This window comes from Mesorhizobium sp. M0037 (assembly GCF_040323635.1).
Lineage (GTDB): Bacteria > Pseudomonadota > Alphaproteobacteria > Rhizobiales > Rhizobiaceae > Mesorhizobium.
In genome coordinates, this window is record NZ_JAMYVB010000005.1 from 1 (window position 1) to 54,210 (window position 54,210).

61 protein-coding genes and 1 pseudogene (1 of these 62 only partly in view) are annotated in these 54,210 nt (G+C 62.8%); 35 read left to right on the plus strand and 27 right to left on the minus strand.

Features of this window, described 5'->3' with window-relative positions:
- On the plus strand, window positions 1-670 hold a 670-nt coding region (locus tag NKJ78_RS09985; RefSeq protein ID WP_352562427.1), incomplete at its 5' end, for an IS256 family transposase.
- Window positions 671-1,034: 364 nt separating this feature from the next.
- Here NKJ78_RS09985 and NKJ78_RS09990 read toward each other — a convergent pair.
- Complete coding sequence (locus tag NKJ78_RS09990) at window positions 1,035-1,448, minus strand: Kazal-type serine protease inhibitor domain-containing protein (RefSeq protein ID WP_023672018.1); 414 nt, start codon at window positions 1,446-1,448, stop codon at window positions 1,035-1,037.
- A 484-nt stretch (window positions 1,449-1,932) separates the two neighbouring features.
- On the opposite strand from NKJ78_RS09990, the gene NKJ78_RS09995 reads away from it, so the two are divergent.
- From NKJ78_RS09995 to NKJ78_RS10005, 3 genes are all read left to right on the plus strand, one after another.
- A complete protein-coding gene (locus tag NKJ78_RS09995) occupies window positions 1,933-2,145 on the plus strand; it encodes a cold-shock protein (RefSeq protein WP_006202520.1) in 213 nt (70 codons plus the stop codon).
- A gap of 352 nt (window positions 2,146-2,497) precedes the next feature.
- Window positions 2,498-2,710, plus strand: a complete 213-nt coding sequence (locus NKJ78_RS10000; RefSeq protein ID WP_023672019.1) for a cold-shock protein — start codon at window positions 2,498-2,500, stop codon at window positions 2,708-2,710.
- 192 nt (window positions 2,711-2,902) lie between these two features.
- The gene (locus tag NKJ78_RS10005) at window positions 2,903-3,328 is read left to right on the plus strand and encodes a BA14K family protein (RefSeq protein WP_023672020.1); all 426 of its coding nucleotides are present in this window, start codon (window positions 2,903-2,905) and stop codon (window positions 3,326-3,328) included.
- 65 nt (window positions 3,329-3,393) lie between these two features.
- Here NKJ78_RS10005 and NKJ78_RS10010 read toward each other — a convergent pair whose 3' ends face one another.
- From NKJ78_RS10010 to NKJ78_RS10020, 3 genes are all read right to left on the minus strand, one after another.
- Window positions 3,394-4,032 (minus strand): MBL fold metallo-hydrolase, encoded by a 639-nt coding sequence (locus NKJ78_RS10010; RefSeq protein ID WP_352459860.1) that lies wholly within the window; start codon window positions 4,030-4,032, stop codon window positions 3,394-3,396.
- Window positions 4,033-4,263: 231 nt separating this feature from the next.
- The gene (locus tag NKJ78_RS10015; RefSeq protein ID WP_023686110.1) at window positions 4,264-4,578 is read right to left on the minus strand and encodes a hypothetical protein; all 315 of its coding nucleotides are present in this window, start codon (window positions 4,576-4,578) and stop codon (window positions 4,264-4,266) included.
- Window positions 4,579-4,723: 145 nt separating this feature from the next.
- Window positions 4,724-5,617 carry a branched-chain amino acid aminotransferase gene (locus NKJ78_RS10020; RefSeq protein ID WP_023691566.1) on the minus strand — a complete coding sequence of 298 codons (894 nt, stop codon included), beginning with the start codon at window positions 5,615-5,617 and terminating at the stop codon, window positions 4,724-4,726.
- Between the two features lie 244 nt (window positions 5,618-5,861).
- On the opposite strand from NKJ78_RS10020, the gene NKJ78_RS10025 reads away from it, so the two are divergent.
- The 4 genes from NKJ78_RS10025 to NKJ78_RS10040 all read left to right on the plus strand — a co-directional run bounded on the left by NKJ78_RS10025 (window position 5,862) and on the right by NKJ78_RS10040 (window position 9,829).
- Complete coding sequence (locus NKJ78_RS10025; RefSeq protein WP_023734975.1) at window positions 5,862-6,395, plus strand: MarR family winged helix-turn-helix transcriptional regulator; 534 nt, start codon at window positions 5,862-5,864, stop codon at window positions 6,393-6,395.
- A complete protein-coding gene (locus NKJ78_RS10030) occupies window positions 6,382-7,101 on the plus strand; it encodes a response regulator (RefSeq protein ID WP_023672025.1) in 720 nt (239 codons plus the stop codon). The genes NKJ78_RS10025 and NKJ78_RS10030 overlap by 14 nt, the downstream gene beginning before the upstream one ends.
- 68 nt (window positions 7,102-7,169) lie before the next feature.
- Window positions 7,170-8,585 (plus strand): ATP-binding protein, encoded by a 1,416-nt coding sequence (locus NKJ78_RS10035; RefSeq protein WP_352459859.1) that lies wholly within the window; start codon window positions 7,170-7,172, stop codon window positions 8,583-8,585.
- A gap of 221 nt (window positions 8,586-8,806) precedes the next feature.
- Entirely contained in the window at window positions 8,807-9,829 is a 1,023-nt protein-coding gene (locus NKJ78_RS10040) for a glycosyltransferase family 4 protein (protein ID WP_352459858.1), read from the plus strand.
- 10 nt (window positions 9,830-9,839) lie between these two features.
- On the opposite strand, the gene NKJ78_RS10045 is transcribed toward NKJ78_RS10040, so the two are convergent.
- The 3 genes from NKJ78_RS10045 to NKJ78_RS10055 all read right to left on the minus strand — a co-directional run bounded on the left by NKJ78_RS10045 (window position 9,840) and on the right by NKJ78_RS10055 (window position 11,325).
- A complete protein-coding gene (locus NKJ78_RS10045; RefSeq protein ID WP_023672028.1) occupies window positions 9,840-10,199 on the minus strand; it encodes a tRNA-binding protein in 360 nt (119 codons plus the stop codon).
- Window positions 10,200-10,205: 6 nt separating this feature from the next.
- The gene (locus NKJ78_RS10050; RefSeq protein ID WP_006202532.1) at window positions 10,206-10,706 is read right to left on the minus strand and encodes a type III secretion system chaperone family protein; all 501 of its coding nucleotides are present in this window, start codon (window positions 10,704-10,706) and stop codon (window positions 10,206-10,208) included.
- A 316-nt stretch (window positions 10,707-11,022) separates the two neighbouring features.
- The gene (locus NKJ78_RS10055; protein WP_023672029.1) at window positions 11,023-11,325 is read right to left on the minus strand and encodes an accessory factor UbiK family protein; all 303 of its coding nucleotides are present in this window, start codon (window positions 11,323-11,325) and stop codon (window positions 11,023-11,025) included.
- Window positions 11,326-11,402: 77 nt separating this feature from the next.
- On the opposite strand from NKJ78_RS10055, the gene NKJ78_RS10060 reads away from it, so the two are divergent.
- The 10 genes from NKJ78_RS10060 to NKJ78_RS10105 all read left to right on the plus strand — a co-directional run bounded on the left by NKJ78_RS10060 (window position 11,403) and on the right by NKJ78_RS10105 (window position 19,563).
- Window positions 11,403-11,573: a hypothetical protein gene (locus NKJ78_RS10060; RefSeq protein ID WP_023683721.1), complete on the plus strand. Its 171-nt coding sequence runs from the start codon at window positions 11,403-11,405 to the stop codon at window positions 11,571-11,573.
- Window positions 11,574-11,722: 149 nt separating this feature from the next.
- Window positions 11,723-11,962: a BrnA antitoxin family protein gene (locus NKJ78_RS10065; RefSeq protein ID WP_023683720.1), complete on the plus strand. Its 240-nt coding sequence runs from the start codon at window positions 11,723-11,725 to the stop codon at window positions 11,960-11,962.
- 103 nt (window positions 11,963-12,065) lie between these two features.
- Window positions 12,066-12,950, plus strand: a complete 885-nt coding sequence (gene lgt, locus NKJ78_RS10070; protein WP_352459857.1) for a prolipoprotein diacylglyceryl transferase — start codon at window positions 12,066-12,068, stop codon at window positions 12,948-12,950.
- A complete protein-coding gene (locus tag NKJ78_RS10075; protein ID WP_352459856.1) occupies window positions 12,947-14,011 on the plus strand; it encodes a class I SAM-dependent methyltransferase in 1,065 nt (354 codons plus the stop codon). Before lgt ends, NKJ78_RS10075 begins: the two co-directional genes overlap by 4 nt.
- A gap of 151 nt (window positions 14,012-14,162) precedes the next feature.
- The gene (pgeF, locus tag NKJ78_RS10080; protein ID WP_352459855.1) at window positions 14,163-14,957 is read left to right on the plus strand and encodes a peptidoglycan editing factor PgeF; all 795 of its coding nucleotides are present in this window, start codon (window positions 14,163-14,165) and stop codon (window positions 14,955-14,957) included.
- Window positions 14,957-16,108: a M24 family metallopeptidase gene (locus NKJ78_RS10085; RefSeq protein ID WP_352459854.1), complete on the plus strand. Its 1,152-nt coding sequence runs from the start codon at window positions 14,957-14,959 to the stop codon at window positions 16,106-16,108. Before pgeF ends, NKJ78_RS10085 begins: the two co-directional genes overlap by 1 nt.
- Before the next feature lie 55 nt (window positions 16,109-16,163).
- Window positions 16,164-16,760, plus strand: a complete 597-nt coding sequence (locus NKJ78_RS10090) for a hypothetical protein (protein ID WP_023686118.1) — start codon at window positions 16,164-16,166, stop codon at window positions 16,758-16,760.
- Between the two features lie 141 nt (window positions 16,761-16,901).
- On the plus strand, window positions 16,902-17,837 hold the full coding sequence (locus NKJ78_RS10095) for a ribose-phosphate pyrophosphokinase (protein ID WP_023686119.1): 936 nt from the start codon (window positions 16,902-16,904) through the stop codon (window positions 17,835-17,837).
- A 93-nt stretch (window positions 17,838-17,930) separates the two neighbouring features.
- Window positions 17,931-18,446 (plus strand): hypothetical protein, encoded by a 516-nt coding sequence (locus NKJ78_RS10100; protein ID WP_352459853.1) that lies wholly within the window; start codon window positions 17,931-17,933, stop codon window positions 18,444-18,446.
- A 145-nt stretch (window positions 18,447-18,591) separates the two neighbouring features.
- Window positions 18,592-19,563 (plus strand): Bug family tripartite tricarboxylate transporter substrate binding protein, encoded by a 972-nt coding sequence (locus NKJ78_RS10105; protein WP_352459852.1) that lies wholly within the window; start codon window positions 18,592-18,594, stop codon window positions 19,561-19,563.
- A gap of 35 nt (window positions 19,564-19,598) precedes the next feature.
- On the opposite strand, the gene NKJ78_RS10110 is transcribed toward NKJ78_RS10105, so the two are convergent.
- Window positions 19,599-20,471 carry an AraC family transcriptional regulator gene (locus NKJ78_RS10110; protein WP_352459851.1) on the minus strand — a complete coding sequence of 291 codons (873 nt, stop codon included), beginning with the start codon at window positions 20,469-20,471 and terminating at the stop codon, window positions 19,599-19,601.
- Between the two features lie 203 nt (window positions 20,472-20,674).
- On the opposite strand from NKJ78_RS10110, the gene NKJ78_RS10115 reads away from it, so the two are divergent.
- Together NKJ78_RS10115 and NKJ78_RS10120 are read left to right on the plus strand one after the other, a co-directional pair.
- A complete protein-coding gene (locus NKJ78_RS10115; protein WP_352459850.1) occupies window positions 20,675-21,919 on the plus strand; it encodes an MFS transporter in 1,245 nt (414 codons plus the stop codon).
- 152 nt (window positions 21,920-22,071) lie between these two features.
- Complete coding sequence (locus NKJ78_RS10120; RefSeq protein WP_352459849.1) at window positions 22,072-22,986, plus strand: alpha/beta fold hydrolase; 915 nt, start codon at window positions 22,072-22,074, stop codon at window positions 22,984-22,986.
- Between the two features lie 98 nt (window positions 22,987-23,084).
- Here the strand turns inward: NKJ78_RS10120 and NKJ78_RS10125 are convergent, their stop codons facing one another.
- On the minus strand, window positions 23,085-23,927 hold the full coding sequence (locus NKJ78_RS10125) for an alpha/beta fold hydrolase (protein ID WP_155923213.1): 843 nt from the start codon (window positions 23,925-23,927) through the stop codon (window positions 23,085-23,087).
- Window positions 23,928-24,077: 150 nt separating this feature from the next.
- Here NKJ78_RS10125 and NKJ78_RS10130 point away from each other — a divergent pair, with 150 nt between their 5' ends.
- On the plus strand, window positions 24,078-24,509 hold the full coding sequence (locus NKJ78_RS10130; RefSeq protein WP_023670043.1) for a MarR family winged helix-turn-helix transcriptional regulator: 432 nt from the start codon (window positions 24,078-24,080) through the stop codon (window positions 24,507-24,509).
- Window positions 24,510-24,531: 22 nt separating this feature from the next.
- Here NKJ78_RS10130 and NKJ78_RS10135 read toward each other — a convergent pair.
- From NKJ78_RS10135 to NKJ78_RS10150, 4 genes and pseudogenes are all read right to left on the minus strand, one after another.
- A pseudogene (locus NKJ78_RS10135) lies at window positions 24,532-25,293 on the minus strand (glutamine amidotransferase).
- 79 nt (window positions 25,294-25,372) lie between these two features.
- Window positions 25,373-26,374 carry a rhamnose ABC transporter substrate-binding protein gene (locus NKJ78_RS10140; protein ID WP_352459848.1) on the minus strand — a complete coding sequence of 334 codons (1,002 nt, stop codon included), beginning with the start codon at window positions 26,372-26,374 and terminating at the stop codon, window positions 25,373-25,375.
- Between the two features lie 46 nt (window positions 26,375-26,420).
- Window positions 26,421-27,410, minus strand: coding sequence for an ABC transporter permease (locus NKJ78_RS10145; protein WP_023691580.1), 990 nt, complete (start codon window positions 27,408-27,410; stop codon window positions 26,421-26,423).
- On the minus strand, window positions 27,407-29,968 hold the full coding sequence (locus NKJ78_RS10150) for an ATP-binding cassette domain-containing protein (protein WP_352459847.1): 2,562 nt from the start codon (window positions 29,966-29,968) through the stop codon (window positions 27,407-27,409). Before NKJ78_RS10150 ends, NKJ78_RS10145 begins: the two co-directional genes overlap by 4 nt.
- A gap of 242 nt (window positions 29,969-30,210) precedes the next feature.
- Between NKJ78_RS10150 and NKJ78_RS10155 the strand changes: the two genes are divergently transcribed.
- From NKJ78_RS10155 to NKJ78_RS10185, 7 genes are all read left to right on the plus strand, one after another.
- Window positions 30,211-31,443 carry an ROK family transcriptional regulator gene (locus tag NKJ78_RS10155; protein WP_245260363.1) on the plus strand — a complete coding sequence of 411 codons (1,233 nt, stop codon included), beginning with the start codon at window positions 30,211-30,213 and terminating at the stop codon, window positions 31,441-31,443.
- Between the two features lie 257 nt (window positions 31,444-31,700).
- Entirely contained in the window at window positions 31,701-32,345 is a 645-nt protein-coding gene (locus NKJ78_RS10160; RefSeq protein WP_023686131.1) for a 50S ribosomal protein L25/general stress protein Ctc, read from the plus strand.
- A gap of 21 nt (window positions 32,346-32,366) precedes the next feature.
- Window positions 32,367-33,107: an aminoacyl-tRNA hydrolase gene (gene pth / locus NKJ78_RS10165; RefSeq protein WP_023737808.1), complete on the plus strand. Its 741-nt coding sequence runs from the start codon at window positions 32,367-32,369 to the stop codon at window positions 33,105-33,107.
- A 97-nt stretch (window positions 33,108-33,204) separates the two neighbouring features.
- Window positions 33,205-34,308: a redox-regulated ATPase YchF gene (gene ychF / locus NKJ78_RS10170; protein ID WP_023695807.1), complete on the plus strand. Its 1,104-nt coding sequence runs from the start codon at window positions 33,205-33,207 to the stop codon at window positions 34,306-34,308.
- A gap of 211 nt (window positions 34,309-34,519) precedes the next feature.
- Window positions 34,520-35,494, plus strand: a complete 975-nt coding sequence (corA, locus tag NKJ78_RS10175; RefSeq protein WP_023728252.1) for a magnesium/cobalt transporter CorA — start codon at window positions 34,520-34,522, stop codon at window positions 35,492-35,494.
- 78 nt (window positions 35,495-35,572) lie between these two features.
- On the plus strand, window positions 35,573-36,034 hold the full coding sequence (locus tag NKJ78_RS10180; RefSeq protein ID WP_023670033.1) for a MaoC family dehydratase: 462 nt from the start codon (window positions 35,573-35,575) through the stop codon (window positions 36,032-36,034).
- Entirely contained in the window at window positions 36,031-36,495 is a 465-nt protein-coding gene (locus tag NKJ78_RS10185) for a MaoC family dehydratase (protein WP_023733357.1), read from the plus strand. Before NKJ78_RS10180 ends, NKJ78_RS10185 begins: the two co-directional genes overlap by 4 nt.
- Window positions 36,496-36,590: 95 nt before the next feature.
- Here NKJ78_RS10185 and NKJ78_RS10190 read toward each other — a convergent pair whose 3' ends face one another.
- From NKJ78_RS10190 to petA, 5 genes are all read right to left on the minus strand, one after another.
- Window positions 36,591-37,136, minus strand: a complete 546-nt coding sequence (locus NKJ78_RS10190) for an adenine phosphoribosyltransferase (RefSeq protein ID WP_013529989.1) — start codon at window positions 37,134-37,136, stop codon at window positions 36,591-36,593.
- A gap of 9 nt (window positions 37,137-37,145) precedes the next feature.
- Window positions 37,146-38,291, minus strand: a complete 1,146-nt coding sequence (locus NKJ78_RS10195) for an alpha-hydroxy acid oxidase (protein WP_352459846.1) — start codon at window positions 38,289-38,291, stop codon at window positions 37,146-37,148.
- 196 nt (window positions 38,292-38,487) lie between these two features.
- Window positions 38,488-39,360, minus strand: coding sequence for a cytochrome c1 (locus tag NKJ78_RS10200; protein WP_023737806.1), 873 nt, complete (start codon window positions 39,358-39,360; stop codon window positions 38,488-38,490).
- A 23-nt stretch (window positions 39,361-39,383) separates the two neighbouring features.
- A complete protein-coding gene (locus NKJ78_RS10205) occupies window positions 39,384-40,727 on the minus strand; it encodes a cytochrome b (protein ID WP_023670028.1) in 1,344 nt (447 codons plus the stop codon).
- Between the two features lie 16 nt (window positions 40,728-40,743).
- Entirely contained in the window at window positions 40,744-41,304 is a 561-nt protein-coding gene (petA, locus tag NKJ78_RS10210; protein ID WP_023670027.1) for a ubiquinol-cytochrome c reductase iron-sulfur subunit, read from the minus strand.
- Window positions 41,305-41,618: 314 nt separating this feature from the next.
- Here petA and NKJ78_RS10215 point away from each other — a divergent pair, with 314 nt between their 5' ends.
- Window positions 41,619-41,963 carry a cupin domain-containing protein gene (locus NKJ78_RS10215; protein WP_352562428.1) on the plus strand — a complete coding sequence of 115 codons (345 nt, stop codon included), beginning with the start codon at window positions 41,619-41,621 and terminating at the stop codon, window positions 41,961-41,963.
- Window positions 41,964-41,983: 20 nt separating this feature from the next.
- On the opposite strand, the gene NKJ78_RS10220 is transcribed toward NKJ78_RS10215, so the two are convergent.
- From NKJ78_RS10220 to NKJ78_RS10240, 5 genes are read right to left on the minus strand one after another with little or no spacing between them, the layout of a single operon-like run.
- The gene (locus NKJ78_RS10220) at window positions 41,984-42,292 is read right to left on the minus strand and encodes a DUF6665 family protein (RefSeq protein WP_023670023.1); all 309 of its coding nucleotides are present in this window, start codon (window positions 42,290-42,292) and stop codon (window positions 41,984-41,986) included.
- Window position 42,293: 1 nt separating this feature from the next.
- Window positions 42,294-42,770, minus strand: a complete 477-nt coding sequence (locus tag NKJ78_RS10225; protein WP_023737805.1) for a GNAT family N-acetyltransferase — start codon at window positions 42,768-42,770, stop codon at window positions 42,294-42,296.
- Window positions 42,771-42,773: 3 nt separating this feature from the next.
- The gene (locus tag NKJ78_RS10230; RefSeq protein WP_023695811.1) at window positions 42,774-44,657 is read right to left on the minus strand and encodes an ABC transporter ATP-binding protein; all 1,884 of its coding nucleotides are present in this window, start codon (window positions 44,655-44,657) and stop codon (window positions 42,774-42,776) included.
- A 10-nt stretch (window positions 44,658-44,667) separates the two neighbouring features.
- Window positions 44,668-46,563 carry an ABC transporter ATP-binding protein gene (locus NKJ78_RS10235; RefSeq protein WP_023705915.1) on the minus strand — a complete coding sequence of 632 codons (1,896 nt, stop codon included), beginning with the start codon at window positions 46,561-46,563 and terminating at the stop codon, window positions 44,668-44,670.
- Window positions 46,564-46,590: 27 nt separating this feature from the next.
- On the minus strand, window positions 46,591-46,998 hold the full coding sequence (locus tag NKJ78_RS10240; RefSeq protein ID WP_023705916.1) for a hypothetical protein: 408 nt from the start codon (window positions 46,996-46,998) through the stop codon (window positions 46,591-46,593).
- A 445-nt stretch (window positions 46,999-47,443) separates the two neighbouring features.
- Between NKJ78_RS10240 and NKJ78_RS10245 the strand changes: the two genes are divergently transcribed.
- Both NKJ78_RS10245 and soxR read left to right on the plus strand, forming a co-directional pair.
- A complete protein-coding gene (locus NKJ78_RS10245) occupies window positions 47,444-47,902 on the plus strand; it encodes a tRNA (cytidine(34)-2'-O)-methyltransferase (RefSeq protein WP_023670018.1) in 459 nt (152 codons plus the stop codon).
- A gap of 146 nt (window positions 47,903-48,048) precedes the next feature.
- Window positions 48,049-48,495, plus strand: a complete 447-nt coding sequence (gene soxR, locus NKJ78_RS10250) for a redox-sensitive transcriptional activator SoxR (protein ID WP_023691595.1) — start codon at window positions 48,049-48,051, stop codon at window positions 48,493-48,495.
- Here the strand turns inward: soxR and NKJ78_RS10255 are convergent.
- Window positions 48,492-48,749: a hypothetical protein gene (locus NKJ78_RS10255; RefSeq protein ID WP_023683688.1), complete on the minus strand. Its 258-nt coding sequence runs from the start codon at window positions 48,747-48,749 to the stop codon at window positions 48,492-48,494. The genes soxR and NKJ78_RS10255 overlap by 4 nt on opposite strands.
- Window positions 48,750-49,024: 275 nt before the next feature.
- Between NKJ78_RS10255 and hemF the strand changes: the two genes are divergently transcribed.
- The 3 genes from hemF to NKJ78_RS10270 all read left to right on the plus strand — a co-directional run bounded on the left by hemF (window position 49,025) and on the right by NKJ78_RS10270 (window position 50,855).
- Window positions 49,025-49,939: an oxygen-dependent coproporphyrinogen oxidase gene (gene hemF, locus NKJ78_RS10260; RefSeq protein WP_023695814.1), complete on the plus strand. Its 915-nt coding sequence runs from the start codon at window positions 49,025-49,027 to the stop codon at window positions 49,937-49,939.
- A 238-nt stretch (window positions 49,940-50,177) separates the two neighbouring features.
- A complete protein-coding gene (locus NKJ78_RS10265) occupies window positions 50,178-50,438 on the plus strand; it encodes a DUF1344 domain-containing protein (protein ID WP_023691597.1) in 261 nt (86 codons plus the stop codon).
- A gap of 231 nt (window positions 50,439-50,669) precedes the next feature.
- Window positions 50,670-50,855, plus strand: a complete 186-nt coding sequence (locus tag NKJ78_RS10270) for a DUF1059 domain-containing protein (protein WP_023670013.1) — start codon at window positions 50,670-50,672, stop codon at window positions 50,853-50,855.
- A gap of 6 nt (window positions 50,856-50,861) precedes the next feature.
- Here NKJ78_RS10270 and NKJ78_RS10275 read toward each other — a convergent pair whose 3' ends face one another.
- Genes NKJ78_RS10275 through NKJ78_RS10285 form a run of 3 tightly spaced genes read right to left on the minus strand, consistent with a single transcriptional unit; the run spans window position 50,862 to window position 53,391 of the window.
- Window positions 50,862-52,133: a CCA tRNA nucleotidyltransferase gene (locus NKJ78_RS10275; RefSeq protein WP_352459845.1), complete on the minus strand. Its 1,272-nt coding sequence runs from the start codon at window positions 52,131-52,133 to the stop codon at window positions 50,862-50,864.
- The gene (locus NKJ78_RS10280; protein ID WP_023724971.1) at window positions 52,130-52,762 is read right to left on the minus strand and encodes a CoA pyrophosphatase; all 633 of its coding nucleotides are present in this window, start codon (window positions 52,760-52,762) and stop codon (window positions 52,130-52,132) included. Before NKJ78_RS10280 ends, NKJ78_RS10275 begins: the two co-directional genes overlap by 4 nt.
- Window positions 52,762-53,391 carry a DUF1285 domain-containing protein gene (locus NKJ78_RS10285; protein WP_023670010.1) on the minus strand — a complete coding sequence of 210 codons (630 nt, stop codon included), beginning with the start codon at window positions 53,389-53,391 and terminating at the stop codon, window positions 52,762-52,764. The genes NKJ78_RS10280 and NKJ78_RS10285 overlap by 1 nt, the downstream gene beginning before the upstream one ends.
- 146 nt (window positions 53,392-53,537) lie before the next feature.
- Between NKJ78_RS10285 and NKJ78_RS10290 the strand changes: the two genes are divergently transcribed.
- Window positions 53,538-54,210, plus strand: the 5' portion of a protein-coding gene (locus tag NKJ78_RS10290; protein WP_352459844.1) for an AAA family ATPase. Its footprint extends 332 nt past the window's final position; the window shows 673 of its 1,005 coding nt (coding positions 1-673); its start codon is at window positions 53,538-53,540; its stop codon lies beyond the right edge, outside the window.

Consider the following 54,210-nt stretch of genomic DNA (forward strand, 5'->3'; position numbering starts at 1 on the left):
GAGCCAGGCGGTGCTGATCGCGGTCGGTATCGACTGGGACGGAAGGCGCCAGATCCTGGCCGTGGAGATGGCCAATCGCGAGAGCCGCTCGGCCTGGAGGGACTTCCTCGTCGGCCTCAAGGCGCGCGGCCCCCTCAAGGGCGTCGAGTTGGTTGTGTCCGACGATCACGCCGGCCTGGTGGCAGCGATCGGCGAGGTGATCCCCGAAGCCGCCTGGCAACGCTGCTACGTGCACTTCCTCAGGAACGCGCTCGATCATCTGCCGAGGAAGCACGGCGACGACTGCCTGCAGGAATTGCGCTGGCTCTACGACCGGCGCGATCTCGCAGAGGCCAGGGCTGATCTTGCCGCATGGCTTGCCAAATGGTCGGCACGCTATCCGCGCCTGACAGGCTGGGCCGAGGATGCCATCGAACAAACCCTGACCTTCTTCAGGCTGCCGAGACAGCACCACAAGCATCTCAAATCCACCAACATGCTGGAGCGGCTCAACGAGGAAATCCGCCGGCGCACCTATGTCGTGCGCATCTTCCCCAACACCGAAAGCTGCCTGCGCCTGGTCAGGGCCTTGGCCGTCGAGACCAATGAAAACTGGATGGAGGCCAACCGATACATCAACATGGACGACCTGCGCGAGCACAAGAAGCTCGCTCTGCGCCAAGCCGCATGACCAGCATCATGGCCGCCCCATTTTGCAGAACTTGACGCACACAACCGCGCATTTGCGACGAGGACGGCGCAGAGCTTTATGCCGGCCCGGCCGACGGGGCGTATTCGGCGTAGGCAACCACTCCGATCCGCGACCTTGCCTTCTCCCTTGGGGGTGAGAAGCGGTCCGCGCAGCAGACGAAAAGCCAATTGTTGGCTTTTCGAGTTTCGAACGCCCTGAGCCTGCGAAGGACCAAGGGTGGTCCGGTCCACCCGCCCGGTCCCCGCTGCTTCGCAGGGTCCCGGCATTCGCCGCCTTTTTTATCGTGCCAGTGGGACGGTGAATTCGCCTCCGGCGGACTCACCCGACAGGGGAGAAGGAAAAATCAGCAGGGGCCGTCCTCGACGACGCGGTAGTCGGCGGCACGGGCCTCGCAGGCGTTGGGAAAGGTGCGCAGCTCGCCATGGCGGCGGGCGCAGACCGGGGCGTATTCGCGCGTGCAGAATGTCGGCTCTTCGCCACCACCGCCACCACCGCCGCCGTCGCGGCAAGGGCCGTCGCGAACGATGCGGTAGCCTTCCCGTTCGGCAAGGCAGGCATTGGCGAAGGTCTGGCGGTCACCGCCGCGCCGCGCGCAGACCGGCTCGTATTGCCTGGTGCAGAATTCCGGTTCCGGCCGTGGCGGGCGCGGACGTGGTCCCGGCCCGTCATCGACGACGACGGTGCAGGCCGCAAGAAGACCCGACAGGAAGAGAATAGTAAAACCCTGGCGCGAGAAGATCGTCGCAAGAAATCTCATGAATATGCCTCCCTCGAGACCCCCGTCCCCGGCGCAAAACGCGCCTGTCGATCCTCGCCATTCCCTTGCCAAATGCAACCCCCGTTTGCGGCGCGGGAGCCATGCGATGCCCGGCCCGCGCATTGCTTTGGCCCTGGACCAAACCGCTGGACCATGCGTGGCCGGGCTCTGGCTGATGAACTCTTAAGAACCCAGGTTTATCGAAGCGCCTTCGTTGGGATGCGTCGATGGACGCGGCCCGCGGCGCTATCTTGCAACGATCACGTTTCCGTGCGATAAATTTTGTGTTCGGGCATTTGCGACCCGGAGAGCGGAACGTTTTGGACGACCTTTCCCCGATACTGTGAATCTCTGACGGCCCCATTTTCGGCGGGGGGTTTTACCATGCGCAAATGCAGGACTGCCGAAGCAACCACCGGGACTTGCCCACGATGCCAGGCGGCGGGCAAACCATAAGACTGACACGGGTGAAGGAGTTTCCCCAATGGCCCAGACCGGCACCGTTAAATTCTTCAACGCGACCAAAGGCTTCGGCTTCATCACGCCCGACGGCGGCGCCAAGGATGTGTTCGTCCACATTTCCGCGATCGAGGCCTCGGGCCTGCGTACCCTCGTCGACGGCCAGAAGGTCACCTTCGACGTTGAACCCGACCGCATGGGCAAGGGTCCGAAGGCGGTCAACCTCCGCGCGGCCTGAACCGGCGGTGCCCGCGCGCCCGTCAGGGCGCTCGAAAAAGCACCTAAAGCGTGTTTGAACCGGCTTTGTCAGCCGTCCAGAGTTTCGAAGGCGCGACGTTTCCCGTTGCGCCTTTTTCATGACCGCCGTCGCCGGAGGCAAAGGACGCTTTATCGGTCAATGCCGTGGCTGATCGCCGGAGCAATCGTCTGGCGCGAATTGCCTTCGGTGCCACGATCTATTTGACCAGCCTTCAGCGTTGCCGCCGTCGCCAAAACTTTCTCTTGCCGATAGCGCTAAAATAAAGGACAAATTTCCCTTCGGGCATTTGCCGGCCCGAAACTGGACTTTATGGGATCAAAGGGAGCTTCCCATGCCGCAGACCGGCACCGTCAAATTCTTCAATCATGCCAAAGGCTTCGGCTTCATTACGCCCGACGACGGGCAGAAGGATGTCTTCGTTCATATTTCGGCCGTGCAGGCTTCGGGTCTTTCCGGTCTGGAGGATGGACAGAAAGTGACATTCGACACCGAGCCGGACAAGCGCGGCAAGGGTCCGAAGGCCGTCAACCTGTCGGTCGGCTAAGCTGGCTCAAGACAGTCCGGACGGAGATTGACGAGGCGGAGCGCCTTGCGTACGCGCTTGGTTTTGCCGCAAGAACTGGATCGTATCAGCCAATTCCGTTCAGCCCCCGTTCAGCCTCGGTCTTCTATTAATCGTCCCCTAGGCTGGACCGCATCCCCGAAAACTATCCGGGCCGGCACGAAGGAGACCAAAATGAATCGCATTTTCAAGACCGCCATCCTGGGCGCCGCTCTCGCCGCGACCACCCTCGCCACCTTGCCTGCCGCCAATGCCAAGGACTGGAACCGCTGGCATCATGGCCATGGTCGTCATCATAATGGCGACGCGCTTGCGGCCGGTGTCGTCGGCCTTGCGGCCGGCGCTCTGATCGCCGGTGCGCTGAGCAACCCGCAGCCGCGCTACAGCAGCTATGATGACGATTACGACTACCGCGAAGTGCGGCCGGCGCCGGTGCGCCGTTACTATGCCGAACCGCGGGTCGTCTATGCCGACCGCTATGCCGAGCCGTGGACCCGCGACTGGTACGAATACTGCTCGGACCGCTACCGGAGCTTCAATGCCCGCAGCGGCACGTTCACCGGCAATGACGGTGAGCAGCATTTCTGCGTCGCGAATTGAGCTTCCCTGTCCCACAAAAAGCGCTGACCGCAAGGCCAGCGCTTTTTTTTGGCAGAAAGACATCGCTAAGTCAGGAAGGGATTGGTCCGCCTCTCCTCGCCAAAGCGGCCACCCGGGCCGTGGCCGCAGATGAAGCCGATCTCGTCACCGAGCGGCAAAAGCTTGTCCTTGATCGAGGCGATCAGCGCCGCATGGTCGCCGCCCAGCAGGTCGGTGCGCCCGACCGAGCCGCGAAACAGCACGTCGCCGACATGAGCGAACTTCGCCGCGCGATTGTAGTATACGACATGGCCGGGCGCATGGCCGGGGCAGTGCAGCACCTCGAACATATGTGAGCCGAACGAAACCGTCTCGCCCTCTGCGAGAAACCGGTCGGGCACGCAGTTGCGCGCCCCGGCAATGCCGTAGCGCTGGCCCTGGTTCTCAAGATTGTCGAGCAATAGCTTGTCGGCTTCGTGCGGGCCGATGATCTCGATGCCGAGTGCCTCCTTCAGCTCCATGGCGCCGCCGGCGTGATCGATGTGGCCATGGGTGATCCAGATCGCAGCGGCGGTGATCGCATTGTCCTTCAGCACCGCCAGCACCTTGTCGATGTCGCCGCCCGGATCGATGACGACGCCATGCTTGTCATCCATGTCGAACAGGATGGTGCAGTTCTGCTGGAAAGGCGTGACCGGCACGATGCCGGCATTGAGCTGACCCATGATTGTCCTTTCGCTGTTCAAGCGTGATGTAGAGGCGCGGGCGAAGGCCGTCCACTGCTGAAAGCCAAACAGTCCGTCCCAAAACAGAAAATGGGCGGCCCAACGGCCGCCCATTTGACGAAGCCTGAGTCTCGAGCAATTCCAGGAAAACTGTAAAGCGGTTTTCCGTCCGGACTTGCGTAAAACAACAAACTAGATCATTCGCCGTGAAACGGTGAATGATCTAGAGGCTTACTTCTTCATCGCGCCCATGACCGCACCGATGATGCCGGTCAGGATGGCGCCGCCGCCGGCGCCGCCGAGCAGGTTTTTGAGGTTCAGCGTATCACCCAATCCGCCCGCTGCCGTGGCAGCCGCTGCCGGGTCGGCCGTGCCGCCGAGCAGGCTGCCGAGGATCGCCGCGCCGCCGACGCCGCCAACGGCGCCACCGATGATTTTGGTCAGCTGGCCCATCGCCGCATTCTTCAGCGCAACGCCGACCGCCTGACCACCGACAACACCTGCAATTACCTGTACAACGAGCGCAATGAGCGTATTCGTATCCATGTACCTAGTCCCTCCATAGCTGCCAGCCTCCCGGGCCGACACCATCATGAGACGCTGAATTGTACGAAAGTCAAATGCACAGATGCTGAAATAAAGGGGCCGGCCTCAAAACCGCCCCTGCTTGCGAAAAAAGCTGTGACTTTCGTTATTCTGCGGCTATCGCATGCTTAGGTTGCACCGCAGCAGAATAGTCGTTCATCAAAGTCTTGGCGATCTCGCCGACCTCGAATCGGTACGGACCGATCTCGGAGACCGGCGTCACTTCCGCTGCCGTTCCGGTGAGGAAGCACTGTTCGAAGCCTGCGAGTTCCTCAGGCATGATGGCGCGCTCGACGACTTCAAGGCCGCGGTCTTTCGCGAGGCCGATGACGGTGCGGCGGGTGATGCCGTCGAGGAAGCAATCGGGCTTCGGCGTGTGGATCTTGCCATCCTTGACGAAGAAGATGTTGGCGCCCGTTGCTTCGGCGACCTGGCCGCGCCAGTCGAGCATCATGGCATCGGCATAGCCCTTGGCCTCGGCGGCATGCTTGGACATGGTGCAGATCATGTAGAGGCCGGCGGCCTTCGACTTCGACGGCGCGGTGCGCGGATCGGGCCGGCGCCATTCCGCCAGATCGAGACGGATGCCCTTGAGCTTCTGCGCCGGGTCGAAATAGCTCGGCCATTGCCAGATGGCGATGGCGCAGTTGATGCGGCTGTTCTGCGCCGACACCCCCATCTGTTCGCTGCCGCGCCAGGCGATCGGCCTGACATAGGCGTCCTGGAAACCCTGCTTCTTCAGAAGCGTGGTCGAGGCGTCATTGAGCTCGGCCACGGAATAGGGAATATTGAAGCCGAGCAGGCGCGCCGATTCATGCAGACGCTCGGTGTGCTCGTTGAGCTTGAAGATGGCGCCGCCATAGGCGCGCTCGCCCTCGAAGACGGCGCTGGCATAGTGCAGGCCGTGGGTCAGCACGTGGATCTTGGCGTCGGCCCATTTGACGAACTCGCCGTTGATCCAGATGAAGCCGTCCAGTTGGTCGAAGGGAACGGATGCCATGGAAACCTCCCGCGGGCGGCGACCCGCACATCATTAGTGTTGTTTTTTGTTGCGCGACAGCCGCGTCGGGCGGCCCTTGAAGCGTAAGCGGAGAATCGAACTCTGGCAAACTCAGGAAGTTCCGGAAAAACCGCACTCCCTTGCCTTTTCGTTCGCATTCAGCCGAAAAGCTTGTCAAAAATTACCATTGCGGGGAATTACGTCAATAGTACTGACATAATTTCCCTCTATGGACGGAGAAATGATGACGGATCGAAGCCCAGCTGCCGGAAAACCGATCAAGACGCCGATCACCGACGAGGACGGCATCGACTTCGCCATCATCGAACTGTTCTTCTTTGCGTATCGCGATTTCACTTCCGATCCGGACCAAATCCTGGCCGATTACGGCTTTGGCCGCGCCCATCACCGTGTGCTGCATTTCGTCAACCGCCGGCCGGGACTGACGGTCGCCGAACTGCTCGACGTGCTCAAGATCACCAAGCAGAGCCTGGCGCGGGTGCTCAAGCAGCTGATCGACACCGACCATGTCGTCCAATTGCAGGGTCCGCGCGACCGCCGCCAGCGGGAGCTCTATCCGACAGCCAAGGGCCGCGCCTTGGCGCTGGCCCTGGCGCGGCCACAGTCACGCCGCATCCGTGCTGCATTGGAAGATTCCGGAGCCAGCGAGCGTCCCTTGATCGAACGATTCCTGGAAGCCATGGTCAATCCGGAACTAAGGGCGCAGATCGACATTGTGCCTGCAAACATGTCAGGGAAAAGCCATGGAGACCATTGAGAGGGTGGACCAGCCGACGGCGCCGGACGATGACGCGCCGCATCTGCTTGTGGTCGACGACGACACCCGCATCCGCAATTTGCTCAAGCAGTATCTGACCGAAAATGGCTTTCGCGTCACTGTCGCCGGAAATGCCGGCGAGGCCAGGCGCAAGCTCGCCGGGCTCGACTTCGACCTCCTTGTCCTCGACGTCATGATGCCCGGAGAGACCGGCGTCGACCTCACCAAGGCGCTGCGGGCGGAGAAGAACGTTCCGATCCTGATGCTCACCGCCCTGTCGGAGACAGACAGCCGCATCACCGGCCTCGAGGCCGGCGCCGACGACTATCTGCCCAAGCCCTTCGACCCGCGCGAACTGATCCTGCGCATAAACAACATCCTGCGCCGGGGCGGCCCGGCGACCACGCCCAAGGTCGAGCAGCTGGTTTTCGGCCCTTACACTTTCCAGATCGCCAGGCGCGAACTGAAGCGTGGCGGCGAGGCGCTGAAGCTGACCGACCGCGAGCAGGAGATCCTGGCGATCTTCGCCGCGCGGGCCGGCGAAACCATACCGCGCCATGAGCTTGTCGGCGACGATTCGGAAGTCGGCGAACGCACCATCGACGTCCAGATCAACCGGCTGCGCCGCAAGATCGAGCGCGATCCGTCCAATCCGGTCTGGCTGCAGACGGTGCGCGGTATTGGGTATCGGCTCAGCGTGGAATAGAATGCCGCTGACGGCCGCCCTTTGGCCATAGACGAGTGGCCATCGACGAGCGACCAGCGGAAGGACAAATGACGACCACGCAACTGGAACGGCCGGAACAGGGCGGCTTTGGCGCGCGCGTATCACGCGCGCTGAAAGCAATGCCGCGTGCCTGGAAGCGGTTCTGGCGGCTGGTTGCGTTCTATATGCCCAAGCGGCTTTATGCTCGCTCGCTGATCATCGTCATCGCGCCGATGATCCTTCTGCAGTCGGTCGTCGCCTTCGACTTCATGGAACGCCACTGGGCAACCGTGACGCAGCGCCTGTCGCAGGCCACCGTGCGCGACATCGCCGCGATCATCGACATGATCGAGACCTATCCGCATGATGGCGACTACGCCAACATCATCCGCATCGCCCAAGACCGCATGCAGTTGAAGGTCGACCTCTTGCCGCCCGACCCGTTGCCGGCGCCTGGACCCAAGCCCTTCTTCTCGATCCTTGACGACGTCCTTTCCACCGAGATCACCCGCCAGATCAACCGCCCGTTCTGGATCGACACGGTCGGCAATTCCAACATCGTCGAGGTCCGCATCCAGCTCGAGGGCAAGGTGCTGCGCGTCTTCGTGCGCCGCAGCCAGGCCTATGCCTCCAACACCCACATCTTCCTGATCTGGATGGTCGGGACGTCACTGGTGCTGCTGACGATTGCCATCCCCTTCCTTCGCAACCAGATCCGGCCGATCCTGTCTCTGGCCGAGGCCGCCGAAAGCTTCGGCAAGGGCCGGCCGATGCCGCGCGATTTCCGCCCACGCGGCGCCGAGGAGGTTCGCCGGGCCGGCTTTGCCTTCATCCAGATGCGCGAGCGCATCGAACGCCAGCTGGAACAGCGCACCGCCATGCTGACCGGCGTCAGCCACGATCTCAGAACCATCCTCACCCGCTTCAAGCTGCAGCTGGCGCTGGCCGGCGGCAAGCCCGAGACCAAGGCCGCGCTCAACCAGGACATCGACGACATGCAGTCGATGCTGGAAGGCTATATCGCCTTTGCCCGCGGCGAAGCGTCGGAAGATGCCGGCCATTTCGATCTCGAGGCCTATTTCCAAAAGCTCGGCGAGGAGGCGTCGCTGCACAAGCGCAAGCTATCGACCGTGCTTGCCGGTGATCCGGACGTGCATGTGCGCCCGCACGCTTTCGCCCGGCTGTTGTCCAATGTCGCCGGCAATGCCTTGCGCTATGCCAAGACGGTGGAGATCAGCGCCGATCACGGCCGCGGCTCACTCGTCGTCACCATCGACGATGACGGTCCGGGCATCCCGCCGGAAAAGCGCGAGGACGTGTTCAAACCGTTCGTGCGGCTCGACGAGGCGCGCAACCTCGACGCCAGCGGCACCGGCCTTGGTCTCTCTATCGCCCGCGATATTGCCCGCAGCCATGGCGGCGACATCATGCTGGAAGACAGCCCGCTCGGCGGCCTGCGGGCGGTGATCAAGGTGCCCGCCTGACCAAAGCATGATCTGAAAGGCGGGTTCAGCCAAAACCACCTTCATCCGCCCGTCATGAAACCATGGTCAAGAGCGCGCATGAAGCGCGCGACCTCAGTTGATTCGGCTCAGCCGCCTCACTTCGACCTCGTGCCTGCCCGGGTGCGCTGGAGCGAAGCGAGGGCAGCCGGGCCGTACCGCTATCGCATCAAGGCAACTGTCGACCCGAGCAAAGGACCGCCATGCGCATCCTGATGGTCACCGACGCCTGGCGGCCGCAAGTCAACGGCGTCGTCCACACGCTGGAGCGGCTCACTGAAACGCTGAAAACCTTGGACGTTGCGGTCGACTTCCTGACCCCGAACATCTTTCGCACCTTGCCGTTGCCGACCTACCCCGACATCAGGCTGGCGCTGACCACGCCCGGTCATGTCGCGCGGCTGATCGAGGCTCGCAAGGCCGATCATATCCATATCGTCACCGAAGGCCCGCTCGGCATCATGGCGCGGCGCTATTGCCGCAATGCCGGCCGTCCCTTTACCACCAGCTATCACACCCGCTTTCCCGAATATCTGAGCGCCCGCCTGCCAGTGCCGGAGAGCTGGGCCTATCGCTGGCTGCGTGATTTCCACAATTCGGGACAAGGCACGCTGGTCGCCACCCAGTCGCTGGCGGAGGACCTTGCGTCGCGAGGCTTCACCAAGCTCAGGCCGTGGACGCGGGGCGTCGACACCGATCACTTCCGCCCGGACAAGAAGAAGGACCTCGGCTTTCCCGGCCCGGTATTCCTGTGCGTCGGCCGCGTCGCCATCGAGAAGAACCTGAGCGCCTTCCTCGATCTCGACCTGCCCGGCAGCAAGGTGATCGTTGGCGAAGGACCGGAACTGGCCAGGCTCAGGGCGAAATACCCGCAGGCGCATTTTCTCGGCCATCGCCCGAACGATGAGCTGGCCGAGATCTACGCCTCGGCTGATGTTTTCGTTTTCCCCAGCCGCACCGACACGTTCGGCAACGTCATCATCGAGGCGCTGGCCAGCGGCACGCCGGTGGCCGCCTATCCGGTCACCGGACCGATCGACATTGTCGGCGACGGCATCGGCGGCGCGGTGTCGACCGATCTGCGCGAGGCCTCGCTCGCCGCGCTCAATGTCGACCGCGCCGAGGCGCGCGAACGCGCCATGCGCTACAGTTGGAAAGCCTGCGCCGAAATGTTCATGGACACGGTCGAAGAGGCGCTGAGCACAAGGCGCAAGCTGGCCGCCTGACGCAATCTTCCTAAAACAACCTGCCGCCGTCCGGCACCTTGCGCTCGATGGCGCCAAGGACCACGGCGCCTTCCTCATCAGGGAAGCCGAGCGTGAGCACTTCCGACATGAACGGACCGATCTGGCGCGGCGGGAAATTCACCACCGCAAACACCTGCCGTCCCACCAGCGTTTCCGGCGCATAGTATTTCGTGATCTGTGCCGAGGATTTCTTCACGCCGATCTCAGGGCCGAAATCGATCTTCAGCTTGAAGGCGGGTTTGCGCGCCTCGGGGAAAGGCTCGGCCTCGACGATCGTGCCGGCACGGATGTCGACACGATCAAAATCGGCAAAGCTGATCTCGGGCTTGCGCGCGCTGCTCGAACTCATGGAAGCTCAGGCGTTGCCATAGGTCTCGAACAGGACACCGGCCAGCGCATCCTTGGCCGAGGTTCCCGACCAGACAACGAACTGGAAGGCCTGGAAATAGCATTCGCAGGCTTCAAGCGCCGACGACAAAAGCACCTCGACCTGCTGGCTCGACGGTTCGACACCGCCGGCGAGCAGCAGCGACTGGCGAAACATGATCGCGCCCTCCTGCTCCCAGAGATCGAAATGGCCAAACAGCATCTGCTCGTTGATCAGCGACAAAAGCCGCATCACTTCCAGCGCGCGGGCTTCCGGCACCTTGATGTCGAAAGCACAGGCCAGATGCAGCGCCTCGAAGTCCTCCATCCACGAGAAGGAGACGTGATAATCGGTCCAGCTGCCGGCAACCGAGATCGAGATTTCGTCATCGCCGGCCCGTTCGAAGGACCAGTCATTGTTATGGGCGACCTGCTCGATGACATCCACCGGATGGATTTCGCGGGAGAATTCGAGTTCGAGAAGTTCCATGGAATGCTTCCTGTGTTCAGGGGAGCGCCACACGCTCCGCGGGGCACACACGACGAACAATCTTGTCTTGAACTCGGACGGCCAGGACTTCACGACACAAAGACCCCGGACCGGACCCCACCGCCCGGCCGCATGACCCTGCTCCGAATCATGCAACAAATTCAGTCTATTGATCGGGAGTCGCGTGAACAGCCTAATTTTTCGCACTGCGTCATTAGCATGTGGAAAGGCGCTGTCACAAAGATTCATGCATTGCCGGTAAACGATTCACGGCAAAGCACTTTTTCGGATTGTGCTTTGTGGAAAAGTTTAAATTTTATTTTTTTGCTTTGGGCTTTGCCGCAGCCACAGGTGCGGCCTGTCCGGTCAATTCGGCAAGCCTGGCCTCGAGCGCATCGATGCGGGCGGCCAGCCTGGTGTTTTCTTCGCGGGCCTTGGCAGCCATGTCGCGGGCAGCCTCGAACTCCTCGCGCTGCACCACATCCATGGTGTTGAGGATGCGCTCGGCCTGCCCCTTGAAGGCAGTCTCCACCTCGCGGCGCACGCCTTGTGCGGCACCCGCGGCATCGGTCATCAGCTTGGCGAATTCATCGAGAATGCGGTTCGGTCCGGTTGACATGGCAAATCCTCGCTTGCTCGAATTGACGTAGTGGCACTGCCTGCGGAATGCAAGAACGTTGAAGCTGGTGCGGCTTCATGTCGGACGCGATTTGGCTCACGGTCCGGCCGACAGATTGCTATTATCGCAAATGGATTCTTGGAACGACGGTTGCCGTGACGGACAGTGCGGACTTGGAGAAGCGCTTTGCAGCACTCGATGCAGCACTCGCAAAGGGCATTTCGGATGCCAGTGCGGGCCGGGTCTAGCCTGGCGACGAGGTGCTGGACAGGCTTGAAGCCAAATACAGGGCAATGGCAGAGAGAACCAAGTGAAGTTACTGGTCTTCACAGACCAGCGGCCTAGTTTTCCTCACGACTTGCTCCAGGCAAGAGTCACTCTCATTCAGGATCAACCAATGGCAACGCCCCCGCGCCGACCGACCAATCCGATGGAAGCCGCTGAAGCGGCCTTCAAGCCGGTCAAGAAACCCGCGCCTCCCATTCGCGAACCCTCCGCCGCACCAAACGTTCGCGAGCTTGTCTCGATCAGGATCGATCGCGCCGTGCTCGACCATTTCCAGGAAGATGGCCCCGGCTGGCAAGACAGGATCAACGATGCGCTCAGGCAATTGGTCGCCGGCAAGCCGCAGGGTTGAGCCCATTATCTCTGACGATCAGGCTGTCGTCACCTTGCCTTGACCCCGCCAAAACCCTGCCGCATGGTCCGCGCCCTAACGCGAGCCCTCCCAGGAGATCCTGTTGAACGACTATTTCCCGCTGCCGATGGCGTCGCTGTCCTTCCCCAACATCGACCCGGTCCTGGTTCAGATCGGCCCGCTGGCGGTGCACTGGTACGGCATCGGCTATATCGTCGGCATCCTGTTCGCCTGGTGGTACGCCAAGCGGCTCGTCACCAATACAAGGCTGTGGCCTGATGGCGTCTTGCCGATGAAGCCGATCGACCTCGACGATTTCATCGTCTGGGCTGCCGTCGGCGTCGTGCTTGGCGGCCGCACCGGCTATGTGCTGTTCTACGATTTAAAGCGCTATATCGACCACCCGCTCGACATCTTCGCCGTCTGGCAGGGCGGCATGTCGTTCCATGGCGGCCTGCTTGGCGTCATCCTCGCCATGACGCTGTTTTCCCTCAAGCGCGGCATCCGCACCTGGACGCTGTTCGACGTGGTGGCAGCCGGCGTGCCGGTCGGGCTCGGCCTCGTCCGCATGGCGAACTTCGTCAATGCCGAACTCTGGGGTCGCGTGACCGACGTGTCGTGGGGCGTCGTCTTCTGCAACGAGCGTCTCCAGCAGACCGTGGCGGGTTGTGTCGCGGGCCTGGAGCCTCGCCATCCGAGCCAGCTCTACGAAGCGCTGCTCGAGGGCGCGGTGCTGTTCCTGGTCCTGCGCTTCCTCACCCATTCGCGGCTGAAGCTGAAGACGCCGCGCTTTGTCGGCGGCGCCTTCATTTGCGGCTACGGCCTGTCACGCATCTTCGTCGAGTTCTTCCGCGAGCCCGACCAGCAGCTCGGCTACCTCCTCGGCGGCTGGCTCACCATGGGCATGGTGCTGTCGCTGCCGATGGTGCTGGCCGGTATCTGGGCGATGGCCACAGCCAAACCGGCGCCGCAACCACAGCCGGCATGACACGGCTGAAGACCCGCATCGTCGACCTGATCGGCGCGCTCGGCCCCCTCCCCGTCAACGAGTACATGGCGCTCTGCCTGTTCGATCCCAGCGACGGCTACTACACCACGCGCGAGCCGTTCGGCGCCGCCGGCGACTTCGTCACCGCACCCGAGATCAGCCAGATGTTCGGCGAACTCGTCGCCGTCTGGCTCTATCAGGCCTGGCTGGCGATCGGCCGACCCCTGCCGGTCACCATCGCGGAGATCGGGCCTGGCCGCGGCACGCTGATGAAGGACATGCTTCGCACCCTGACGCGGCTCGATCCGGCTATCGCCGCCGGAGCCTCCTTCGCCCTGGTCGAGACCAGTCCGCGGCTGAGTGAAATCCAGAAGCGGACGCTTGCCGAAACTTCGGTTGAGCTCGGCTGGCACGAAACCATCGCCACACTACCGCAGGCGCCGTTGCTGATTGTCGGCAACGAATTGTTCGACGCTGTGCCGATCCGCCAGTTCATCCGCGCCGGCGCCGGCTGGCGCGAACGGGTGATCGGCCTCGATGTCTCAGACGAGTTGAGCTTCTTCGCCGGCGCCGGCTCGGTCGAGGCGATGCTGCTGCCGGAAGACGCCGCCGAGGCGCCACAAGGCTCTATTTTCGAAATAGCACCGGCCCGCGCGGCACTGATGGCGACCATTGCCGAACGCATAGCCGACCACGGCGGCGCCGGGCTGTTCCCTGATTACGGCCATCTCCAGCCCGGTTTCGGCGACACATTGCAGGCCGTGCGCAGGCACGCCCCAGAAGATGTGCTGGCCAATCCCGGCGAAGCCGATCTCACCGCCCATGTCGACTTCGCGGCACTGACCGCCGTCGTGCGGGCGCATGGCCTCGATGTGGAATTGGCGACGCAGGGCGACTTTCTGCTTGGCATGGGATTGCTTGAGCGAGCTGGCCAGTTGGGCAGCCAGGCAAGCCAAGAGGCACGACAAACCATTGCCGATGCTGTCGAGCGCCTGGCCGGATCCGACGGCATGGGCACGCTGTTCAAAATCCTGAAAATCCTGCCGCATCAGCCAGTCTGACCCTCAGAGATCGTTACAAGCCGTCCCGCGACGCCGCCTATGGTCGCATGCCTGCTTTTGGCCAATGCAAAGTCGACGCGGCAGCACTGTCGCAATCACTCGGCCGAACTTCGCCTTGACGAAAACGCCGGCGCGGACAACAAACCCATCCATGCTGAATCAGACCAAACCGGATCCTGTTCGCTCGCCGCTGCTGGAAGCGGCCAAGCCGCGAGGTATCCGCCATGGCTATTTCACCCGTATCGGCGGCGTCTCCGGCGGCATCTATCAGGGACTTAACATCGGCACCGGGTCGGATGACGATCAGATGCTGGTCGCCGAGAACCGCCGCCGCGTCGCTGCCTGGATGGGTGTGCCGGCCAGCCATCTCCTGACCGCGCATCAGGTCCACTCGCCCGATGTCGTCATTGCCAGGGAACCCTTTCCCGGCCCGCGGCCCAAGGCCGACGCCATCGTCACCGACCGGCCGGGCATCGCCATCGGCGCCTCGACGGCCGATTGCGGCCCGGTGCTGTTCGCCGATGCGCAAGCGCGCATCATTGGCGCTGCACACGCCGGCTGGAAGGGCGCTTTCACCGGTGTGCTTGAAAACACCATTGCCGCGATGGAAAGCCTCGGCGCCCGCCGTGAGCGCATCATTGCGGTTCTCGGTCCTTCGATCGGCCCCGACAATTACGAGGTCGGGCCGGAATTCGTCGCCCGTTTCGTCGAAGCCGATGCCGAAAACATCCGCTATTTCGCGCCTTCGGCCAATCCGGCGCATGTAATGTTCGATCTCAACCTCTATACGGTCGACCGGCTGAAGAAGGCTGGCGTGACCGCGCAGGGGCTTGGCCGCTGCACCTATGCCGAGGAGGATCTCTTCTTTTCCTACCGGCGCGCGACGCATCGCAAGCAACCGGACTACGGTCGGCAGGTTTCGGCAATTGTTTTGGAGAACGGATAATGGCGCTGCATTTCGAACGGTCGGAATTTGACGCCCGGCGTGACCGGTTGATGATCGAGATGACGGAAAAGAAGCTCGATGCTGTACTGCTTTTCGCCCAGGAGAGCATGTACTGGCTAACCGGCTACGACACGTTTGGCTTCTGTTTCTTCCAGTCCCTGGTTGTGAAGGCTGACGGCTCGATGGTGCTGCTCACCCGCTCGGCCGATTTGCGCCAGGCGCGCCACACGTCGATCATCGACAACATCGTGCTGTGGACCGACCGCGACGGCGCCAACCCGGCGATCGACCTGCGCAACCTGCTCAACGACCTCAATCTCCTCGGCGCCCGCATCGGCGTCGAATACGACACCCATGGCCTGACCGCCTTCAATGGCCGCCGCGTCGACGAGCAGCTGCAGACCTTCGGCCAGATCGCCGACGCCTCCGGTATTGTCGGCCGTCTGCGCCTGTTCAAGAGCCCGGCTGAAATCGCCAAGGCCGAAAAGGCCGCCAACCTTTCCGACGACGCGCTCGACGCGGCCCTGCCGCTGATCAAGCAGGGCGGCGACGAAGCGCTGATCCTTGCCGCCATGCAGGGCGCGGTGTTTGCCGGCGGCGGCGACTATCCGGCCAATGAATTCATCATCGGCTCGGGCATCGACGCGCTGCTCTGCCGCTACAAGGCCGGGCGCCGCAAGCTGACCAAGAACGATCAGCTGACGCTCGAATGGGCCGGCGTGTTCCATCACTATCACGCGCCGATGATGCGCACCGTGCTGACCGGCAAGGCGTCGAAGCGCCATCAGGAGCTGTTCGACGCCGCCCGCGCGGCTCTTCTGGCGGTCGAGAAGGCGATGACGCCCGGCAACACCTTCGGCGACGTCTTCGACGCGCATGCCCGCACGCTGGAGGCGCACAGCCTGACCAAGCATCGGTTGAACGCCTGCGGCTATTCCGTCGGCGCCCGCTTCACCCCGTCCTGGATGGATATGCCGATGTTCTACCAGGGCAATCCCGAGCCGATCGCGCCCAACATGACATTGTTCGCGCACATGATCATCATGGACTCCGAAACCGAGACGGCGATGACGCTTGGCCGCACCTACCTGACCACCGAATCCCAGCCGACGCCGCTTTCACGCCATGATCTCGACTTGATCGTACAGTGAATCCATAATGGTTGGTCCACGCGGGGGCGTTCGCGACTAAGGAGTTTTCGGGCAGATGAGACGATCGCATGTGACGACCGTGTCATTGCTCGCAGCGCTTGTGCTGGCCGCTTGCACCAATGCCAAGGACGTCCTTGAGCCGTCCGCCATCACGCCGCCGGCAGCCTCGGCCCAACCGGCTCAGCCCTTGGCTGCCCCGGGCATCGCGCCCGCCGCCACACCAGCGCCGGCCGTCGGCGCCACGACACCCGCCAACCCCGCGCAGAGCGCCGCCGCTTTGTCGAAGACCCGGCTGCAGATCGCGCCGATCGTCGGCGCCTCCGTGGAAGCGGCAACGCCGCTGACGGCCGAACTGCAGACACGCGCCAAGCAGCGCGGCATCACCCTTGCCGGCAGCGCCGACCAGGCCGCCACCCATGTGCTGAAGGGCTACTTCTCGACCATGACGGAAGGCAAGGATACCACCGTTATCTATGTCTGGGACGTCTATGACCCCGCTGGCAACCGGCTACACCGCATCAATGGCCAGCAGAAGGCGCCCTCGGTCAATGCCGCCGAAGGCTGGCCCGCGGTTGCACCCGCTACCATGCAGGCGATCGCCGACCAGACGATCGACCAGTTCGCGGCCTGGCTCGGCGGCAGCGCCGGCTGATCCGCCTGTTACCGGCTTCCGTTCACTGTTGACGTTTTTGAGATTAGCCGGCGGATTCCCGTCAACGAGGCTTGCAATACCGGCACGGCTCGCTACAAGCCCGATTAAGAGGACCTCCCCATCCTTCGCCAGGAACGGTGCATGAAGCTTTTCGCGGGCAATTCCAACCGGGTGCTGGCCGAAGCGGTCGCCCGCTATCTCAATGTCCCGCTGGGCAAGGCCAGCGTCAGACGCTTCGCCGATCAGGAAATCTTCGTCGAAATCCAGGAAAACGTGCGCGGCGAGGATGTCTTCATCCTGCAGTCGACCTCGTTCCCGACCAACGATCATCTGATGGAACTGCTCATCATGATCGATGCCTTCATGCGCTCCTCGGCCAAGCGCATCACCGCGGTCATCCCCTATTTCGGTTACGCCAGGCAGGATCGCCGGGCCTCGGGCCGCACACCGATCTCGGCCAAGCTGGTCGCCAACATGATCACCCGCGCTGGCGTCGACCGCGTTTTGACGCTCGACCTCCATGCCGGCCAGATCCAGGGTTTTTTCGACATTCCGACCGACAATCTGTTCTCGGTGCCGGTGATGGCCCGTGACGTGAAGGCAAAATACAAACAGCTTGCCAATGTCGTCGTCGTCTCGCCCGACATCGGCGGCGTGGTGCGCGCCCGCGCGCTCGCCAAACGCTTCGACGCACAACTGGCCATCGTCGACAAGCGCCGCGAACGTCCCGGTGAATCCGAAGTGATGAACATCATCGGCGCGGTCGCCGGCAAGGATTGCCTGCTGATCGACGACATCGTCGATTCCGGCGGCACGCTGTGCAATGCCGCCGATGCGCTGCTCGCCAACGGCGCTACCAGCGTCACCGCCTATATCACCCACGGCGTGCTGTCGGGCGGTGCGGTCGCCCGGATCAGCGGCTCGAAGCTGCAGGAACTGGTGATCACCGATTCCATCCAGCCGACGCAAGGCGTGCTCGACGCCCCGAATATCCGCGTCATCTCCATCGCCGACCTGATGGGCGAGGCGATTTCGCGCACAGCGACCGAAGAGTCCGTGTCGAGCCTGTTCGATTAATCCATGTTGCCCAAAAGCGTGCCCACGGGCCTAGCTCGGGGGTAATCTCATTTTTGGAATCTGCCCCAAACCGTCGTGAAAGGAGCGCAGCTGATGCGCAATCGAATCAAGGCTGCAGGCATCGCAGGAATGCTTCTCGCAATCGGCATCGCCAGCGCGGCCTATGCGCCGACAATCGCTCCGGTTTCGACCGCGCAGGCGCAAACGGAATATCTTCCCACCGAAAAGGATTTCATCGGCAAATGGAGCATCGCAGGGTCCGCAATCCGGCCACCGCGTGATCTGAAAGAGCCGGCGAAGCCCGACCAGGAAGCGGCTGCGACCGAATTTCAGCAGACTGTGACCGCCTTTTATGGCGCCTTCGACTATCTGGAGATCACGGCGGACGGCCGCTACAATTTTCACCAACCGGGTGACCCGGCATCGGGGCCTTGCGTCTGGTGCGGGACATGGTCGTTCAAGAACGATTCCCTGTGGCTCGAACTGGACACGGCGCCCAGGCTCGACATCTACGCCGAGGGCGGCGACATGCAGATGACCTACACGGCCGAGCCTGAAGAAACGTCACGATACAAATGGCTTGTTTTCAGCTGGACCAAGGCTGATTGAACTGAGGGTGAGGCGTTCTCGCGCACGCCAACCGAAGCATCGGTGTCAAGCCCGATCTCCTAAGGCGGGCAGTCAGTCCATGGTTGCATTGTGCGAGGAGTTCACCATGGCCATACTGCCCCTCCAATCAACGGAGGAGTAGCAGATGCGGCGTAGGACTTTGCTCGGGCTCGCGGTTTCCATCGCAGCCACCCTTTCAGCACCGGCGGCTTGGGCCGCCGATTTTCCGGACCGGACCATCACCATGGTTGTCCCCTTTTCCGCCGGTGGCTCGACGGATCTGGTCGCGCGCCTAGTCGCCAACAAGATGTCCGAAAAGCTGGGCCAGCAGATTGTCGTCGAAAATGTCGGCGGCGCCGGGGGCAGCATCGGCGCTGCCCAGGTCGCCCGAGCCGAACCGGACGGCTACACGATCCTGATGGGCACGGTCGCAACCCACGCGCTCAACCCGCTGATCCTGAAGACAAAGCCCTACGACGCGGAGAAGGATTTTGCGCCGATATCGTTGCTCGTGCTGGTGCCAAACGTCCTGGTCGTGAACCCTGAATTCCCTGCCAAGAACGTCAAGGAACTGATCGAGATGCTGAAGAAGGATCCGGACAAATATGCCTACGCCTCATCAGGCAATGGCACCCCGCTCCATCTCTCCGGCGAGCTTTTCAAGACGATGGCCGGCGTCAGCATGCAGCACATTCCCTACAAGGGCGCCGGACCGGCCTTGAACGACGTTATCGGCAATCAGGTGCCGATGATGTTCGACAACCTCCCCTCTTCATCGGGCCATATCAAGAGCGGGACGCTGAGAGCGCTTGGCGTCACCACCAAGGAGCGCGTTCCCTCCTTCCCCGACATACCGGCCATTGCCGAAACCATTCCCGGCTATGAAACCTACAGCTGGAACGCTCTGTTCGCGCCCGCAGGCACGCCGCCGGAGGTCGTCGCCGTTCTTCAGAAGGCGGCAGTTGAAGCCCTGAAAGACCCTGATGTGATCGCCCGCATGGCCCAGTTCAGCGCCTCGATCGTGGCCTCCACCCCGGAAGAGCTTGGAGCGCATGTGAAGGCCGAACTCGCCAAATGGGAACCGATCGTCAAGGCCAGCGGCGTTCAGCTGGACTAGGGCCTACGACAAAGTGCTGCGGGCTTTTCCTGGCGCTACGGCGCCGGGGCCTCAAGCCGAGGCTGAGCCCGCCGCATGCCTTCGTCGCGGGCGCCGCGCATATAGCCGCGCGGCGAGGCGCCGAGCATGCGCTTGAACATGGTTATGAATGCCGGCACGCTGTCATAACCGAGGTCGAGCGCCACCCTGGTGATCGGCTCGCCGTCGGCGAGCCTGGGAAGTGCCGCGAACAGGCAGGCCTGCTGGCGCCATGTCGACAAGGACAGTCCGGTCTGGCGGTGGAAGGCACGGGTGAAGGAGCGCCGGCTCATCCCCGCGGCATCGGCCCACTCGTCGATCGTGGCATGCGGCGACGGTGCCGCCACGAAGCGCCGGCAGAGCGCCGCCAGCCTGGGATCAGACGGGAACGGCAGGCCGAGCGGCCGTTCCGGCAAGGTCGGGATCTCGTGCAGCAAGAGGTTCATGATCAACCCGCCGCGGCCTTCCAGTTCGCCGCCTTGCGGCAGCTTTTCCGATTCGACGATCAGGCTGTGCATCAGCTCGGTGATGGCGACGACGCGCAAACCTTCCGGCAGGCCCGGGATCGCGCCCGGCATGACATAGACCGAGCGCATCGAGACATCGCCCAGCATTTCGACGGAATGCTCGGTGCCGGCCGGTATCCACATTGCGTGGTCGGGTGGCACCATCCAGCGCCCGTACCTGGTCGTCACCAGCACGACACCGACCAGCGCATGCAGCAACTGGCTGCGGCTGTGGCGGTGTTGCGGAACGTGGTAGCCGTCGGGATATTCGGTCGGCAAAGCCACCGCCGGCCCGGAAACCTCCTCCAGCCACTGCCAGCGGCTTTCGTGCAATCGGCCGAGATCGGCATTGCCGGCGCGGAAGATATCCCTGCGATGTGGCATCGGCTATGGCCCACTTGCGAAACTATTGGACCAAACCACGAAAGAAGTCGCCTCGCAAGCGGCTTATAAGGCAGCCATCCCCAAGGCGCTCCGCAGGGGCGTCGCCCAAGCGCTTCAGACGAGCGTCCTTAAGGCGGTCCGCGGGAGCGGCCGCCAAGCCTGCCCGCGGGCAAACACCCGCCAAAAAGACCTCGGAGCCTGCCTTGACCGATACGACAGCCACCAGCATTGCACCGCAGCCAAGCGCCAGCCTCCCTTCAGCCCAGGCGACCGCCTTCACCGTCATTCTGGCGGTGAGCTTTTGCCACGGCATCAACGACATCATGCAATCGCTGCTGCCGGCGATCTATCCGCTGCTGAAAGAGAACTACGGTCTCGATTTCTGGCAGATCGGTCTTTTGACCTTCACCTTCCAGGTCACGGCGTCGCTGCTGCAGCCGGTCATCGGCATGATCACCGACAAGCGGCCAATGCCCTATTCGCTGCCCTACGGAATGGCGTCCTCGCTGATTGGCCTGATCGTGCTCGCCTATGCCGGCCACTATGCGCTGCTTCTGGTCGGCGCCTCGCTGATCGGCATCGGCTCGGCGATCTTCCATCCGGAATCCTCGCGCATTGCCCGCTTTGCCTCCGGCGGCCGCTTTGGCCTGGCGCAATCTTTGTTCCAGGTCGGCGGCAATTTCGGCCAGTCGATGGGGCCGCTGCTCGCTGCCTTCATCGTCGTGCCCTTCGGCCAGACCAGCATTTCATGGTTCGCCGTCGGTTCTCTGATCGGCATCATCGTTTTGTCGCGGGTCGGCGGCTGGTACAGCCGGATGCGCGCCGCGCAGGGCAATCGCAAGGCGGCAAGCTTCGTCTCGCCCTTCCCGCGCAAGAAAGTGATGGGTGCGCTCATCGTCCTGACGCTGCTGGTGCTGACCAAGAATGCCTACATCGCCTCGCTCTCCAGCTACTACACCTTCTATTCCATCCATAAGTTCGGCGTGTCGGTGCAGATGAGCCAGGTCATGCTGTTCCTGTTCCTCGGCGCCTCGGCGCTGGGCATCCTGCTCGGCGGACCGTTCGGCGACCGCTACGGCCAGAAGGCGATGATCTGGTTCTCGATCGTCGGCGTGCTGCCGTTCACGCTGGCGCTGCCCTACGCCAATTTCGAATGGACGATGGTGCTGACGGTGCTGATCGGCCTGATCCTGTCCTCGGCCTTCTCCAACATCGTCGTGTTTGCGCAGGAGTTGGTGCCGGGACGTGTCGGCACCATCGCCGGGATCTTCTTCGGCTTCGCCTTCGGCATGGGCGGCATTGCAGCCGCCGTGCTCGGCGCCGTCGCCGACATGAAGGGCATCGATTTCGTCTTCCAGATCTGCTCGTATCTGCCGCTGCTCGGCCTGCTGACGGTGTTCCTGCCCAACATGAAGGAAGCCAGGAAGGCGCAGGCGGCGACCAGTTAAAACCGCCGATCTTCAGCACTCGACATGAGGGCGTGGCAACTGCGACGCCCTCATGATTCTTTCCCCAAGCGCCAGGTGGAAACCCTGCTAGTGTTCGAACCGCGCGCGCGGGGTAACGCTGCCGCAGACACTTAACGTCTCTGGAGAATGACATGCATAAGATCGTGTTGGCCGTGTTGGGCGTGCTTCTTGTTACCTTGCCGGCGACGGCACGCATCGTTCCCTTTCCGCCGGGTTTCAAGACGCAGTCCGTCGAAACCAACGGCACCAAACTCTATGTGCGCGTTGGCGGCAAGGGTCCCGCCGTCGTGCTGCTGCACGGCTTTGCCGATACCGGAGACATGTGGGGCGCCGCGGCCATCGCCCTCGCAAAGGACCACACCGTCATCGTGCCGGACCTGCGCGGCATGGGTCTGTCGGCCCACCCGGAAGCGGGCTACGCCAAGAAGAACCAGGCCGTCGACATCGCCGGCGTGTTGGATGCCCTGAAGATCGACAAGGCAGATCTCGTCACCCACGACATCGGCAACATGGTCGGCTATGCGCTCGCCGCTCAGTATCCCAAGCGCATCACCAAATGGGTTATCATCGACGCGCCGCTGCCCGGCATAGGCGACTGGGAAAAGATCAAGCAAAGCCCGCTGCTTTGGCACTTCAACTTCCGCGGCCCTGATATGGAGCGGCTGGTCGCGGGGCGCGAGCGCATCTATCTCGACCGCTTCTACAACGAGTTGTCGGCTGACCCCAAGAAGATCGACGAGGCGACGCGCAGGCACTACGCCAAACTCTATGCCCGCCCGCATGCGATGCATGACGCCTTCGAGCAGTTCAAGGCGTTTGACCAGGACGCGATCGACAACCAGGCGATGCTTGCCGCCGGCGGCAAACTGACCATGCCGGTACTGGCTGTCGGCGGTGAAAAATCCGCTGGCACTACGCAGGCCGATCTCCTGCGGCTTGTTGCGACCGATGTCACGGGCGGCATCGTGCCCGCTTCCGGACACTGGATCATGGAGGAAAACCCCGACGACACCGTCAAACTGATCACTGGTTTTCTCGATAAATAGGCACTGTCCCGCTGACATTTCGGCGAAAGCAAATGCACCCGCCCGGCGGCGGGTGCCTTGCCTATCCAACTGGACGATGTCTATTCAACTGAACGATTCTACGCCTTGAAGAACGCCAGCAGGTCGGCGTTGATCACATCGGCGTGCGTGGTCGCCATGCCGTGCGGAAAACCCTTGTAGACCTTGAGCTCGCCCTTTTTGAGGAGCTTGACAGCCAGCAGCGCGGAGTCGGTGATCGGAACGATCTGGTCGTCGTCGCCATGCATGACCAGCACCGGCACGTCGATGGCCTTCAGATCGTCGGTGAAGTCGGTTTCCGAGAACGCCTTGATGCAATCATAATGCGCCTTGGTGCCGCCCATCATGCCCTGGCGCCACCAATTCTCGACGACAGCCTGCGATACCTGGGCGCCGGGGCGGTTGAAGCCGTAGAACGGGCCGGCCGCAATATCGTGGAAAAACTGGGCGCGGTTGGCTGCCTGGGCGGAGCGGAAACCATCGAACACCTCGATCGGCAGGCCACCCGGATTGGCCGCCGTCTTCAGCATGATCGGCGGCACCGCGCCGAGCAGTGCGGCCTTGGCGACACGGCCACCGGAACCGTACTTCGCGACATAGCGGGCCACTTCGCCGCCACCGGTGGAATGGCCGACATGGATCGCGTCCTTGAGGTCGAGATGCGCCGCAAGCTCCGCGACATCAGCGGCGTAGGTGTCCATCTCGTTGCCGGTATCGGTCTGGGTGGAGCGGCCATGGCCGCGCCGGTCATGGGCAATGACGCGATAGCCCTTGGACAGGAAGAACAGCATCTGGGCGTCCCAGTCGTCGCTGCTCAGCGGCCAGCCGTGATGGAAGACGATGGGTTGTCCCGTTCCCCAATCCTTGTAGAAAATTTCGGTGCCGTCCTTGGTGGTGATCGTGCTGCTGCCGGGCTTGGTCATCTCGCTCTCCATTGATTGCTTCCGCGATAATCAATATCGCGATAACCATACGACTAGCGCAGGTCCAAATCCTTGTCTACAGAAAATATGTATCGCGATATCATTTTTCGTGGTACATATTGATGTGCTCAGTCGGCAAAGGAATGCCTCGTGCCTCTCCCGTTGGACAACCAGCTCTGCTTCACGCTTTACGCCACCAGCATGGCAATCAATCGCACCTACAAGCCCATGCTGGACGAGATGGGCATCACCTATCCGCAATATCTCGTGCTGAACGCACTTGCCGAAGCCGGCGGGATGTCGGTCGGCTCGATTGCGCACAGGCTCGCTTTGGAATCGAGCACCATCACGCCGCTGGTGAAGCGCATGGAACAGGCCGGTCTCGTCACCCGCCAGCGCAGCCAGACGGACGAGCGCCAGGTGCAGGTCGACCTGACGCCTGCCGGCCGCGCGCTGCTCGTCCAGTGCAACTGCCTCAACGAAACCCTGATCGAACGCTCGGGCATGACGATGGCTGATCTCGATGCCTTGAATCGGCGGATCCAGGCGCTGCGCGAAGCGTTGAGCAGCAAGCCGGACTAGCTGCCCTACAAACACGCCAGGCTTAATCCTTGCCGGCCAGCCAGCGCACGACGTTGCCCATCAGCTTGCCGTAGAGCGGCCATCCCAAAAAGTCCTGCGACAGCCAGTGTGGGCCGATGTCGGTCGCCCACGCGACGGTGCGGCCACGGCCATGCTCACGAACCGCAAGCAGCGGCCAGTCCGTGCCGCGATACTGGCAGGTCGCCAGAAGCTAGGACGAGCCGTCGCGCCTGAAATCGAGTTTGTTCATGCCGAGGATCGGCGGCAACGGACCCGCGACACCGGCAAGGATCGGATGCGACGCCTGAAGGATCGACGGCTGCAGGCCTTGCGGCACTTCCAGCCCGTCCGAGAATGGCAGGCAGCGCACGGGCAGCACGTCCTCGACCGGGGTGTCGTGGAAACGCGCCGTGCCGAACAGGCCTTGGAACCCCATATAGCCGCCGGCCAGCATCAGCCCGCCGCCGCCTTCGACATAGGCCTTGAGGACGTCGAGGCGGTTGACGCCGATGCGCCCGGCGCGGGCCTCCGGCGTGACCAGCAAGGTCAGCGCGCCGACATCGGAGATCACCACCGCCTGGTATTCGGCCAGCGCGTCGAGGTCATACGGAAATTCGGCCGCACAGCGATCGCCACCGATCTGCGTCACCGCTATGCGCTCTGCGGCAAGGGCGGCATTGAAGGCCGTCGCGCCATTCACCCATGTCGCACTTGTCAGAACGTCGCCGCCGGCAGCGACCGACGTCGTCGCCGCGAAGGTCTCGCCTGCCAGCAAGAGTTTCATCGTCGCCCTCACGCTTTTCGACTGACAATTGAACGAGCGGGCGCCGGCTTGAACCGGCGCCCGCCGGGCCTTGGGAGGCTTAGAACTTAAACTCGGCCAGGTTTTCCGGCGTCACGATCTTGGCCGGGCCAAGGATCAGTTCGCCGCTGGCGCCGATCGTGTACTCGCCGAGCCTGCCTGCCGTGAACTTCTCACCTTCCTTGCCGGTGATCTTGCACTGCGCCAGCGCCTGGGCCGCCTGATAGGTCAGGTAGCCGAGATCGGTGACATTCCACCAGATATCCTGGGCAGCGCCATCCTTGATGTATTTCGAAATCAAAGTGGCCGGCGCAAGGCCGGTCAGCTTGACCTTGCCGATCATACCGGCTTCCTCGAGTGCGCGCGCGGCCGCCGGAAGGCCTATGCCTGCCGGCACGATGATCACCTTGAGATCCGGAAACGCCTGCACCAGCGCCAAGGCCTGCTGCTGGTTGACCTGCTCGCTCTCCTCGCCATAGGCGACCTGCACCAGTTTCATCTTGGCGTATTTCGGCTCTGCCGCCATCTTCGCCTTCATGAAGTCGATCCAGGCGTTCTGGTTGGTCGCCGTCGGCGTCGACGACAGGATGGCGAACTCGCCTTCGCCGCCGCTGAGGTTGAATGCGCTTTCCAGCATCATTTCGGCCAGACTGTCGCCCTTCACCTGGTTCACGAACACCGCGCGCACATCGGCCGCGACGTCGGAATCGTACGAGATCACCCGGACGCCTTGCTGAACGGCGCGCTTCAGCGCAGGCGCAACGGCATTGGCGTCGTTGCCGGCGATAGCGATGACGCCGACCTTCTGCGACACAAGGCTGTTGATGAATTCGATCTGTGCCTCGGCCGTCGCCTGCGACGGGGCGACCTGGGTGGCGGTGCCGCCAATTTCCTTCGCCGCCTCTTCGGCGCCGCCGAAAGCCACCTTGAAGTAGGGATCGGTGTCGAGCTTGGGCAGGAAGCCGACGGTCACCGGTTCCTTGGCGCATTCCTGGCTGTAGGCCAGCGAGGCCGGCGCAAGCAGAACCGCGGATGCGAGCAGGGCTATTCTAAACGCTTTCATTGTGTCTCCTCCGTCAGAATTCGGGCTTGAAGAAAGGGGCCCGAGATCACCCCTTGGTTTCGCGCAGGACGCGCGATCTTGACAGCCGCTCCTCCAGGGAGCGCCAGTAATTGCCGACCAGCAGCGAGCCGATCAGAAGCAGGCCGATGATCATGCCTTGAGCGTCGCCGCCGATCTGGTTGAGCGCCAGCACATTTCGGATGATGGCGATCAACAGCAGCGCCAGCATGACCCCCGTGAGCCGCCCCTTACCACCGAAGACGCTGACGCCGCCGAGCAGCACGATGGTGATGACATCGAGCTCCATGCCGAGCGCATTGTTGGCGCGGGCGTTGGAGAGGCGCGCGGTGTAGACGATGCCGGCGATGGCTGCGACCATGCCCGAAACGACGAACAGCTTCAGCACCATTTTGCGCGTATCGATGCCGGAATAACGCGCCACTTCGGGGCTGCCGCCGAGCGCATAGATGCGCTTGCCGGTCGGCGTCTTCTGCAGCACCACCGCGAAGATCGGCGCCAGCAGCAGGAACGGCACGATGGTCCACGGGATTTGTGTGCCCGGCAGATTGCTGATGCCGAAATCGACGACCGCCGGCGGCAATATGTTGACCGAACCGGTGCCGAGCAGGATGTAGCCAATGCCCCGATAGAGCGCCATGGTGCCGAGCGTCACCACCAGCGACTGCAGCCCCAGCCCTGAAACCAGATAGCCATTGAAGGCGCCGAGCAGGCCGCCGAAGACCAGCGTCAGCGGAATGGCCGCCAGCGTCGGCACGCCGCCCTGGACGAGCAGGCCAAACACCACGGATGTCAGCGCCAGCACCGAGGCGATCGACAGGTCGATCTCGCGGGTGATGATGAGCAGCGTCATCGGCAGGATCAGCAACGCCTTTTCCGAGGCGCTCGCCGCCAGCTGAGAAAGGTTAAAGCCGGAAACGAAATTCGGCACGAAGACCGCCGCATAGACGAAGACAGCGAGGCAGGCGGTCGCCAGCAGCAGATCCCAGAAGTCGATCGAGCGGATAAACTTTTTCATCTCGCCCTCGCCTGTCTTGCCTGTTCGGCACGCCGCGCGATGAAGGTGTCGATGCCGATGGCAACCAGGATCACCAGGCCATAGACGCCCTGCAGCCAGAGCGGGTCGACACGCACCAGCGTCAGCCCGTTCTTGATGACCAAGAGCGTGAGCGCGCCAAGGATGATGCCGAGCAGCGTGCCCGAGCCGCCGCGGATGGCGACGCCGCCGACCACCGCAGAGGCGATCACCGTGAGTTCGAAGCCGAGCGCGACGCGGGCATCGATGGTGGCGTAGCGCGAAGCCCACAGGGCGCCGCACAGGCCGCCTAGCAGGCCGGCCATGCCGAAGGCCAGCAGGATGCGCCGGTCGACCGGAATGCCGATCAGCCTTGCGCCGTCCGGGTTGGAACCGGTGGCAAACAGCTCGCGCCCGGTTGCGGTGCGATAGAGCAGCACATAGCCGGCGCACAGGATGACAATAGCGATGATGACGATCAGCGGCACGCCTGCGATCTTCAGCCCGGTCATGTCGAGCCAGGCTTGCGTGACTTCGTCGGCGCTGACCTGGTCGCCCGCCGCCCAGATCGAGTTGAAACCGCGGAAGATCGACATCGAAGCCAGCGTAACGACGATGGCCGGGATCTTTCCCCTGGTAACGACAAGGCCGTTGAGCAGTCCGGCAAAGCCGCCGACGGCGCAGGCGGTGATCAGGCCGATGCCGATGTCCAATCCGGGATAGGCCTGAACCATGCTGGCCGCCATATAGGCGGAGAGGCCGATCACAGCTGCGATCGACAGGTCGATGTTGCGGGTGATCAGCACCAGCATCTGCGCCAGTGCGGCGACAATCAGCAAGGCCGCGTCCATCGACACAGCGGTGAGGTTCGCCGCGCTCACCATGCGCGGGTTGATGATGGTGACCGGAATGGCGACGGCGAGCATTGCCGCAAGCAGGCCGAATTCCCGCCGCTTCAGAAAATCGAACGGTCCTTTTGCCTTTTCCTCCTCGGCGGCGCGTTCTATCTGCGCTGCCTGGCCGGCACGTTCATCGGTCCTGGTCGCCGCTTCCAGTACTTTTTCCTGCGTGGCTTGCCCGCGCGAAAACTCGGCAGTCTGGCGGCCTTCGCGCAGCACGATAATGCGGTCGCACATGCCGATCAGTTCGGGCATCTCTGACGAGATCAGCAGGATCGCCATGCCTTGCGCGGCAAGGTCAGCAATCATTGCATGCACTTCCGCCTTGGTACCGACATCGATGCCTTGCGTCGGCTCGTCGAGGATGAGCACGCGCGGCTCGGTGCGCAGCCATTTGGCCAGCACCACCTTCTGCTGGTTGCCGCCGGATAACTCTTTCACCGGCTGCCCATAACCGGAAAAGCGCAGCTTCATGCGCTTCAGCCAGTCCGCCACCAGACCGATGGCGCGGTCGGTGCCGTAGAGACCGCGTTGTGCGGCCTTGTCGAGAACAGGTAGCACCGCATTGTCGAGGATGGAGAAATCCATCACCAGGCTCTGGCCCATGCGATCTTCCGACACATAGGCGATGCGCGCATCCATGGCGTCGCGCGCCGAGGCGAACTGCACGGGCTTGCCGTCGATCAGGATTTCGCCGGCGTCGGGCCGGTCGATACCGAACAGCACGCGCGCAATCTCGGTGCGTCCGCTGCCGACCAGGCCGCCAAGCCCCAGCACCTCGCCGGCGTGAAGCTTGAGGTCGATACCGGCAAACCCGCCGGCGCGCGAAAGTCCCTTCGCCTCCAGCACCAGCGCGCCTGAGGCATGGCGCCGTTCGGGATAGAGGTCGGTGACTTCACGCCCGACCATCATGCTGATGGCGGCAGCGCGGCCAAGCTCGGCCTTCGGCTTGACGCCGATCAGGCGCCCGTCACGCAGCACGGCGATGCGGTCGGCGATGCGGAAGATTTCATCCATGCGGTGGCCGACGAACATCATCGCCACGCCATGCAGCCTGAGATCGGCAACGACGGAAAACAGCCGCTCGACCTCGCGCTGTGACAGCGCCGCCGTGGGCTCGTCCATGATCAGCACGCGGGCATCCAGCGACAGCGCGCGGGCGATCTCGACCAGTTGTTGTTCAGAGGTACGCAGTGTTCCCAGCCGCGTTGCCGCCGGCACGTCGAGCCCGACGGTAGCCAGCACCTTGCGGGCGCCGGCCAGCATGGCGGCATTGTCGATGCCGCCAAAGCGGTCGCGCGGCATGTGGCCGAGATAGATGTTCTCCGCCACCGACAGATCGGGAAACAAGCCAGGATGCTGGTGCATGACCGCAATGCCGGCCGCCTGCGCGTCATGCGGCGAATGGAAAGCTGCTGGCTTGCCGTCGACCTCGACGTGACCGCTGGTGGGGGAATGCACGCCGGCCAGAAGCTTCACGCAGGTGCTCTTGCCGGCGCCGTTTTCGCCAAGCAGCGCCAGCACCTCGCCGGAGCGCAATTCGAAGGAGGCGTCCTTGAGCGCAATCGTGCCGCCGAAAGCCTTCGTCGCCTGAACCAGGGCAATGGGAACAGCCCGCACCACCGCAGCGTCGGCTTCGCTTTGTGTGCCCGAGTGCAGCACGTCTCCTCCCTGCCTAGTTATTTTTTCAATTTGCTATATTAAATAGCGCAAAGGCGCAACGGCAAAATTGACTTCCATGGTTCCGACGCGCACTGTCGCCGCCAGCATAGGCATCGCAGGGTGCGCTCGGCCGCAGGTGGTTTGCGGGCTTCGCGCCGGGAACGGGACATTTGGGGAGTGTTCGGGTTTTGTCAGGGAAAGGCAGCAATTCTGTCAAAGTTCGGCACTATAATGAGCGTTTCGTGCTCGACGCCATCCGTCGCCTCAAGGAAGCCTCCAAGTCCGATCTGGCGCGCGCGGCAAGCCTGACGCCGGCGGCCGTCGCTGCCATCGTCGACGGCTTGGAATCTTCCGGATTCGTAAAGCAAGTGGGAAAAAGGTTCGGGCAGCGCGGTTCGCCCTCCACGCTGTACCGGCTGACGCCGGAGCGCATCTACAGCGTCGGCATCAAGATCGGCCGGCGTGCGCTGGAAGCCGTTCTGGTCGACTTCGCCGGTGAAATCCGCGCAAGAGAGTCGCACGAATACCGCTTCCCCGATCCTGATCTGGTGCTGAAGGCCGGCAACATGGCGCTGGCCACGTTCGAGAAACTCGTCGACGGACTTGGCGATGCAAGCATCGTCGGCGTCGGCATTGCCTCCCCCTATTTCCTCGGCGGCTGGAGCGAGGAACTCGGCTTTCCCGACGATCTCGGCAGCCGCTGGGAAGCGATCGACCTGACGACATGCTTTGCCACGCCGGCAAAGACGCCGGTGTTCGTGGAAAACGACGCCACGTCGGCGGCGCTGGCCGAACTTGTCCAGGGCGCCGGCGCCCGCTTCCGCGATTTCATGCACATCTCGATCGACACCTTCGTCGGCGGCGGCCTGGTGCAAGGCGGCAGGGTCCATACCGGCCCGCATGGCAACACCGCAGCACTCGGGCCCTTGCCGGTCTCGCCCTCGAGCCTCGATTCGGTCGCGGCCAAACCGGCGCGCTACCAGAGCCTGCTGCATCGCGCCTCGATCTATGTGCTGGTCAATCACCTGAGGTCGCGCGGCGTGGTGATCAACCGCGTGCGAGAGCTCGATCCGTTGCCGCCCGAGGCGCGCGCGCCCTTGTTCGAATGGATCGACGATTGCGCGAGCGCGCTGGTCGAGGCGATCATCGCCATCACCTCCATCATCGATATCGAGGCCATCGTTCTCGACTCGATCCTGCCCAGGCCGATCCATCTCGAACTGCTGGCAAGGGTGCAGGCCCAGTTCAACCAGGCCAGCGCCATCGGCATCGTGGCGCCGGAGATCGTGCCGGGGCAATTCGGCCCCGAAGCGTCCTCGATCGGCGCCGCCATGCTGCCGTTCTCGGCGCTGCTGGCGCCCGACAGCGGCGTGCTCATGATCGGCAAGGACCGGACGAAACTGCTGAGCGCTCTGTCCACGCTCGGTGGCGCCAAGGGAAACGGATCAAATCCGCCCACCGACCTGCCGGCCTGAGCGCAATGCGGCGCGCCCAACGCAGGCATCGGCCGCCCGATGGCTTGCACGCCTGCCCGCCTTCCGCTATAGAGCCGCCACCCGCGTAGACACCCTTGGAGGCAACGCGGCGGAAGGCTGCCTTCCCTTGTGATCCCGAACAAAGCTCCGCGTATGCGGTTTCTGGCATTCGGACATCCAGGCCTGGCGGCTTTCGACGTTTACGGTCCAGGCACACTGCCACCGCAAACGCTCCATAAAACGCGAAAGGAAATGCCATGAGCCACGATACTTACGAGCTCAAGGCCGAAGCGCGCGAACAGGTCGGTAAGGGGTCCGCCCGTGCAGTTCGCCGCAACGGTAAAGTGCCTGCAGTTATCTACGGCGACAGACAGCCTCCCCTGGCGATTGCGCTGAACTACAAGGACGTCTTCTACAAAATCCATGGCGGCGGGTTTTTGACCACGATCGCCACGATCGATGTCGACGGCAAGAAAATCCAGGTTCTGCCCAAGGATTTCCAGCTCGACCCGGTCAAGGATTTCCCGGTCCATGTCGACTTCCTGCGCATCGGCAAGGACACCGAGGTCAACGTCGACGTGCCTGTCCACTTCATCAATGAAGACAAGTCGCCCGGCATCAAACGCGGCGGCGTGCTCAACATCGTGCGTCACGAAGTCGAGTTCCACTGCCCGGCCAATGCGATCCCGGAATTCATCACCGTCGATCTCACCGGCGCCGACATTGGCGATTCGATCCACATCTCGGCGGTTACCTTGCCGGCCGGCGTCAAGCCGGTGATCTCCGATCGCGACTTCACCATCGCGACCATTGCCGGTTCCTCGGCGATGAAGCCGGAGACGGAAGAGACGGCGGAAGCGGCAGCCCCCGAAGCGGCGGCCCCTGCTGCCGAAGAGAAGTAATTTTCGGGCCCGGAGTTCACGATGCTTGTCTTTGCAGGCCTCGGCAATCCGGGCGCGAAATACGCTGATAACCGGCACAATGTCGGCTTCATGGCGGCGGACGCAATTGCCCGCCGCCATTCGTTTTCGCCCTGGTCGAAGAAGTTCCAGGGCCTGATCGCCGAAGGCACGATTGCCGGCGAGAAGATTCTGCTGATCAAGCCGCAGACCTTCATGAACCTGTCGGGACAGGCGGTCGGCGAAGCCTTGCGCTTCTACAAGCTCGGCCCCGAGGCGCTGACCGTCTTCTATGACGAGATCGACCTGCCCGCCGGCAAATTGCGGGTCAAGGTCGGTGGCGGCGCCGGCGGCCACAACGGCATCCGCTCGCTCGACCAGCATGTCGGCAAGAATTTTCGCCGCGTGCGCATCGGCGTCGGCCATCCCGGCGTCCGGGAAATGGTGCATGGCCATGTGCTCGGCGACTTCGCCAAGGCCGATCGCGAGTGGCTGGATGTGCTGCTCGACACCATCGCCGACGATGCCGGGCTGCTGGCCAAGGGCGACGACAGTTCCTTCATGAACCGCATTACTCTGGCCCTGCGTGACAAGCTGGTGCCGACCAGCGACGACGACCGGCCGCCGCCCAAGGCGCCGAAGGCTGAAGGTCCAAAGGCTCAAAGCCACATCCGCCAGGCCCGACCGCAGCAGGCGCCAGCCAAGCTGCCGGAAAGCGGCCCGATGGCGGCGATGTTGAAGAAGCTGTTCGGCAAGAAGGACTGAGCTTCGATAGGATCGGGACCGCAGGGCTTGACGTTCCTTACCCCTATCGCCCATAGCCCTCATCAAATTTCTAGTTTCCCGATAGGACCGGACGAACATGGGTTTCAAATGCGGTATCGTTGGCTTGCCCAACGTCGGCAAGTCGACGCTTTTCAACGCGTTGACCAGGACGGCGGCGGCGCAGGCCGCCAACTATCCGTTCTGCACCATCGAACCGAACACCGGCGAGGTGGCAGTGCCTGACCCGCGGCTGCAGAAGATCGCCGCGATCGCCAAGTCGAAAGAGATCATCCCGACCCGCATCTCCTTCGTCGACATTGCCGGCCTGGTGCGCGGCGCCTCCAAGGGCGAAGGGCTGGGCAACCAGTTCCTCGCCAACATCCGCGAGGTCGACGCCATCGTCCACGTGCTGCGCTGCTTCGAGGATGACGACATCACCCATGTCGAGGGCAAGATCGACCCTGTCGCCGACGCCGATACAGTCGAGACCGAGTTGATGCTTGCCGACCTCGACAGCCTCGAGCGCCGCATCGTGCAGTTCCGCAAGCGCGCCGGCAGCAAGGACAAGGAAGCAACCACCGTGCTGCCGATGATGGAGGCCGCACTCGAGCTCCTCCAGGCCGGCAAGCCGACCCGCATCCTGCTCAAGGGCATTTCAGCCGAGGATTTGCGCATCCTGCAGGGGCTGAACCTGTTGACCTCGCACCCCGTGCTCTATGTCTGCAACGTCGCCGAAGCCGACGCCGCCACCGGCAACGAGCACACCAAGGCCGTGGAAAAGATGGCGACAGCGCAGGGCGCCGGCACCGTCGTAATCTCGGCCGCGATCGAGGCCGAAGTCGCCCAGCTCTCGGACGAAGAAGAGATGGAGTTCCTGTCGTCGCTCGGTCTCGACGAACCCGGCCTCAACAAGGTCATCCGCGCCGGCTATGATCTGTTGCATCTCATCACCTATTTCACCGCCGGGCCGAAAGAGACGCGCGCCTGGACCATCCACAAGGGCGACAAGGCCCCGCAGGCCGCCGGCGTCATCCACACCGACTTCGAGCGCGGCTTCATCCGCGCCCAGACCATCGCCTATAACGACTACGTCACGCTGGGCGGCGAAGTGGCGGCCAAGGAGGCCGGCAAGGCGCGCGACGAAGGTAAGGAATATGTCGTCCAGGACGGCGACGTGCTGCTGTTCAAGTTCAACACCTGAGACGCCGAGGCATCTCGCGGCTCGCGCGCTGACCGCGGCCGATCACAGCTGCGTCAAGTGGAGGAGCCAGCCTGCCGCTTCGCTTGACTGCCCTTGGCACCGGGTCTAAGGCCCTCTGCATCCGACTGGCCGTGGCCGTGGGAACTGCCGCGCGTGCAAGACCCATCGCTATCGAACGGAACCTCTTGGGCTCAACCAATGGAGAGCGGCGATGATCAAGGCCTTCGTCGTCGGCAATGACCGCCTGCGCCCCGCCGACGATCTCGTGGCCAATGGCGATCACGTCGTCTGGGCCGACCTTCTCAACCCGACCAAGGAAGAAGAAACAGCGATCGAGACCTGGCTCGGCGTTGCCATCCCGACGCGCGAGGAGATGGAGGAGATCGAGATTTCGAGCCGCCTCTACATCGAGGACGGCGCCTACTTCATGACCGCCACCTTGCCGGCGCAGACCGAAATCGATGATCCCTTGATGTCACCGGTTACCTTTGTGCTTGCCGGCCCGAGACTGGTCACCATCCGTTATCATGAGCCGAAGGCGTTCAAGACCTTTCCCCTGCGCGCCGAGAAGGTGGCGACAGGCTGCACCACCGGCAACACCATCCTGATCGGCCTGCTGGAGGCGATCGTCGATCGCCTAGCCGATATTCTCGAACGCGCCGGCCGTGACATCGAGACGATCTCGCGCGATATCTTCGAAGCGCGGTCGACCAAGGTGAACAAGCGCAATCGCGACTTCCAGGAACTGCTCAAGGCCATCGGCCGCAAGGAGGACATTGCCTCCTCGATCCGCGACAGCCTTATCTCGCTGCAGCGCCTCACCGGCTTCCTTGCCCATGTCGCGACCCAGATCAAGATGAGCAAGGACGTCCGCGCCCGCATCAAGACAGTATCGCGCGACGTGCTGTCGCTCGCCGACCACGCCACCTTCCTGTCGCAGAAGATCTCGTTCCTGCTCGACGCGACGCTCGGCATGATCTCGATCGAGCAGAACGCCATAATCAAGATCTTCTCGGTCGCCGCCGTCATCTTCCTGCCGCCGACGCTGGTAGCTTCGATCTACGGCATGAATTTCGACGTCATCCCGGAGCTGAAATGGGAGCTCGGCTATCCCTTCGCCATCGGCCTGATGATCCTGTCGGCGATCCTGCCGTTCTGGTATTTCCGCCGCCGCGGCTGGTTGTAGGCCCAATAGAATTCGCTTGACCAAACGCCGCCCGGACGGCATCCGGATGCCCGGTGATCGTACAACCGGATTGGGATCATGACCGCAAAAAGCTGGGCCTACGAGGATTTCACCGAGGGCGCATCGATCGACCTCGGCGCCAAGCAGGTGAGTGCGGCCGAAATCATCGAATTCGCCACCGAATTCGACCCGCAGCCGATGCATCTCGACGAAGCCGCCGGCAAGGCCAGCATCCTTGGCGGCTTGGCCGCCTCCGGCTGGCACACCTGCGCGATCTTCATGCGCATGCTGTGCGACGCCTTCCTGCTCGACTCGACCGCGCAAGGCGCGCCCGGCATCGACCAGGTCAAATGGAAGAAGCCGGTGCTGGCCGGCGACACGCTGGCCGGCAGCACCAGCGTGCTTGCCAGGCGCCTGTCGAAATCCAGGCCTCAGCTCGGCCTCGTCACCTTGCGCAGCGAACTGTTCAACCAGCGCGGTGAAAGCGTCTTCGAACTTGAGAACACTGTCATGTTCTTGACCCGCGAGGCCGGCGCATGAGCCTCGACGCGTTCTTCCGCATCGGCGATACCATCAACCTCGGTTCGCACACATTCGAAGCCGAGGCGATCAAGGCGTTCGCCTGCAAATACGATCCACAGGTCTTTCATGTCGACGAGGAGGCGGCGAAGAAAAGCGTGTTCGGCCGCCTCTGCGCCTCAGGCTGGCACACCGCGGCCACCTGGATGAAGCTCAATCTCAAAAATCCTATGGACGCTTCTCAATGGACCGGACCCGGCCCGGTACCAGAATTCGGCCCCTCCCCCGGCTTCAGGAACCTGAAATGGCCAAAGCCGGTCTATGCCGGAGAAACCGTCACCTTCATGCGCACGGCCCTGTCCCACCGCCCGCTTGCCACCCGCCCCGGCTGGCGCCTGCTGGCGCTGCGCTCGGAAGGTTCCGATTCGGCAGGCGACAAGGTGCTGGAGTTCGACAGCGCCGTGCTGGTGAAGGCTGGGTAGAGGGTAGGTTTTAGGCAGTAGGGATTAGGCAGCAGTGGGTGCTGCGCCTTGCACGGAATGCGGAGCTTCCCTCCCTACTCCCTACTCCCTACTCCCTAATGCCCCTCAAACCCGATCAACGTCCGCACCGGCACGCCCAGCGCTTCGAGCTTCGCCCGTCCGCCGAGATCCGGCAGGTCGATGACGAAGCACGCGGCAAGAATATCGGCGCCGATCTGCCTCAGCAACTTGACCGCCGCCTCCGCCGTGCCGCCGGTCGCGATCAGGTCGTCGACCAGGATCACCTTCTCGCCCGGCGCAACGCCGTCCTTGTGCATCTCCATCTCGTCCAGCCCGTATTCCAGGCTGTAGGCGACGCGTACCGTCTCGTAAGGCAGCTTGCCCTTCTTCCGGATCGGCACGAAACCGGCCGAAAGCTGGTGCGCGACCGCACCGCCGAGGATGAAGCCGCGTGCCTCGATGCCGGCGATCTTGTCGATCTTCTGGCCGGCATAGGGATGCACCAGCTCGTCGATGGCGCGGCGGAAGGCGCGCGCATTGCCGAGCAAAGTGGTGATGTCGCGAAACAGGATGCCGGGCTTGGGGTAGTCCGGAATGGTGCGGATCGCGGCGAGCAGCGTGTCTTCGAGCGAGGATTTCATGGGTCGAGATTACCTGAAACGGAGGTTGTTGCGCGACAATTGTTCGATCGAACTGCAGCCCATCAGCTTCATGCCGCGCTCGATCTCGACCCGCATCTGCTCCAGCGCCCGCTCTACGCCCGGCTGGCCGGCCGCCGCTAGCGGGAACAGATAATAGCGGCCGACGCCAACAGCCTTGGCGCCGAGCGACAGCGCCTTCAGCACATGGGTGCCGCGCTGCACGCCGCCATCCATGATGACGTCTATTCTGTCGCCGACGGCATCGACGATCTCGGCCAGTTGGTCGAACGCCGCCCGCGAGCCGTCCAGCTGCCGGCCGCCATGGTTGGACAGCACAATGCCGCTGCAGCCGATCTCGACGGCGCGCTTGGCATCCTCCACCGACATGACGCCCTTGAGACAGAACGGACCTCTCCACAGTCTGACCATCTCGGCAACATCGTCCCAGGTCATCGACGGATCGAGCATCTCGGTGAAGTAGCGGCTGATCGACATCGTGCCGCCGCCCATGTCGACATGCTCGTCGAGCTGCGGCAGCTTGAACCCCTCATGGGTGAAATAGTTGATCGCCCAGCCCGGCTTCAGCGCGAACTGCAGCATGCCGGCAAGGTTGAGCTTGAAGGGGATGGCAAAGCCGGTGCGCTTGTCGCGCTCGCGGTTGCCTCCGGTGATGCTGTCGACGGTCAGCATCATCACTTCGACTCCAACCGCTTTCGCCCGCTGCATCATCGCCCGGTTGAGGCCGCGATCCCGGTGGAAATAGAACTGGTAGACCTGCGGGCTGCTGCTGATCTTGCGCGCTTCCTCAAGACTGACAGTGCCGAGCGAGGACACGCCGAACATCGTGCGGAATTTGGCCGAAGCCTTGGCCACCGCGCGCTCGCCTTGATGATGGAACAGCCGCTGCAAGGCGGTCGGCGAGCAATAGACGGGCATGGCCAGCTTCTGGCCCATCACCGTCACCGACATGTCGATCTCGCTTACCCCGCGCAGCACGTTGGGAACGAGGTCGCAGCGCTCGAAGCTCTCGGTGTTGCGGCGATAGGTGACCTCGTCGTCGGCCGCGCCATCGATGTAGTTGAAGATTGGCCCAGGCAACCGCTGCTGGGCCATGCGCCGGAAATCGGAAAAGTTGTGACAGTCGCGTAGCCGCATCATCGATTCCCAGGTGTCTTATCGCCGGCAATCCTTCATCACCGGTCGCGCGTGCATACCAATCACATGGCGCCCTGCCAACGGACTTGTTCGACCAGGCGGGTGGTTGCACCCAAGGCGACAGCCCCCTGCCCGCTTCGGCAAGCAAAAAGGGCGCCCGAAGACGCCCTTTCCGATTTCACAGGGGTAGCGGCGGTTAGTGGGCCACGCCTTCCCATACCTTGCGCTTGGTCAGATACATCAGCGCCCCAAACAGAAGCAGAAACACCAGCACGCGGAAGCCGGTCTTCTTGCGGTCTTCCATATGCGGCTCGGCCGCCCACATCAGGAACGCCGAGACGTCGCGCGAATACTGGTCGATCGTCTGCGGCGAACCGTCATCGTAGGTGACCTGGCCGTCGGAGAGCGGCTTGGGCATCTTCAGCGACACGCCGGACATGAAGTATGGATTATAGTGGGTGCCTTCGGGGATCACCATGCCGGCAGGTGGCGTCTCGTCGTAGCCGGTCAGCAGCGAATGGATGTAGTCCGGGCCGCCCTGCGCATATTGCGTGAATATGTCGAAGACGAAGCGCGGGAAGCCGCGCTCGACGCCGCGGGCCTTGGCCAGCAGCGACATATCCGGTGGGGCAGCGCCGCCGTTGGAAGCGGCAGCCGCCTCCTCATTGGCGAACGGCGCCGGGAAATGGTCGGACGGCTTGCCCGGCCGGTCGAACATGTCGCCGGCATCGTTGGGTCCATCATGGATGGTGTACTCAGCCGACAGGGACTTGATCTGCGCTTCCGAATAGCCGAGGTCCTCCAGCGTGCGGAACGCCACCAAATTCATCGAGTGGCAGGCCGAGCAGACTTCCTTGTAGACCTTCAAGCCACGCTGCAGCTGCGCCTGGTCGTAGGTGCCGAACGGACCGGCAAAAGTCCAGTCCATCTCCTTCGGCTCGTGGATCGGGAAATGCGTCGGTGCCGCCGCGTTGTGCGCCTCTTCAGCGGCAATCGCCACACTGCCGACGGCTCCGATGCCAGCGGCAAACACGCCTAGCAGGGCGAGCGAGGTGAGAATCTTTTTCATGCCAAATCCCCTTAGATTCTCACTCAGCCTTTGGTTTCCGGCGCCGCGGTCGCACCGGCCGGATGTCCCCCTCCGGCACCCTTGTTCTTCTCCAGCACCGCCTCGGTGATCGAATTCGGCAGTCTGCGTGGCGTCTCGATCAGGCCAAGCACCGGCAGGATGACGAGGAAGAAGGCGAAGTAGAACAGTGTCGCCGCTTGAGCGTAGCCAACGTAGTTGCCCGAGACCTCACCTATCAGGAGGGTCAACAGACCGCCGCCTTCCGCCGGCTGCGAGCCAAGCCAGCCAAGCAGGACAGCGTCGGCGACGAACAGCCAGAAGAACAGCTTGTACCAGGGCCGGTAGACCGCCGAGCGCACCTTGGAGGTGTCGAGCCACGGCACCAGGAACAGCATGACGATGGCGCCGAACATGCACAGCACGCCACCGAGCTTGGAGTTGATCGGCCCGATGTTGAAGGTGATCGCGCGCAGGATCGCATAGAACGGCAGGAAGTACCATTCCGGCACGATGTGGGCCGGCGTCTTCAGCGGGTTGGCGATCGTGTAATTGTCCGGATGGCCGAGAAAGTTCGGCAGGTAGAAGACGAAATAGGCGAAGAAGAACAGGAACACGATCATGCCGAATGCATCCTTGATGGTCGCATAGGGCGTAAAGGCAACGGTGTCGGTCTTCGATTTCACCTCGATGCCGGTCGGGTTCGACTGGCCGACCACATGCAGCGCCCAGACGTGCAGCACGACGACGCCGGCAATCATGAACGGCAGCAAATAGTGCAGCGCAAAGAAGCGGTTGAGCGTCGGGTTGTCGACGGCGAAACCGCCGAGCAGCAGTTCCTGGATCCAGTTTCCGACCAGCGGAATGGCGCTGAAGAAGCCGGTGATGACGGTGGCGCCCCAGAAGCTCATCTGACCCCAGGGCAGCACATAGCCCATGAAGCCGGTCGCCATCATCAGCAGATAGATGATGCAGCCGAGGATCCACAGCAGCTCACGCGGCGCCTTGTAGGAGCCGTAATAAAGCCCGCGGAAGATGTGGATGTAGACAGCGACGAAGAAGAACGAGGCGCCGTTGGAATGCATGTAGCGCAACAGCCAGCCCGAATTGACGTCGCGCATGATCTTCTCGACCGAATTGAAGGCGAGGTTGGTGTCGGCGGTATAGTGCATGGCCAGCACGATACCGGTCAGGATCTGCGCCACCAGCATGATCGTGAGGATGCCGCCGAAGGTCCACGCATAGTTAAGGTTGCGCGGCACCGGATAGGCGATGAAGCTGTCATATACCATGCGCGGCAGCGGCATGCGGGCGTCGAACCAGCGTTCGATACCGGTCTTGGGCGTATAGGTCGAGTGTCCCTCGCTCATCGAATTATCCCCTGCCTCAACCGATGAGGATTTTGGTATCGGAAATGAACTTGAATACCGGCACGGCCATATTTTCCGGCGCCGGGCCTTTGCGGATGCGGCCGGCGGTATCGTACACCGAACCGTGGCACGGGCAGAACCAGCCGCCGAAATCGCCTTCCTGGCCAAGCGGAATGCAGCCCAGATGCGTGCAAACCTGCACCATCACCATCCAGGCTTCCTTGCCGGGCGTGGTGCGGTTGGCGTCGGTCGCCGGCGCATCGGCGGGCAGATTGGCGTTGCGGGCGATAGGATCCTTGAGGTCGGCAAGGTTCACGGCTTCGCCGTCCTTCATCTCCTGCTCGGTGCGATTGCGCACCACGACCGGCTTGCCGCGCCATTTGACAATCAGCGACATGCCAGGCGTCAGCGAGGCGACATCAACCTCGACCGAGGCGAGCGCCAGCGTCGAGGCATCGGGGCGCATCTGGTCGATGAACGGCCAGGCAACGGCGCCTGCGCCAACGACTGCGGCCATGCCGGTGGCGACGTAGAGAAAATCACGACGGTTGGGATCCTGGGTGTCGGTTGCGCTCACGGGTGCCTGATCCTTTCGCCTCTTCCGAGCCGGCGGCCGAGCTTTGTCCCCGCTCCATCGCGCCGGCCCGACAGCGCATGGCGAACAAGCTAGCGAATTCCTCCGGCATTTGGATTTCGGTTTATGCGTGAAGCCCGTTTTTGTCCAGCGGGCTGAGGCCACAAGGGCAGATTGTCGCGGGGACAGAACAGCGCGTCAGTTGGCCAGATGCCCAAAGGTCGGCAAAGGCGGCTAAACAACAGGGAAATATCAGCAAATCCGAGGCTCCCCGCCTGTCTCGACAGGACAGGTTGCCGTGATCTAGTCTCGCCGGCATGGCACACATCATCGACCGCGAGACCTGGACCAGGACGCCCGGCCGCTGGCAGGGCGAACTGCAATGCGGCGCCTACGACTCCAACTCCTGCCTGATTTTCAACTATCAGGAAGAGATTGGCGGCGGCCCGCGCCTGCACACGCATCCCTATTGTGAAATCTTCATCATCCGGCAAGGCATCGGCCTGTTCACGATCGGCGACCAGCAGATAGAGGCCACGGCCGGCCAGATCCTGATCGTGCCGCCCGATACGCCGCACAAATTCACCAATCTTGGCCCAGGCCCGCTCGAAAGGACCGACATCCACGAAAACGGCAGCTTCATCACCGAATGGCTGGAATGATTGTTGCCGGCTGGTGACCTCTAGCTTGCACCGAGCCTGACCAGCACGGCCCTTGGGATATCGTATTCGCGGATGGCCGACTCATGCCGGCGCAGGCCGCAGAGTTCACGCTGGATGAAATAGGCGTGCACCGCCGCGGCAGCCTCCTTGAGCAGCCGCGGTCGCTGCTCCTCGTCGCCGTTGTTCTGACGGAGCTTGGCCAGCGTTTCCTCGACCCGTTGGCCGGCACGGCCGAGCGCTGCGGCCTTTTCAGCCAGTATCTCATGGCCGAGGGCGTCGAACGCGGCTTCGGCAGCCGAGGCGCCTAGGGATGGCGGACGCAGTGACATCTCAGCCTCCTTTTCTGTCTTGAGAGAGCATCATGCGGTGCGTGACGAATTCTTCGCCCACCACCGGCTGGAAGCCAAGCCGTTCATAGAACCCAAAGGCTCCTTGTGGCGCGCGGGTGTTCAGCACGGCAAAATGCTGACGTGCCCTGTCAATGACGGTCTCGACCAGCATGCGGCCAACGCCGCTGCGGCGATGACGCGCGCTGACGAACAGGTGCCTGACCCGGCCGTGGTCCCTGCCTTCGAAATAAGGATCGATGTTCAACCCGCACACACCAGCGAGTTCTCGGCCATGCCATGCACCAAACAGCGCCTCGCCTCGTTTCAGGAACTTGTTGCGGCCGCCCGCCCAGCCATCCGCCAGCCGCACCAGCATCCAGTAGCCTTCCAGCCGGCTCTCCTCCTTCAGCGCATCGAAGGCCGGCGCGGTTGGCCGCAGCCGCTTGAGGACGTAGCCGATATCAGGCGACGCTGCCATGCCCTACTCCGCCGGCCGTGTCTCTTCCAGCACGCTTTCCTCGTGGTAGAGGAAGCCGCCGGACTGCCGCTTCCACAGCCGCGCATAGAGCCCGTCGAGCGCCACCAGCTCGTCATGCGTGCCCTGTTCGACGATGCGGCCTCCGTCCAGCACCACAAGACGGTCGAGCGCGGCGATGGTCGACAGCCGGTGCGCTATGGCGATGACCGTCTTGTTCTCCATCAGCCTGGCCAGATTCTCCTGGATCGCCGCCTCGATGTCGGAATCGAGCGCCGAGGTCGCCTCGTCGAGGATCAGGATCGGCGCATCCTTGAGGAAGACGCGGGCGATCGCGACGCGCTGGCGCTGGCCGCCCGACAGTTTCACGCCGCGCTCGCCGACAAAAGCCTCGTAGCCGGTACGGTCCCGGTTGTCGCGCAGGCCCAATATGAACTCGTGCGCCTCGGCCTTCTTCGCCGCCGCGATCACCTCTGCGTCAGTTGCATCCGGCATGCCGAGCTTGATGTTGTCGCGTAGCGAGCGGTGGAACAGCGCCGTGTCCTGGCTGACCACGCCGATATTGGCGCGCAGCGAGTTCTGCGTCACCTCGGCGACGTCTTGCCCGTCGATCAGGATTTTCCCGCTCTCGAGGTCGTAGAGGCGCAGGATGAGATTGGCTAAGGTCGTCTTGCCCGCACCGGACGGCCCGACCAGCCCGACCTTCTCGCCAGGCTTGACCACAAGGTCGATGCCATTCAGCACGCCAAAACCCTTGCCGTAGTGGAACTCGACATTCTTCACCTCGATGCGGCCGCCGGCGACGACAAGCTCTTTCGCATCCGGCGCATCGACAAGGCCAAGCGGCTGCGAGATCAGCGCCTTGGAGTTTTCCAGGACGCCGAGATTTCGCAATATGCCGTTGAGCTGCATCATCACGCGCCCGAGCAGCATGTTGAGCCGCAAGACCAGCGACAGCGTGAACGCGACGGCGCCGACGGTGATCGACCCTTCGACCCAGAGATAGACGGCAAAGCAGCCAATCGCGGTGATCATGATGCCCGACAGCGTCGTCAGCGCCATGCGCACGCCGGTCAGCCGGCGGGTGAAGGGCCGTAGTGCATCGAGATAGATGTCGAAGCCGTTCTTGATGTAGCGGTCGTCGCCGTCGGCCGAGAATAGCTTCAGCGTCTGCACGTTGGAATAGGAATCGATGATGCGCCCATTGATCATCGAGCCAGCTTCAGCCGTGGCCTCGGCATGCCTGCGGATCGAGGGCAGATAGAGCTTGGCCAGCCAGGCGAACGCGAGGATCCAGATCACCACCAGCACGGCCAGGCGCAGATCCAGCCCGGCGACCAGCGCCAAGGTCGTCACCGTATAGATGAGCATGAACCAGATGACCTCGATGAAGCTCTCCATCAGGTCGCCGGTCGCCTGCCCCGCCTGCCAGACTTTTGTCGCGATACGGCCGGCGAAATCGTTCTGGAAGAAGGTGTAGGACTGGCGCGATACGTGCCGGTGCGCCTGCCAGCGCACCAGATTGTAGAAGCCCGGCGTGATCGTCTGTTCGTTGACCAGCGCCGACAGGCCGACGACGATGGTGCGGATGACCAGCACCACTGCGATCATGAAGACAAGCTCAGGCCCGGCGGCGGTCCACAGCGCGTCCCAGCTGCGTTCACCGGGAAGCTGGTCGAGAATATCGACCAGCCGCCCGACGAAGTAGAAAAGCCCGGCCTCGATCAGCGGCGCGATGCCGCCGATGACCAGCATGGCGAAGAAGGCGAACTTCGCCTGGCCGACATAGTGCCAGAGGAAGCCGCCGACGCTTGGCGGTGGCCGAAGGTCCGCCGGCTCCCTGAACGGATAGACCCAGTCCTCGAACCAGCGATAGACGGCTGTCATCATGCTGACGTCATCACTCTGCGGCTTCACCCTTCACGCCGATGTCGTTGGCAACAGCGTCATTGGCGGCATCGACCGGACCGTCGTCGAGCAGGAACCCGCCCGACTGGCGCTGCCAGAGCTGCGCGTAGAGCCCGCCGCTGGCAACGAGTTCCTCGTGCGACCCCTCCTCGATGACACGGCCCTTGTCGAGGACGACGAGCCTGTCCATCGCCGCGATGGTCGACAGCCGGTGCGCAATGGCGATGACGGTCTTGCCTTGCATGAGCTTGTAGAGATTCTCCTGGATGGCGGCCTCGGCTTCGGAATCCAGCGCCGACGTCGCTTCGTCAAGGATAAGTATCGGTGCGTCCTTCAACATAACGCGAGCAATGGCGATGCGTTGCCGCTGGCCGCCGGACAATTTGACGCCGCGGTCGCCGACATGAGCATCAAGCCCTTTACGTCCGGTGTGATCCGAAAGCCTGCCGATAAACTCCAGCGCCTCGGCCCGCCCGGCTGCCTCGACAAGCATTTCCTCCGTCGCATCGGGCCGCCCGTAAAGGATGTTGTCGCGCACCGAACGATGCAGCAGCGAAGTGTCCTGCGTCACCATGCCGATCTGCGCGCGCAGCGAATCCTGCGTCACCGAAGCGATCTCCTGGCCGTCGATCAGGATCCGGCCGTTCTCGAGGTCGTAGAACCGCAACAGGAGATTGACCAGCGTCGACTTGCCCGCACCCGAGCGCCCGACAATGCCGACTTTCTCGCCGGGCTTCACCGTCAGCGACAGGTTCTCGATGACGCCCTTCTGCTTGCCATAGTGGAAACGAATGTCGTCGAAGCGGATCTCGCCCTTGGTGACGGCAATGTCCTTCGCCCCCGGCCGGTCTTCGACCAGGCGCGGCAGCGAGATCGAGGCGATGCCGTCTTGCACCGTGCCGATGTTCTCGAACAGGCTCGACATTTCCCACATGATCCACTGCGACATGCCCCACATACGGAGCACGAGGCCGATGACCACGGCGACGGCGCCGATCGTCACCGCCTGGCCGAGCCACAGCCACAGCGCCAGCGCCGTCACCGAAAACAGGAGCAGCGCGTTGAGGATATAGAGCAGCCCGTAAAGCACCGTCACCAGCCGCATCGACCGGTAGACCGTGTCGAGGAAGCCTGCCATGCCTTCTTTGGCGAACGTTGCTTCGCGCCGTGCATGGGAAAACAACTTGACCGTCTGGATGTTGGTGTAGCTGTCGACGACGCGGCCGGTCATCGTCGAGCGCGCATTGGCCTGCGCCTCGCCGACCTTGCCCAGCTTCGGGATGATATAGCGCAACAACCCGATATAGCCGAGCAGCCAGACGCCGAGAGGTGCCGCCAGCCGCAAGTCGGCCGAGCCGACGATGAACAGCATGCCGAGGAAATAGACGATGACGTAATTGAGCACCTCGATCACCTTGATGACGCATTCGCGCACGGCGAGTGCCGTCTGCATCAGCTTGGTGGCGATGCGGCCGGCAAATTCGTCCTGGTAGAAGCTCATCGACTGCTTCAAGAGATAACGATGCACCTGCCATCGGATGCGCATGGGGTAGTTGCCCATCAGCGTCTGCTGGTTGAGCAAAGAATGCAGCCATACCGTACCCGGCAGCGCGAACAGCACGACGAAGGCCATGCCGGCAAGCTTCCAGCTCTCGGTCTGCAGGAAGGTTTCGCGGTTCTGCCCGGACAGCCAGTCGACGATGTGGCCCATGAAGCCGAACATCCACACTTCCGCGATGGCAATCGCCGTCACCAGCACCGCGTCGACGATGATGTATGGCCAGGCGCCGCGCGTATAATGCACGCAGAAGGCAACCAGCGTCTTCGGCGGCTCGACCGGTTCCGCTGCGGGGAACGGATCGAGCCTTCTTTCAAACCAGCTAAACATAGTGATGCTCACAAAACTGTTGTCCGCTCATGCGGCGCGGGAAAAATCCCCGGGGCGCTCCGCGTCCCCAGACCGTACGTCGGCGGGGACTGACGGCCCGGAATCACCCGGGCCATCGGTCCTGCTTCGCGCAATATAGGGACTTGCGGGCTTTTCACCGACAGAAGCCTTCGACTGAGCTGACGGCACGCCGCCGCCAGTCCGGTTTTTCGCGCCCGGCCGGATCAGCCGGATGATCCGGCGCACCAGCGACGGCCGGCTGTGGTCGGGAACCGCACGCGAGAAATCGACATCCGGCAACATGCCGCGATGCGGACGCCGGCGCGTCTCGGCATGAACCGCCGACGAATAGGTCTCGCCGACTAGCAACGCCCAGGTCGCCGTCTTGCGTTCGTGCAGGCTTCTTGAACCAGGTATCTTATAGGGATCGAACATCGGTCCGTCCTCCGTGTGAAAATAGACATAAAAAGGCGAAGCAATGTCGTGCGCCGGCCTTCGGCCGGAGGCACGGATTGCATCCGTCGGGACACGAGGATAGGCCTCGGTCGCGACATGCTCAGCTGGGGCGCTTGGCCCCTTTGACCGTTTGAAAAACATCGCAGGATTCCTTCGAGAGCCGAAAATTGGGTTCGGCGGGAATCGGTGCGATCAGATCTAAGAGATCAGGTAAATCGTCGTACCGAAACCGCCAGCAGGCAGGTAAGCCCACGGGAGGGGCGCTGGATGTGCATGGTCATCATGAAATACCCCTCCATCGGTTCGGGTTGACAATGCGTGCGGTATAATCGACTTCGCAGAAAATGGCCACCCGCAGGTCCAGCAATTTCCAAAACCAGCCACCCGCTGTGGCCGATCTGCCACTTATTAGAAAGACGCGGAAATGAACCACCGTCTCCGCATCGCCCTCTACCAGCCTGACATCGCCGGCAACACCGGAACAATCCTGCGCTTCGCCGCCTGCCTCGGCCTTGGCGTCGACATTATCGAACCAGCCGGCTTTCCGCTCTCCGACAAAGCGCTCAAGCGCGCCGGGATGGACTACCTCGAAATGGCTGCCCTGACCCGGCATGTCGACTGGAACGCCTTCGAGGATTGGCGCAAGGGCCAAGCCTGCCGGCTGGTGCTGCTCACCACCAAAGCCGCGACCCCCTATACGGGCTTCAGCTTCGCCCAAGGCGACATCCTGCTGTTCGGCCGCGAATCCGCCGGCGTGCCGGATCCTGTCCATCAGGCGGCGGATGCGCGGCTGACGATCCCGATGCAGCCGGGCACGCGCAGCATCAACGTCGCGCTGTCCGTCGCCATGGTCGCCGGTGAAGCCATCCGGCAACTCGGCTAGAACCTTCAACGCGTTGTCGTCATCGCCAACGGCCCTTGCGTCTTGCATCATTCTCACCCAGGCGCACATCGCCTTCTCCTCAATTGCCCTATCGACATTTCCTGGCTACAAGCTCAACTTAAGTTGAGGTCAAGCGGAAAATCGAGATGGCTCCGGTAAAGGAATTGACGGTCGGCCAGTTGGCCATGCGCAGCGGCGTGGCGGTGTCGGCGCTGCATTTCTACGAGGCGCGCGGGCTGATCCGCAGCCACCGCACGTCGGGCAACCAGCGGCGCTATGGCCGCGATGTGCTGCGGCGGGTGGCGATCATCCGGATCGCCCAGGAGGTCGGCATCTCGCTGGCCGAGATCGGCGCCGCACTTGAATCGCTGCCAGAAGGCCGTACCCCGACGCGCGAGGACTGGAACCTGTTGTCGACCGGCTGGCGCGACGACCTCGATCGCAAGATCACTCAGCTAAAGAAGCTGCGCGACGGCCTTACCGACTGCATCGGCTGCGGCTGCATGTCGATCGACAAATGCCCGCTGCGAAACAGGGAAGATCGCTTGAGTGCGCAAGGGCCGGGCGCAAGGCGACTGCTTGTGGAATCCTAATCCGCCGCGGGCAGCCGCCGTATGGTGAATTCGATTACGTCGCCCGGCCGTTCGAACCAGCTTTCGATCTCGGTCCAGTAGGCCTGCTTGGGAAAACGCTCGAACCATTCCTTGGCCTTGAGCCGCGCATCCGGGCGCGGCAGGACGAAGGTCTCGCGCAAAAACCCGTCACGCGGCATGCGCTCGCGCTCGGCGCGTGAACGATCGAGCCTTTTCTTCAGGCCATGCAGCGGCGGTCTTGCCGGCGTGCGCATGAAAGAACTCCTGGGCCGAACCAGATGACACTTGACCCTTGCCCCTAAGAGATTAGGGATCGCGCCCGGAAAAGGCTAGTGGTCCGATTCCAACATTCGCCTCCCTAATCCCCAGGCGCCGTTGCGAATGTTGGAATCACAAGGACCACTAGCAAGTTTATGTTTCTGGTGGAGTTTTCGAATTTGACATTTGCATCGTGCCCTGCGCCACGCTGTGTGCAAATGTCAAATTCACTCCACTAGGTCCTTTGTCGGCCGCGACCGGAGACAGCATTTTGGAACGACCAGAAATACCGGCAGGCCTGCCACCCGACATCGAACAGAAGAAAATGAAGGCTAGGCTCTGGTTCGAGACGCTGCGCGAGCGCATTTGCACAACCTTCGAGCAGATCGAACAGGAACTGCAGGGACCACTGGCCGAATGGTCGCCCGGCAGCTTCGAGAAGACGCCGTGGGAACGCGACAATGGAAAGGGCGGCGGCGGCGCCATGGCGATGATGCGCGGCCGCGTCTTCGAGAAGGTCGGCGTCCATACTTCGACCGTCTATGGCGAATTCTCGCCCGAATTCAGGAAGCAGATGCCCGGCGCCGAGGAAGACCCGAGCTTCTGGGCATCAGGCATTTCGTTGATCGCGCATCCCTGGAACCCCAACGTGCCGGCCGTGCACATGAACACCCGCATGGTCGTGACGTCGCGCCACTGGTTTGGCGGCGGCGCCGATCTGACGCCGGTGCTCGACCGCAACCGCACGGAAGATCACCCCGACACGGTCGCCTTCCATCGAGCCATGCAGTTCGCCTGCGAGAAGAACGCTGCGATCGCCGACCACCCCAAATTCAAGGCCTGGTGCGACGAGTATTTCTATCTGCCGCACCGCCACGAGCCGCGCGGCGTCGGCGGCATCTTTTTCGACTGGCTGCATTCGGGGGAGGAGAAAGGCGGCTGGAATGCCGATTTGAACTTCGTCCAGGATGTCGGGCGTTCTTTCCTTGTCGTCTACGGACACCTGGTTCGCGCCCATTTCAACGAGAACTGGACCGACGACGACCGCGACGAGCAGCTCATTCGCCGCGGCCGTTACGTCGAATTCAACCTTCTTCACGATCGCGGCACCATCTTCGGCCTGAAGACCGGCGGCAATGTCGCTTCGATCCTGTCCAGCCTGCCGCCGGAGGTCAGGTGGCCGTAAAAAATCGGTGAGCGAAACGTGAGCCGCATTGACGTCCCATTCGCCGAATCTGGGCAGCCAATGTGGCATCGCCATTATCTTTTTCGTCTAATAGGCAATTGAAATAAAACGACTATTTGTCGTTTCGGGCCGGGAAGCGCCGGCGGTTCAGTCCCGAACCGCGACACGACGCTACCGGACGGCCCTGAACAAGGCGGAGCATTTTCCAAACGGATGCCCGCATTTCCAGGAGTATTACATGCGAAAGCTCATTGTTTCGGCAGCCGCCGCTGCCCTTCTCGCTTCCGGCTCGATTGCCTTTGCCGCGGTCAAGCACACCACGGGCACGGTCAAGACCTATGACGGCACGGCCATGAGCCTTGTTCTGGACGATGGATCCACCTTCACGCTGCCCCAGACCTTCAAGGATCCAGGCTTGAAGGCCGGCGAAAAGGTCCGCGTTTCCTGGGACATGAGCGGCAAGAACAAGGTTGCCGAGTCCGTCAAGATCGTGAAGTGATGGGGACAAGACCGAACTGTCTTGCCTTGGCTTAGCCTGACAAGAGGGGGCGGAGCAGCGCTGCTCCGCCTTTTTCGCCCCCACGGCAACCAAACTCGTGGAACCGTGTTATGCTAACTCCCCCGTGCGCGCCCCCGAAACTGACTGCTGTGACAGGGCGCGGAACAGAGATGGCGAGCTTCGTGTGCCCATGAGAGGCACAGGCTCCAAGGAGGAAAAGGAGAAAATCCCATGAAGGAATTCCATTGCGGCTCGCTGGTTCCCGGCTGTGAGTGGCACACGCGTGCCGGTGAGGAAGCCGAGGTCATGCGCCGCGCCGTCGACCATATGCGCGAGACACATGGCGAAACGGTCATCCGCGAGACGATGATCGAGGCGATCCGCTCGCGCATCGAGAAAGTTCGCGACGCGGCCTGAGCAGTCCTATCTGGCCTTCAAGGCTTCCGCGGCGCGCTCCAGCAGCGCGTCGCGATCGAGCGCAAAGCCGGACCCGATCCATTCCTTTTCCAGGTTTTTCAGGATCGCACCGAGTATTGGCCCCGGCGACGCGCCAAGCGCCGTCAGATCGCCGCCCTTGACTGGGAACACCGGTTTTTCCCATTTCAGCGCAAAAGCGAGCAGGCGCGAAAACCCGCCGGCCTGAACCAGCGCGTCATTGTCCTCGAGAGCCCGCGCTCGCGCCGACGCCAGCGACAGCCGCAGGCGATCGAGAAAACCCTGGCGCTCGCCGGAATAGAGTTTCTTGGCCAGTTCCGCTTCGCTTGTCTTGGGCTCGACGGCAGCCGTCAGCGCCCAGTGGCGCAGGCGCTCCGCCTCAGTGGTCGAAAGTTTCAGCCGCTCGGCCAGTGTCTTCATCCGCGCCGCATCGGGCGGCACGATCGCCTCCAGCCTGAGCAGCGGCTCCGGCGCCCAGCCCAGATCCTTCTCTGTCTTGGTCAGCCCATGAATGGCATCGATGCCCCATTTCTCGCTTTCCGGCAGGGCGCTGGTGAGCACGCCGGCCTGGCGCATCCACAGCAAGGCGCGCGACGGATCTGGGGCCGATAACAACTTCTTCAGCTCGGACCAGATGCGTTCGGCCGAGAGATGGGCGAGACCGTCCTTGAGCCGGGCGCAGGCCTTCAATCCCTCGGCATCGGGCCGACCCTCGCCATACCAGGCGAAAAAGCGGAAGAAACGCAGGATGCGCAGATAGTCTTCGCGGATCCGCTGCTCGGCATCGCCAATGAAGCGCAGCCTTCGTGCCTCGATATCGCCGACGCCGCCGACCAGGTCCACGACCGTCCCGTCAGCCTCCGCATAGAGCGCGTTGATGGTGAAATCGCGCCGTTCGGCGTCGGCCTTCCAGTCGCGGCCGAACGACACTTTGGCGCGGCGGCCATCGGTCTCGATGTCGGCGCGCAGCGTGGTGACCTCATAGGGCGCGCCGCCGGCAATCACCGTGATCGTGCCGTGCTCGATGCCGGTCGGCACCGCCTTGAAGCCCGCCGCCTCGGCGCGGCGAACGGTTTCCTCGGGCAGGCAAGTGGTAGCAACGTCGATATCGGCGACCGGCTGCCCAATCAGCGCATTGCGCACCGCGCCGCCCGCGATGCGGGCTTCCTCGCCGCCCTGCGCCAGCACGGCAAGCAGCCGCTGCAGATGCTTTTCACCCAGCCAGTCGGCTCTGCCCGCCAGCGATATCGGATCACTCAAGCATAGAGCCTTTCATAGAGCGTGCGGATGATGCCGGCGGTGACGCCCCAGATGCGCTGGCCGCCATAGGGCATATCGTAGAAGAACCATTCCAGGTCGTTCCACATGCGGCTGTCCCTGGTGTGGTTGGCCGGATCCATCAGGAACGAAAGCGGCACTTCGAAGGCGGCGTCGACCTCGTCGGAATTGAGCGACAGCGTAAAACCGGGCTCGACGATCGCCAGCACCGGGGCGATGCGATAGCCGCTGCCGGCGACATAATCGGGCATGCGGCCGATGATCTCAATGCGGTCCTGGCCGAGCCCGATCTCCTCGAAGGTTTCGCGCAAGGCCGCTGCTTCCGGGGTCGCATCGGTGGGATCAATGGTGCCGCCGGGAAAAGCCACCTGCCCGGAATGGCTGCGCAGTTTTTCCGCCCGCTTGGTCAAAAGCACGGTCGCATCGCGTCCATGATCGACGACCGGGATCAGCACCGCGGCGTCGCGCAGCGCTTTGAGCTGCGTCAACCGTGGATGGCCGGGGTTGAAGCGATGATCGCCATAATCGTCGCCGGCATGGGCTTCAGCTTGCGCCGCGACCCGCGCGCGAAAATCCGCTGTGGAAAACGGCGGCGGCCTCACCTGATCCATCATGCGCTCAGCCGCTTCAGTTTTTCCGCCGGCATGATCGGATAGATTTCGCCTTTCGAGCGCACGGCAAACATCGTCTTGCCGCCGATATCGATCTCCTCGCCATGCTCGACCAGTTCGTACATCACCGGCCGCGCCACCAGCGCTTCCAGCCGCCCGCGCACCAGCACATAGGGTTTCAGGCCGCCGGTCTCGTTCTCGTCGACGAAGCGCAGCGGATGGCCAGGCCCGGCCTCGACGACATCGCCGACATTGGTGCGGAAGGTGATGGTCTGCTCGGCGCCGGCGCCGGAAACATCCATTTCAACCGCGATGAAAGGCGCGTCCACGACGCGGATGCCGACCCGTTCGACCGGCGTCACCAGATAGGTCCTGCCATCCTCGTCCTTGCGCAGCACGCTGGAAAACAGCTGCACCAGCGGCATGCGGCCGATCGGCGTGCCGAGATAGAACCACGTTCCGTCTTGTTTGATCTCCATGTCGAGATCGCCGCAGAAGTCGGGATTCCAGCGCTCCACCGGCGCCGCGCCCTTGCCGGCGCGAGCCGCACGCGAGATCAACGCTTCGAGACCGCGCGCCTCGGTTGCGGCAGCAAGGCTGTGTTCGCGATGTTCGGAGCGTTCCGTCATGGTCACGAAATAGTCACTGTTGTTCCGCTTGTCAGCCTAAGTCTGTGATTTAAATTCATTCGTAGGCGCCAGGCGAAGCCGAATCGCGGCATTCTAAGGCACACTGCAGTGCAAGCCGGTACTTCCAGCACAAGGATCGATGCGGCATGAGCGTAATGGTCAAGGAAAGCCCAATCAGCGAAAAGGACATGATCGCCCAGGCCGAGACGGCACTGGCCGATATTTCCAGGGTGCGCGACGGCGTCGGCCGTGTCATTTTCGGCCAAGAAGTGGTGGTCGAGCGCACGCTGGTGGCGCTGCTTGCCGGCGGCCATGCGCTGCTGGTCGGCGTGCCCGGCCTTGCCAAGACCAAGCTGGTCGAAACGCTCGGTGTCGTGCTCGGCCTCGATTCGCGCCGCATCCAGTTCACGCCCGACCTGATGCCGTCCGACATTCTCGGCTCCGAAGTGATGGAGCAGGACGAGGCGGGAAAGCGCTCCTTCCGCTTCATCTCCGGCCCGATCTTCGCGCAATTGCTGATGGCCGACGAGATCAACCGCGCCTCGCCGCGCACCCAGTCGGCGCTGCTGCAGGCAATGCAGGAATATCACGTCACCATCGCCGGCATTCGCCACGACCTGCCCGCACCCTTCCATGTACTGGCGACGCAAAACCCGCTGGAGCAGGAAGGCACCTATCCCCTGCCCGAAGCGCAGCTCGACCGCTTCCTGATGCAGGTCGACATCCTTTATCCCGAAATCGAGGCTGAGCGGCGCATTCTGCTGGAGACCACCGGCATCGAGGACGCCAAGGCGCAAAACGTGCTGCAGCCGGCGCGGC

Bases quoted from the DNA above. Each gene is read 5' to 3' on its own strand.
- NKJ78_RS09990 (WP_023672018.1), bottom strand. From the start codon at position 1,448: ATGAGATTTCTTGCGACGATCTTCTCGCGCCAGGGTTTTACTATTCTC.
- NKJ78_RS09995 (WP_006202520.1), top strand. From the start codon at position 1,933: ATGGCCCAGACCGGCACCGTTAAATTCTTCAACGCGACCAAAGGCTTC.
- NKJ78_RS10000 (WP_023672019.1), top strand. From the start codon at position 2,498: ATGCCGCAGACCGGCACCGTCAAATTCTTCAATCATGCCAAAGGCTTC.
- NKJ78_RS10005 (WP_023672020.1), top strand. From the start codon at position 2,903: ATGAATCGCATTTTCAAGACCGCCATCCTGGGCGCCGCTCTCGCCGCG.
- NKJ78_RS10010 (WP_352459860.1), bottom strand. From the start codon at position 4,032: ATGGGTCAGCTCAATGCCGGCATCGTGCCGGTCACGCCTTTCCAGCAG.
- NKJ78_RS10015 (WP_023686110.1), bottom strand. From the start codon at position 4,578: ATGGATACGAATACGCTCATTGCGCTCGTTGTACAGGTAATTGCAGGT.
- NKJ78_RS10020 (WP_023691566.1), bottom strand. From the start codon at position 5,617: ATGGCATCCGTTCCCTTCGACCAACTGGACGGCTTCATCTGGATCAAC.
- NKJ78_RS10025 (WP_023734975.1), top strand. From the start codon at position 5,862: ATGACGGATCGAAGCCCAGCTGCCGGAAAACCGATCAAGACGCCGATC.
- NKJ78_RS10030 (WP_023672025.1), top strand. From the start codon at position 6,382: ATGGAGACCATTGAGAGGGTGGACCAGCCGACGGCGCCGGACGATGAC.
- NKJ78_RS10035 (WP_352459859.1), top strand. From the start codon at position 7,170: ATGACGACCACGCAACTGGAACGGCCGGAACAGGGCGGCTTTGGCGCG.
- NKJ78_RS10040 (WP_352459858.1), top strand. From the start codon at position 8,807: ATGCGCATCCTGATGGTCACCGACGCCTGGCGGCCGCAAGTCAACGGC.
- NKJ78_RS10045 (WP_023672028.1), bottom strand. From the start codon at position 10,199: ATGAGTTCGAGCAGCGCGCGCAAGCCCGAGATCAGCTTTGCCGATTTT.
- NKJ78_RS10050 (WP_006202532.1), bottom strand. From the start codon at position 10,706: ATGGAACTTCTCGAACTCGAATTCTCCCGCGAAATCCATCCGGTGGAT.
- NKJ78_RS10055 (WP_023672029.1), bottom strand. From the start codon at position 11,325: ATGTCAACCGGACCGAACCGCATTCTCGATGAATTCGCCAAGCTGATG.
- NKJ78_RS10060 (WP_023683721.1), top strand. From the start codon at position 11,403: ATGTCGGACGCGATTTGGCTCACGGTCCGGCCGACAGATTGCTATTAT.
- NKJ78_RS10065 (WP_023683720.1), top strand. From the start codon at position 11,723: ATGGCAACGCCCCCGCGCCGACCGACCAATCCGATGGAAGCCGCTGAA.
- NKJ78_RS10075 (WP_352459856.1), top strand. From the start codon at position 12,947: ATGACACGGCTGAAGACCCGCATCGTCGACCTGATCGGCGCGCTCGGC.
- pgeF (WP_352459855.1), top strand. From the start codon at position 14,163: ATGCTGAATCAGACCAAACCGGATCCTGTTCGCTCGCCGCTGCTGGAA.
- NKJ78_RS10085 (WP_352459854.1), top strand. From the start codon at position 14,957: ATGGCGCTGCATTTCGAACGGTCGGAATTTGACGCCCGGCGTGACCGG.
- NKJ78_RS10090 (WP_023686118.1), top strand. From the start codon at position 16,164: ATGAGACGATCGCATGTGACGACCGTGTCATTGCTCGCAGCGCTTGTG.
- NKJ78_RS10095 (WP_023686119.1), top strand. From the start codon at position 16,902: ATGAAGCTTTTCGCGGGCAATTCCAACCGGGTGCTGGCCGAAGCGGTC.
- NKJ78_RS10100 (WP_352459853.1), top strand. From the start codon at position 17,931: ATGCGCAATCGAATCAAGGCTGCAGGCATCGCAGGAATGCTTCTCGCA.
- NKJ78_RS10105 (WP_352459852.1), top strand. From the start codon at position 18,592: ATGCGGCGTAGGACTTTGCTCGGGCTCGCGGTTTCCATCGCAGCCACC.
- NKJ78_RS10110 (WP_352459851.1), bottom strand. From the start codon at position 20,471: ATGCCACATCGCAGGGATATCTTCCGCGCCGGCAATGCCGATCTCGGC.
- NKJ78_RS10120 (WP_352459849.1), top strand. From the start codon at position 22,072: ATGCATAAGATCGTGTTGGCCGTGTTGGGCGTGCTTCTTGTTACCTTG.
- NKJ78_RS10125 (WP_155923213.1), bottom strand. From the start codon at position 23,927: ATGACCAAGCCCGGCAGCAGCACGATCACCACCAAGGACGGCACCGAA.
- NKJ78_RS10140 (WP_352459848.1), bottom strand. From the start codon at position 26,374: ATGAAAGCGTTTAGAATAGCCCTGCTCGCATCCGCGGTTCTGCTTGCG.
- NKJ78_RS10145 (WP_023691580.1), bottom strand. From the start codon at position 27,410: ATGAAAAAGTTTATCCGCTCGATCGACTTCTGGGATCTGCTGCTGGCG.
- NKJ78_RS10160 (WP_023686131.1), top strand. From the start codon at position 31,701: ATGAGCCACGATACTTACGAGCTCAAGGCCGAAGCGCGCGAACAGGTC.
- pth (WP_023737808.1), top strand. From the start codon at position 32,367: ATGCTTGTCTTTGCAGGCCTCGGCAATCCGGGCGCGAAATACGCTGAT.
- ychF (WP_023695807.1), top strand. From the start codon at position 33,205: ATGGGTTTCAAATGCGGTATCGTTGGCTTGCCCAACGTCGGCAAGTCG.
- corA (WP_023728252.1), top strand. From the start codon at position 34,520: ATGATCAAGGCCTTCGTCGTCGGCAATGACCGCCTGCGCCCCGCCGAC.
- NKJ78_RS10180 (WP_023670033.1), top strand. From the start codon at position 35,573: ATGACCGCAAAAAGCTGGGCCTACGAGGATTTCACCGAGGGCGCATCG.
- NKJ78_RS10185 (WP_023733357.1), top strand. From the start codon at position 36,031: ATGAGCCTCGACGCGTTCTTCCGCATCGGCGATACCATCAACCTCGGT.
- NKJ78_RS10190 (WP_013529989.1), bottom strand. From the start codon at position 37,136: ATGAAATCCTCGCTCGAAGACACGCTGCTCGCCGCGATCCGCACCATT.
- NKJ78_RS10195 (WP_352459846.1), bottom strand. From the start codon at position 38,291: ATGCGGCTACGCGACTGTCACAACTTTTCCGATTTCCGGCGCATGGCC.
- NKJ78_RS10200 (WP_023737806.1), bottom strand. From the start codon at position 39,360: ATGAAAAAGATTCTCACCTCGCTCGCCCTGCTAGGCGTGTTTGCCGCT.
- NKJ78_RS10205 (WP_023670028.1), bottom strand. From the start codon at position 40,727: ATGAGCGAGGGACACTCGACCTATACGCCCAAGACCGGTATCGAACGC.
- NKJ78_RS10215 (WP_352562428.1), top strand. From the start codon at position 41,619: ATGGCACACATCATCGACCGCGAGACCTGGACCAGGACGCCCGGCCGC.
- NKJ78_RS10220 (WP_023670023.1), bottom strand. From the start codon at position 42,292: ATGTCACTGCGTCCGCCATCCCTAGGCGCCTCGGCTGCCGAAGCCGCG.
- NKJ78_RS10225 (WP_023737805.1), bottom strand. From the start codon at position 42,770: ATGGCAGCGTCGCCTGATATCGGCTACGTCCTCAAGCGGCTGCGGCCA.
- NKJ78_RS10230 (WP_023695811.1), bottom strand. From the start codon at position 44,657: ATGATGACAGCCGTCTATCGCTGGTTCGAGGACTGGGTCTATCCGTTC.
- NKJ78_RS10235 (WP_023705915.1), bottom strand. From the start codon at position 46,563: ATGTTTAGCTGGTTTGAAAGAAGGCTCGATCCGTTCCCCGCAGCGGAA.
- NKJ78_RS10240 (WP_023705916.1), bottom strand. From the start codon at position 46,998: ATGTTCGATCCCTATAAGATACCTGGTTCAAGAAGCCTGCACGAACGC.
- NKJ78_RS10245 (WP_023670018.1), top strand. From the start codon at position 47,444: ATGAACCACCGTCTCCGCATCGCCCTCTACCAGCCTGACATCGCCGGC.
- soxR (WP_023691595.1), top strand. From the start codon at position 48,049: ATGGCTCCGGTAAAGGAATTGACGGTCGGCCAGTTGGCCATGCGCAGC.
- NKJ78_RS10255 (WP_023683688.1), bottom strand. From the start codon at position 48,749: ATGCGCACGCCGGCAAGACCGCCGCTGCATGGCCTGAAGAAAAGGCTC.
- NKJ78_RS10265 (WP_023691597.1), top strand. From the start codon at position 50,178: ATGCGAAAGCTCATTGTTTCGGCAGCCGCCGCTGCCCTTCTCGCTTCC.
- NKJ78_RS10270 (WP_023670013.1), top strand. From the start codon at position 50,670: ATGAAGGAATTCCATTGCGGCTCGCTGGTTCCCGGCTGTGAGTGGCAC.
- NKJ78_RS10280 (WP_023724971.1), bottom strand. From the start codon at position 52,762: ATGGATCAGGTGAGGCCGCCGCCGTTTTCCACAGCGGATTTTCGCGCG.
- NKJ78_RS10285 (WP_023670010.1), bottom strand. From the start codon at position 53,391: ATGACGGAACGCTCCGAACATCGCGAACACAGCCTTGCTGCCGCAACC.